Annotated in this window: 61 protein-coding genes and 1 pseudogene (1 of these 62 running past the window's edge); 25 read left to right on the top strand and 37 right to left on the bottom strand. The window is 35.0% G+C overall.

The features are described from left to right. The 15 genes and pseudogenes from VIX88_RS05160 to VIX88_RS05230 form a co-directional block, all read right to left on the bottom strand. Nucleotides 1-240, bottom strand: the 5' portion of a protein-coding gene (locus VIX88_RS05160) for a DUF4292 domain-containing protein (RefSeq protein ID WP_014937476.1). The gene continues 561 nt to the left of window position 1, outside the view; the window shows 240 of its 801 coding nt (coding positions 1-240); it begins with the start codon at nt 238-240; the stop codon falls past the left edge of the window. A gap of 55 nt (nt 241-295) precedes the next feature. Further along, nucleotides 296-1,312 carry a sugar phosphate nucleotidyltransferase gene (locus tag VIX88_RS05165; RefSeq protein ID WP_014937477.1) on the bottom strand — a complete coding sequence of 339 codons (1,017 nt, stop codon included), beginning with the start codon at nt 1,310-1,312 and terminating at the stop codon, nt 296-298. Between the two features lie 81 nt (nt 1,313-1,393). Further along, nucleotides 1,394-2,827, bottom strand: a complete 1,434-nt coding sequence (locus VIX88_RS05170) for a lipopolysaccharide biosynthesis protein (protein ID WP_038693520.1) — start codon at nt 2,825-2,827, stop codon at nt 1,394-1,396. A 39-nt stretch (nt 2,828-2,866) separates the two neighbouring features. Further along, on the bottom strand, nt 2,867-3,886 hold the full coding sequence (locus VIX88_RS05175; RefSeq protein WP_214194110.1) for a glycosyltransferase: 1,020 nt from the start codon (nt 3,884-3,886) through the stop codon (nt 2,867-2,869). Then, a complete protein-coding gene (locus tag VIX88_RS05180) occupies nt 3,883-4,695 on the bottom strand; it encodes a glycosyltransferase family 2 protein (protein WP_214194111.1) in 813 nt (270 codons plus the stop codon). Before VIX88_RS05180 ends, VIX88_RS05175 begins: the two co-directional genes overlap by 4 nt. 19 nt (nt 4,696-4,714) lie before the next feature. Continuing rightward, nucleotides 4,715-5,011 carry a hypothetical protein gene (locus VIX88_RS05185; RefSeq protein ID WP_127919858.1) on the bottom strand — a complete coding sequence of 99 codons (297 nt, stop codon included), beginning with the start codon at nt 5,009-5,011 and terminating at the stop codon, nt 4,715-4,717. Nucleotides 5,012-5,152: 141 nt separating this feature from the next. Further along, nucleotides 5,153-5,608, bottom strand: a complete 456-nt coding sequence (locus tag VIX88_RS05190) for a hypothetical protein (RefSeq protein WP_127919860.1) — start codon at nt 5,606-5,608, stop codon at nt 5,153-5,155. An 80-nt stretch (nt 5,609-5,688) separates the two neighbouring features. Beyond that, a complete protein-coding gene (locus tag VIX88_RS05195) occupies nt 5,689-6,252 on the bottom strand; it encodes an acyltransferase (protein ID WP_064970397.1) in 564 nt (187 codons plus the stop codon). A gap of 29 nt (nt 6,253-6,281) precedes the next feature. Next, complete coding sequence (locus VIX88_RS05200) at nt 6,282-6,980, bottom strand: NAD-dependent epimerase/dehydratase family protein (protein WP_064970396.1); 699 nt, start codon at nt 6,978-6,980, stop codon at nt 6,282-6,284. Between the two features lie 61 nt (nt 6,981-7,041). Continuing rightward, a complete protein-coding gene (locus VIX88_RS05205; protein ID WP_064970395.1) occupies nt 7,042-8,064 on the bottom strand; it encodes a hypothetical protein in 1,023 nt (340 codons plus the stop codon). Nucleotides 8,065-8,076: 12 nt separating this feature from the next. Beyond that, a complete protein-coding gene (locus VIX88_RS05210) occupies nt 8,077-9,234 on the bottom strand; it encodes a glycosyltransferase family 4 protein (protein ID WP_064970394.1) in 1,158 nt (385 codons plus the stop codon). Between the two features lie 11 nt (nt 9,235-9,245). Then, the gene (locus tag VIX88_RS05215; protein WP_109475443.1) at nt 9,246-10,112 is read right to left on the bottom strand and encodes a capsular polysaccharide synthesis protein; all 867 of its coding nucleotides are present in this window, start codon (nt 10,110-10,112) and stop codon (nt 9,246-9,248) included. Between the two features lie 21 nt (nt 10,113-10,133). Next, nucleotides 10,134-11,117 carry a glycosyltransferase family 2 protein gene (locus VIX88_RS05220; protein WP_064970392.1) on the bottom strand — a complete coding sequence of 328 codons (984 nt, stop codon included), beginning with the start codon at nt 11,115-11,117 and terminating at the stop codon, nt 10,134-10,136. Between the two features lie 11 nt (nt 11,118-11,128). Continuing rightward, a pseudogene (glf, locus tag VIX88_RS05225) lies at nt 11,129-12,231 on the bottom strand (UDP-galactopyranose mutase). 8 nt (nt 12,232-12,239) lie between these two features. Then, nucleotides 12,240-14,021, bottom strand: a complete 1,782-nt coding sequence (locus tag VIX88_RS05230) for an ABC transporter ATP-binding protein (protein ID WP_064970390.1) — start codon at nt 14,019-14,021, stop codon at nt 12,240-12,242. A 206-nt stretch (nt 14,022-14,227) separates the two neighbouring features. Between VIX88_RS05230 and folE the strand changes: the two genes are divergently transcribed. Then, complete coding sequence (gene folE, locus VIX88_RS05235; RefSeq protein ID WP_013447099.1) at nt 14,228-14,893, top strand: GTP cyclohydrolase I FolE; 666 nt, start codon at nt 14,228-14,230, stop codon at nt 14,891-14,893. 27 nt (nt 14,894-14,920) lie between these two features. After that, nucleotides 14,921-16,381 carry a cysteine--tRNA ligase gene (cysS, locus tag VIX88_RS05240; RefSeq protein WP_064970389.1) on the top strand — a complete coding sequence of 487 codons (1,461 nt, stop codon included), beginning with the start codon at nt 14,921-14,923 and terminating at the stop codon, nt 16,379-16,381. Nucleotides 16,382-16,431: 50 nt separating this feature from the next. Here cysS and VIX88_RS05245 read toward each other — a convergent pair whose 3' ends face one another. The 7 genes from VIX88_RS05245 to VIX88_RS05275 all read right to left on the bottom strand — a co-directional run bounded on the left by VIX88_RS05245 (nt 16,432) and on the right by VIX88_RS05275 (nt 21,045). Then, complete coding sequence (locus VIX88_RS05245; protein ID WP_004916565.1) at nt 16,432-17,181, bottom strand: SDR family NAD(P)-dependent oxidoreductase; 750 nt, start codon at nt 17,179-17,181, stop codon at nt 16,432-16,434. 7 nt (nt 17,182-17,188) lie between these two features. Further along, complete coding sequence (locus VIX88_RS05250; protein ID WP_214194113.1) at nt 17,189-17,728, bottom strand: threonine/serine exporter family protein; 540 nt, start codon at nt 17,726-17,728, stop codon at nt 17,189-17,191. Continuing rightward, the gene (locus VIX88_RS05255; RefSeq protein ID WP_214194115.1) at nt 17,718-18,506 is read right to left on the bottom strand and encodes a threonine/serine ThrE exporter family protein; all 789 of its coding nucleotides are present in this window, start codon (nt 18,504-18,506) and stop codon (nt 17,718-17,720) included. The genes VIX88_RS05250 and VIX88_RS05255 overlap by 11 nt, the downstream gene beginning before the upstream one ends. Nucleotides 18,507-18,551: 45 nt before the next feature. Continuing rightward, nucleotides 18,552-18,884 carry a preprotein translocase subunit YajC gene (yajC, locus tag VIX88_RS05260; RefSeq protein ID WP_014937496.1) on the bottom strand — a complete coding sequence of 111 codons (333 nt, stop codon included), beginning with the start codon at nt 18,882-18,884 and terminating at the stop codon, nt 18,552-18,554. A 36-nt stretch (nt 18,885-18,920) separates the two neighbouring features. Next, complete coding sequence (locus VIX88_RS05265; protein WP_079207486.1) at nt 18,921-19,412, bottom strand: DUF1573 domain-containing protein; 492 nt, start codon at nt 19,410-19,412, stop codon at nt 18,921-18,923. Between the two features lie 12 nt (nt 19,413-19,424). Further along, nucleotides 19,425-20,330, bottom strand: coding sequence for a transcription antitermination protein NusB (locus VIX88_RS05270; RefSeq protein WP_214194117.1), 906 nt, complete (start codon nt 20,328-20,330; stop codon nt 19,425-19,427). A gap of 118 nt (nt 20,331-20,448) precedes the next feature. Further along, the gene (locus VIX88_RS05275; RefSeq protein WP_064971237.1) at nt 20,449-21,045 is read right to left on the bottom strand and encodes a superoxide dismutase; all 597 of its coding nucleotides are present in this window, start codon (nt 21,043-21,045) and stop codon (nt 20,449-20,451) included. Nucleotides 21,046-21,574: 529 nt separating this feature from the next. On the opposite strand from VIX88_RS05275, the gene VIX88_RS05280 reads away from it, so the two are divergent. From VIX88_RS05280 to VIX88_RS05290, 3 genes are all read left to right on the top strand, one after another. Continuing rightward, entirely contained in the window at nt 21,575-22,069 is a 495-nt protein-coding gene (locus tag VIX88_RS05280) for a hypothetical protein (protein WP_064971238.1), read from the top strand. Between the two features lie 219 nt (nt 22,070-22,288). Next, on the top strand, nt 22,289-23,710 hold the full coding sequence (locus VIX88_RS05285) for a hypothetical protein (protein WP_081276944.1): 1,422 nt from the start codon (nt 22,289-22,291) through the stop codon (nt 23,708-23,710). 25 nt (nt 23,711-23,735) lie between these two features. Further along, the gene (locus tag VIX88_RS05290; RefSeq protein WP_127919871.1) at nt 23,736-24,296 is read left to right on the top strand and encodes a DUF6705 family protein; all 561 of its coding nucleotides are present in this window, start codon (nt 23,736-23,738) and stop codon (nt 24,294-24,296) included. Nucleotides 24,297-24,382: 86 nt separating this feature from the next. Here the strand turns inward: VIX88_RS05290 and VIX88_RS05295 are convergent, their stop codons facing one another. After that, a complete protein-coding gene (locus VIX88_RS05295) occupies nt 24,383-25,261 on the bottom strand; it encodes an IS982-like element ISRa1 family transposase (protein WP_127919818.1) in 879 nt (292 codons plus the stop codon). A 55-nt stretch (nt 25,262-25,316) separates the two neighbouring features. Here VIX88_RS05295 and VIX88_RS05300 point away from each other — a divergent pair, with 55 nt between their 5' ends. Both VIX88_RS05300 and VIX88_RS05305 read left to right on the top strand, forming a co-directional pair. Continuing rightward, nucleotides 25,317-25,889 carry a DUF6705 family protein gene (locus tag VIX88_RS05300; RefSeq protein ID WP_127919873.1) on the top strand — a complete coding sequence of 191 codons (573 nt, stop codon included), beginning with the start codon at nt 25,317-25,319 and terminating at the stop codon, nt 25,887-25,889. A 51-nt stretch (nt 25,890-25,940) separates the two neighbouring features. Continuing rightward, complete coding sequence (locus VIX88_RS05305; RefSeq protein WP_064970466.1) at nt 25,941-26,501, top strand: DUF6705 family protein; 561 nt, start codon at nt 25,941-25,943, stop codon at nt 26,499-26,501. A gap of 84 nt (nt 26,502-26,585) precedes the next feature. On the opposite strand, the gene metK is transcribed toward VIX88_RS05305, so the two are convergent. The 3 genes from metK to VIX88_RS05320 form a co-directional block, all read right to left on the bottom strand. Further along, the gene (metK, locus tag VIX88_RS05310) at nt 26,586-27,866 is read right to left on the bottom strand and encodes a methionine adenosyltransferase (protein ID WP_064970465.1); all 1,281 of its coding nucleotides are present in this window, start codon (nt 27,864-27,866) and stop codon (nt 26,586-26,588) included. A 170-nt stretch (nt 27,867-28,036) separates the two neighbouring features. Then, nucleotides 28,037-29,596: a phosphoethanolamine transferase gene (locus VIX88_RS05315; RefSeq protein ID WP_064970464.1), complete on the bottom strand. Its 1,560-nt coding sequence runs from the start codon at nt 29,594-29,596 to the stop codon at nt 28,037-28,039. A gap of 6 nt (nt 29,597-29,602) precedes the next feature. Then, nucleotides 29,603-30,553, bottom strand: a complete 951-nt coding sequence (locus tag VIX88_RS05320; protein ID WP_014937502.1) for a hydrogen peroxide-inducible genes activator — start codon at nt 30,551-30,553, stop codon at nt 29,603-29,605. A gap of 138 nt (nt 30,554-30,691) precedes the next feature. Here VIX88_RS05320 and VIX88_RS05325 point away from each other — a divergent pair, with 138 nt between their 5' ends. The 12 genes from VIX88_RS05325 to uvrC all read left to right on the top strand — a co-directional run bounded on the left by VIX88_RS05325 (nt 30,692) and on the right by uvrC (nt 42,135). Further along, on the top strand, nt 30,692-32,179 hold the full coding sequence (locus tag VIX88_RS05325; protein WP_222535154.1) for a catalase: 1,488 nt from the start codon (nt 30,692-30,694) through the stop codon (nt 32,177-32,179). A gap of 51 nt (nt 32,180-32,230) precedes the next feature. Next, complete coding sequence (locus VIX88_RS05330; protein ID WP_014937504.1) at nt 32,231-33,379, top strand: aldo/keto reductase; 1,149 nt, start codon at nt 32,231-32,233, stop codon at nt 33,377-33,379. 11 nt (nt 33,380-33,390) lie between these two features. Beyond that, complete coding sequence (locus VIX88_RS05335; protein ID WP_014937505.1) at nt 33,391-34,155, top strand: enoyl-CoA hydratase/isomerase family protein; 765 nt, start codon at nt 33,391-33,393, stop codon at nt 34,153-34,155. A gap of 25 nt (nt 34,156-34,180) precedes the next feature. Further along, nucleotides 34,181-34,612 (top strand): deoxycytidylate deaminase, encoded by a 432-nt coding sequence (locus tag VIX88_RS05340; RefSeq protein ID WP_004916535.1) that lies wholly within the window; start codon nt 34,181-34,183, stop codon nt 34,610-34,612. Then, nucleotides 34,613-35,524 (top strand): site-specific tyrosine recombinase XerD, encoded by a 912-nt coding sequence (gene xerD / locus VIX88_RS05345; protein WP_064970463.1) that lies wholly within the window; start codon nt 34,613-34,615, stop codon nt 35,522-35,524. A 4-nt stretch (nt 35,525-35,528) separates the two neighbouring features. Continuing rightward, entirely contained in the window at nt 35,529-36,041 is a 513-nt protein-coding gene (locus tag VIX88_RS05350) for an NUDIX hydrolase (RefSeq protein WP_064970462.1), read from the top strand. Nucleotides 36,042-36,119: 78 nt separating this feature from the next. After that, complete coding sequence (locus VIX88_RS05355) at nt 36,120-36,626, top strand: ferritin (protein WP_214194119.1); 507 nt, start codon at nt 36,120-36,122, stop codon at nt 36,624-36,626. A 163-nt stretch (nt 36,627-36,789) separates the two neighbouring features. Beyond that, the gene (ruvB, locus tag VIX88_RS05360) at nt 36,790-37,812 is read left to right on the top strand and encodes a Holliday junction branch migration DNA helicase RuvB (protein WP_064970460.1); all 1,023 of its coding nucleotides are present in this window, start codon (nt 36,790-36,792) and stop codon (nt 37,810-37,812) included. Between the two features lie 38 nt (nt 37,813-37,850). Then, nucleotides 37,851-38,717, top strand: a complete 867-nt coding sequence (locus VIX88_RS05365) for an MBL fold metallo-hydrolase (RefSeq protein ID WP_038693534.1) — start codon at nt 37,851-37,853, stop codon at nt 38,715-38,717. A gap of 15 nt (nt 38,718-38,732) precedes the next feature. After that, nucleotides 38,733-39,323 carry a dephospho-CoA kinase gene (coaE, locus tag VIX88_RS05370; RefSeq protein WP_004916520.1) on the top strand — a complete coding sequence of 197 codons (591 nt, stop codon included), beginning with the start codon at nt 38,733-38,735 and terminating at the stop codon, nt 39,321-39,323. A gap of 12 nt (nt 39,324-39,335) precedes the next feature. After that, nucleotides 39,336-40,325, top strand: a complete 990-nt coding sequence (locus tag VIX88_RS05375; protein WP_038693536.1) for a cation diffusion facilitator family transporter — start codon at nt 39,336-39,338, stop codon at nt 40,323-40,325. A gap of 19 nt (nt 40,326-40,344) precedes the next feature. Then, nucleotides 40,345-42,135, top strand: a complete 1,791-nt coding sequence (uvrC, locus tag VIX88_RS05380; RefSeq protein ID WP_185114011.1) for an excinuclease ABC subunit UvrC — start codon at nt 40,345-40,347, stop codon at nt 42,133-42,135. Here uvrC and VIX88_RS05385 read toward each other — a convergent pair. After that, on the bottom strand, nt 42,125-42,535 hold the full coding sequence (locus VIX88_RS05385) for a VanZ family protein (RefSeq protein WP_004916514.1): 411 nt from the start codon (nt 42,533-42,535) through the stop codon (nt 42,125-42,127). The two genes, uvrC and VIX88_RS05385, sit on opposite strands and share 11 nt — an antisense overlap. A gap of 57 nt (nt 42,536-42,592) precedes the next feature. Here VIX88_RS05385 and lnt point away from each other — a divergent pair, with 57 nt between their 5' ends. Together lnt and VIX88_RS05395 are read left to right on the top strand one after the other, a co-directional pair. Then, entirely contained in the window at nt 42,593-44,236 is a 1,644-nt protein-coding gene (lnt, locus tag VIX88_RS05390) for an apolipoprotein N-acyltransferase (protein ID WP_004916512.1), read from the top strand. Nucleotides 44,237-44,269: 33 nt separating this feature from the next. Next, complete coding sequence (locus VIX88_RS05395; protein WP_004916511.1) at nt 44,270-45,268, top strand: aminoglycoside phosphotransferase family protein; 999 nt, start codon at nt 44,270-44,272, stop codon at nt 45,266-45,268. A 23-nt stretch (nt 45,269-45,291) separates the two neighbouring features. Here VIX88_RS05395 and VIX88_RS05400 read toward each other — a convergent pair whose 3' ends face one another. From VIX88_RS05400 to VIX88_RS05410, 3 genes are all read right to left on the bottom strand, one after another. Further along, nucleotides 45,292-47,421 carry a helix-turn-helix domain-containing protein gene (locus tag VIX88_RS05400; protein WP_064970458.1) on the bottom strand — a complete coding sequence of 710 codons (2,130 nt, stop codon included), beginning with the start codon at nt 47,419-47,421 and terminating at the stop codon, nt 45,292-45,294. Between the two features lie 27 nt (nt 47,422-47,448). After that, a complete protein-coding gene (locus tag VIX88_RS05405) occupies nt 47,449-47,910 on the bottom strand; it encodes a GNAT family N-acetyltransferase (protein WP_253066373.1) in 462 nt (153 codons plus the stop codon). Nucleotides 47,911-47,983: 73 nt separating this feature from the next. After that, nucleotides 47,984-48,505 (bottom strand): gamma carbonic anhydrase family protein, encoded by a 522-nt coding sequence (locus VIX88_RS05410; protein WP_064970456.1) that lies wholly within the window; start codon nt 48,503-48,505, stop codon nt 47,984-47,986. Between the two features lie 132 nt (nt 48,506-48,637). On the opposite strand from VIX88_RS05410, the gene VIX88_RS05415 reads away from it, so the two are divergent. From VIX88_RS05415 to VIX88_RS05425, 3 genes are read left to right on the top strand one after another with little or no spacing between them, the layout of a single operon-like run. Next, nucleotides 48,638-49,516, top strand: a complete 879-nt coding sequence (locus VIX88_RS05415) for a NifU family protein (RefSeq protein ID WP_064970455.1) — start codon at nt 48,638-48,640, stop codon at nt 49,514-49,516. Nucleotides 49,517-49,541: 25 nt separating this feature from the next. Then, a complete protein-coding gene (gene hemH, locus VIX88_RS05420) occupies nt 49,542-50,570 on the top strand; it encodes a ferrochelatase (RefSeq protein ID WP_064970454.1) in 1,029 nt (342 codons plus the stop codon). Between the two features lie 53 nt (nt 50,571-50,623). Continuing rightward, a complete protein-coding gene (locus tag VIX88_RS05425) occupies nt 50,624-51,385 on the top strand; it encodes an epimerase (RefSeq protein ID WP_064970453.1) in 762 nt (253 codons plus the stop codon). An 8-nt stretch (nt 51,386-51,393) separates the two neighbouring features. Here the strand turns inward: VIX88_RS05425 and VIX88_RS05430 are convergent, their stop codons facing one another. Together VIX88_RS05430 and VIX88_RS05435 are read right to left on the bottom strand one after the other, a co-directional pair. Further along, on the bottom strand, nt 51,394-52,617 hold the full coding sequence (locus tag VIX88_RS05430; RefSeq protein WP_214194124.1) for a DUF5103 domain-containing protein: 1,224 nt from the start codon (nt 52,615-52,617) through the stop codon (nt 51,394-51,396). Nucleotides 52,618-52,724: 107 nt separating this feature from the next. Further along, entirely contained in the window at nt 52,725-53,441 is a 717-nt protein-coding gene (locus VIX88_RS05435) for a GLPGLI family protein (protein ID WP_237190425.1), read from the bottom strand. A gap of 276 nt (nt 53,442-53,717) precedes the next feature. On the opposite strand from VIX88_RS05435, the gene VIX88_RS05440 reads away from it, so the two are divergent. After that, a complete protein-coding gene (locus VIX88_RS05440) occupies nt 53,718-54,596 on the top strand; it encodes an IS982-like element ISRa1 family transposase (protein WP_127919811.1) in 879 nt (292 codons plus the stop codon). A 16-nt stretch (nt 54,597-54,612) separates the two neighbouring features. On the opposite strand, the gene VIX88_RS05445 is transcribed toward VIX88_RS05440, so the two are convergent. The 5 genes from VIX88_RS05445 to VIX88_RS05465 all read right to left on the bottom strand — a co-directional run bounded on the left by VIX88_RS05445 (nt 54,613) and on the right by VIX88_RS05465 (nt 57,553). After that, the gene (locus tag VIX88_RS05445; RefSeq protein ID WP_214194128.1) at nt 54,613-55,428 is read right to left on the bottom strand and encodes a GLPGLI family protein; all 816 of its coding nucleotides are present in this window, start codon (nt 55,426-55,428) and stop codon (nt 54,613-54,615) included. 60 nt (nt 55,429-55,488) lie between these two features. Next, nucleotides 55,489-55,755, bottom strand: coding sequence for a hypothetical protein (locus VIX88_RS05450; protein WP_214194130.1), 267 nt, complete (start codon nt 55,753-55,755; stop codon nt 55,489-55,491). Nucleotides 55,756-55,934: 179 nt separating this feature from the next. Continuing rightward, nucleotides 55,935-56,741 (bottom strand): GLPGLI family protein, encoded by an 807-nt coding sequence (locus VIX88_RS05455; RefSeq protein ID WP_237190446.1) that lies wholly within the window; start codon nt 56,739-56,741, stop codon nt 55,935-55,937. A 28-nt stretch (nt 56,742-56,769) separates the two neighbouring features. Then, entirely contained in the window at nt 56,770-57,075 is a 306-nt protein-coding gene (locus VIX88_RS05460; RefSeq protein WP_310503734.1) for a hypothetical protein, read from the bottom strand. 163 nt (nt 57,076-57,238) lie between these two features. Then, nucleotides 57,239-57,553 (bottom strand): hypothetical protein, encoded by a 315-nt coding sequence (locus VIX88_RS05465; protein WP_004916459.1) that lies wholly within the window; start codon nt 57,551-57,553, stop codon nt 57,239-57,241. Between the last annotated feature and the right edge of the window lie 118 nt (nt 57,554-57,671).

Raw genomic sequence — 57,671 nt, forward strand, 5'->3', positions numbered from 1 at the left:
TTGATTTTCTATATAAACTAATGCGTCCAATGTAGGAATTGGACTCCCGTTATCTACCTTAATTTTACTAGAAATCTTTAAATTTTTAAAAGCAGATTCTCTAAGGATATTATTGAAAAAAACTTGGTCTTTTTCTATCTTTTTATGTGTACTTACAGGTGGTTCAGACGGAATATTCTGCTGAGTCTTACATGACACTAGTATAAGCATAACTCCACCCAATAACCAAAGTTTATTCATAATATTAAAGTTAAGATTTATACTATAACGGAAAAAGAGCAAAAAACTTATACATTTATTTAGAAAGAAAATCTAACACCGAATAGTCTCCCAACGAAATTTCTCTAGACACTCCAAAGTATTTAGCTGAGTTACCTATCATAGAATTACTCAAATTACCATGATTAATCAGTGTTTTCTCCTGTATTAAAGAATTATCTATATTGGAATTAACCACCTCAGTATTATTTCCTAAAGAAACATTAGGTCCTATTTTGGAATTTTTAATAACCACATTTTCTCCAATAAAACATGGAGGAATAATAAGACTATTTTCTATCTTAGCAGACGATGGGAATGAAGATATCGCTTCTTTTTCATATTGCAATATCTTGCTATTAGTTTCTACCGTTGCATTTTTGTTGCCACAATCCATCCAGTCATTCACCTTACCTAAAGAGAACTTCGCTCCTTTTTGTCTTAAATTTTCTAATGCTGTTGTTAACTGATACTCCCCTCCTTGCATTATATTATTGTCCATAATATAATTAATCTCCTCCATTAATTTTTCAGCAGATTTAAAGTAATAAATTCCTATAATAGCTAAATCCGAAACAAATGTTTGGGGTTTTTCTACAAAATCGGTAATAAACCCATAATCATCTAACTTAACCACTCCAAAGGCCGAAGGGTCTTCTACTTTTTTCACCCAAATTACACCGTCCGAATTGGTATCTAAGACAAAATCAGCACGGAAAAGAGTGTCCGCAAACGCTACCACCACATCACCCTGCATAGAAGCTTCCGCACACTTTATTGCATGAGCTGTACCTAGAGGCTCATCTTGAGTATAAACACTCCCTTTAGCTCCTAATTTTTCTGCAATCTGGATTAGAGAAGCTTTTACTTCATCACCAAAATCTCCAATAATGAAAGTTACTTCCTCTATAGGCTGTCCTGCAACTTTTGCAATATCTTCCACCAATCTTTGCACAATAGGCTTGCCTGCAATAGGTATAAGTGGCTTTGGAACTGTAAGTGTATGTGGTCTCAATCGGGAGCCTCGCCCCGCCATAGGTACTATTATTTTCATATTATTTTATATAAATTACTAATTAGACTTCAAATATAATATTTTAATTTTTCTTCTCCCAAAAATAACGGACTGATTAAATTAATTTTTCACTCTAAATTTATCAAGCAAAGAAGAAAGCAAATGCCTCTCAGAAAAAATAATGCCAAAAACGAAAATTAAAAATAAAATATTCCCAATCCATACATTTGCTTCAAATATCTGGTAAGATAAAAATGAAAATACCGACAATAACAAAAGTACCAACATTATTTTTTTCATATTATAAGGGATTGGGTAATACTTCTGCCCTAAAAAGTAAGACACTAGCATCATTAAGAAATAAACCAACAAGGTTACCCACGCTGATACCATAAACCCATAGTCTTTTAGCAAGACTAAATTCAGTACAATGGTAATTGCCGCTCCTAGCCAAGAAATAAGCGTCCCAACAAAGGTTCTATCCGTAACTTTATACCAAGTAGATAAATTATAATAAATACCGAAACACAAATTACCCACCACAATAATCGGTACTATATCCATAGCGATCCAATAAGAGCTATCTGTAATAAAAATTGATTTTAACCAACTGATATTTGCCACAATACCCAATGCTGCCACTGATGCAAATAGTGTAAAATACTCCGTAATTTTCGCATAAGTTTTTGGCGCATCAGCATTATTCATTTGTTTAAAAAAGAAAGGCTCAATACCCATTCTATAAGCCGTAACAAAGAGTGTCATTAGAACGGCTAATTTGTAACAGCCACCGTAAGCTCCTGCTTCTGCTTTGGAAATAATGTTATATTGTACCGTTTTATCAAAGTTTTCGTTTACAACAAATGCCAATCCCGCCAACATTAGTGGGTATGAGTATTTTATCATTCGTTTAAACAAGTTCATAGAGAACTTAAACCTTACTTTACTCACTACAGGCAGTAACATTACAAACGCCGCCACACTAGCTATAATATTACTTACAAATGCATAAGACACCGATGTCTCCATACCCAAACTTTGAGAGGTTTCTTTAGGTACAAATAGAAACAATGCCAAAACACTCAATACTTGAACCAGCACTTGTGCCACTCTAATAGCAGAATACTTTATTGGTTTATTGTTAAATCTAAGCCACGCCAACGGAATTACACAAATAGTATCAAAAAAAGCAATCCAAGCAAACCATTTAATATACTCAGGGTGAGTGGCGTACCCTAATGAATCTGCTATACTTTGATTGAAAATATAAACTCCACCTAAAAACAAACTTGCTGTGAAAAAGAGAAACCAAAACGAGGTGTAAAATGCCTTGTTTTCGTTTTCCTTCTCTGCCGAATAACGGAAAAAAGAGGTTTCAAACCCAAGTGTAAGTAATATGTTTACATAAGACATCCAAGCATAAAGATTGGTAAACTGGGCAAACTCTTCCCTAGAGATATAGTAAATGAAAAAAGGATTAAGCAGGAAATAAATAACCCTCGGTAAGATTGCTCCAATACCGTAAATGATGGTCTCGTTGAGTAATTTTTTCAAAGTAAAAAATTTCTGCAAAGATATAGAAAATATAAACTTCTAGTCTATACTACAGCCTAGGTTTCTGTATTGATTTTTAAATTGCTCTACCCACTTACGATATTCGTTTTTATCCACTTTATCATCAAAGAAGGTTTCTAGATACTCAACAGAAAAATCATTAGGATAGTTTTGCATACTCTCTAACCTATCATTATACCAAGCCTCATTCAAAAGATAGTTGATGTAGTTTATATCCACCTTAAACCCGTATTCGTGGTAGGAATTAGTGGCAGAACTTTGAAAAGTCGTTTTCATAGCTTCCTTAGAAAGTCTAGCTATAAAGTTTGGATTATTTTTATGTCCATTATAGTAAGTGGCTGCATTTCTTAATTGTTGTTTTTCGTCCACCTTACCCTTTGCATCTTTCCAGACTTCTAGCCAATATTCTTTTTTCCATAATCCCATCAGGATAGAATTGAGCGACCAGTATTTTCTTTTGGTATAATTATCAAATTTCCCTAACTTATAACCTATTGTAAAGAATTTATACTTATTATAAAAAAACAAATCCATTAACCACTTTGAGCCTAGAAACAAATCCTTAGGTCTATTAAAATTGATATCTTCGCTAATTTTACCTATCTGGAGATATTCATCATCTTTAAAGTTACTTAGCCAGCCTAATTTTAAAAGATTGATGCTATTTTTCCGCACCTCTTTTAATAACCCATCTACATCAATCGTTTCCGTAAACCACACATCATCTTCTGTAACGATACAGTAGTCCGCTCCGTTTTTAACTGCTTCTATCCATAAATCGGTTGGAATACTAAAACCATCTATATCCTTCCCCAATAAAATATTATCTTCTACAGCCTTTACTTTTTGGGAATACGATTTTGAAGTTCTAACATTGATATAAGGATACTTCTCCTTTATTTTATCCAAATACTTTTGAGGAGTACCATCATCTAGAACGATAACGGAATAAGTCCCCTGCACTTTCTCTTCAATAGACACCAAACAACGGTCTAGGTAATATACTCTATTGAACGACTTTATGTATATATTTATCATTTGATAAACTTTCTAATTAATTTTTTCAAAAAAGAATTTTCCTTTTCAAAAAGAAATTTTGGAAGATTATTAATTTCATCTATATTCCTCCCATAAATCCTACCCATTTTCCTTCTTTTCAAAGTATTTAGCAAAACTTTATGCCAGTTATGATTAAGTTTATCCTTTTTACTTTTATCCTGAGAAACTCCTTTCTCATGTATTCTGTATAGGTACAAATTTTCATTAATATAAGCAAAGTTACCTTGCTCATAAATTTTAAGATATAAATCTTGATCCACCGCAGAAGTGAGCTCCTTATCTATCCCAGAAGTTTTATCGTATGCCAATTTTTTAAAAGTAAAAAAATGATTGACAGAAAAATCTATATTAAAGAAAAAAGAATCGCTATTTTTAACTTTTCTAGTCCCTTTAAAATCTCTAATATAGTTTAGTTTTTCATCACAAACACTTATATTAGAATGAGTGGCTACAATAGTGTCTTTTTCTAAATATTTTTCAATACTTTTTTCAATAGCACTAGGTATAATTGCATCATCGGGATCTACAAAACCACAAATATCACCAGTTGCCAGTTCTATACACTTTCTTTTGGTGTAGCCTACGCCCTTATTTTCCTCATTTTTAAAAACTTTAAACCTTATATCATTTTTTACTAAATTTTGTATTTTTTCAAAAGAACCATCATTAGAACAATCATCCACAAGTATAATTTCAAAATCTTGATAAGTTTGATTGATGATGCTTTTGTAACAATCTAGAAAATAATTATAATTATTATAATGAGCTACGAGTATTGAAAATTTCATAACTAAGTTTTATAATGCTCTACCAGTAACACCCTCCTTCTACCTCATTGTATCCTTTAGGAGTTTCTCTAGGTCTAATCCAATACTTTCCATTTTCTTTCCTCAGTGAAAGATAATCATTCCAGCCTTCCCACCTTGCTCCTTTTATTCCAAAAAGAAACTGAGTTACTCCACCCAAATGTATGGCCTGTTTCCCTTTATTTTTTATATATGACGCCAAAGGTAAACCATAGGCACCACAGCCTATAATTGCTACATCAAAATCGACTAAGTCTATCTTATTTTTCATATCTTCCAACGCATCAAACCATGTCAAATAATCTACTTTTTCATTTGCTATAGACTGAAACAGCTTTAATTATTTTTAAATCAAATTCTGGTAAGATATTTTCATTTTTATATAAATTAGTCCTATTTACTTCATATTGATATCTTATACTGTCTTCAAAAGGATGTATCACCAAAACTTTTTTCCCTTCAAGCTAGAAGTCCATGGATTATTGAAAAACCAAGGTTCTAGTTCTCTTAATTTAAATATAGAACAGTCCAAAGGAACTTCTGGTATATATTCCTCTAAACCATTCCAAACTCCCAAACCATCTATATCTTTGGAACATTCAATCATTAGATTTACAAAATCTTTTACTAAATCTTCCTCATTTGGAAAAAAACCAGCATTAAAACACAATTTATTTAATAATTTTTTATCTTTTTTCCAAAAAACATTTAACTCTCCTCTTATATGGCGAATAATAGCCTCTATATCATTCTGTTTTTTGTTAACTTCTAAAAAGTTTACTATCGTCTCTGCTTCAATACTTCCATACCTCCCCACCATAAAAGGCACTCCATCTCTAATTTTATTAGAAATAAATCTATTAGCTAAGTCTAACCTACCTTCTCTTGTTATCACTTTCGTAAATCTATTACTCTTTTTGATAAAAGGAGTAACCCTCTTAGAAAGCCTATATATATAATGATAATTTTGCTTTGTTACCATATACTTAATAAATCTTGTTTATTAACCACAATACTATTTGCAGGAATATCTTTATATATAGTACATCCTGCTCCTATTATCACATTATCTCCTATCGTCACCCCTTTCAATATAATGCAATTCGCTCCTGTCCAAACATTATTACCAATTTTGATAGGTGCTGTATTAAATTCTGTTTTAGATACAGAAAAAGGTTCTTTGGTATAGTTATGATTATGATCAAAAATTTTTAACCCTTCTCCCAAAATACAGTTTTCTCCAATAGCTATTTCTTCCAAACAAGAAATGGTAGCTCTAGTAATGTAAGTTTCTTTTCCTATACTCAATTTAGCCTCTTTCTTTACTGTGATAAAATTATTTTGATTTATCATCACATTTTCTGCTATATTGAAAACAGCCTTAGAATGAATATCCAGCACATTATCTGCTCCTAGCTTAAAAGAACTATGTATTTTGGATTGAGAATTTAAGAAGAACTTTTTTCTCAATAGATAAACTTCCGAATACTTAAGAAATTTATAAAACTTATAAAATAAAAACAATATAAAACTTTTCATTTTTATAAAACTAAAACACAAATGTAATTTTAATCTACATCACAAATAGAATAATACTTAGACAAAATAGTTCTAAGATAGTTTTCTTTATCAAGAAGTTTATTTTGTATATAATAATTTTCCACTTCAGATGAGGTACTTATAGGGTAACTCGCTCCTGCCTTTACAAGATTGAGATTGAGTCTAATTTTAAAAAAAGATTCTAATATTTCTAATATTTCAACAATAGTATAGTTTTCTAAATATGCTAAATTGATAATTTTGTTTATATTTTGAGTCTCAATTAAGCTCAACACTATTGCTCTCACATCATCTGCATCTATCAAATTTCTAGTTGCTTTTGTGTGTACATTTATGACTTCTCCATTCATTACCGAACGCACTAGATAATTCATCAGTAAATTAGGGTTACCTCCTTTTCCTACCACATTGCTTAATCTTAAAATTAAATATCTGCTACAATTGTTTGAGACAATATTCTCCATTTTTAATTTGTGACGTACATAAGGGCTATCTACCTTGGAAGAATCATATATACTACAAGTAGAAAAATACACCATTATCTTATCAGGATGGTTAGCAATAGTTTCTCTAACAAGATTTTCCTCACGCATAAACTCCTCCATCCTAACCTCTAGCGAATTAGAAACACCTGATGCAAAAAAAATGATATCTTCTCTATCTACATTCGTAAATAATGATGCTACAAGTCCTTTTCCAACAATCATAATACAAATAAATTATATTCAAATTAACAAATATCTATAAAAACTCTCACATATATAATAGTCATGACCCTTTATGCATTTCAATAAAACTCTCGGTCCATTTTTTCCATTTATCGGCGAAGGATTTATTTTCATTCTCTAGTAAAATTCCGTAAATATAATCTACCGAAAAATCCTCTGGAAAATTCTCATAACTATCAAATTTCCCCTCGTACCAAAGCTCGTTCAAAATGTAATTAAATCTTACTAAATCAAAATAATCCTCAATATTAAAAGAGTTAAACGATGCGGAGCTACGATACGAAGTCGCCATAGCCCGGTTATTAAGCAAAGTGTATTTATGCATTCCCGCCTCGCCTTGTGCAGAAAAGTTCAAATCCCAATCGACCGCATTTATCAGTTGTAAATCTTCAACTACTCTTTTGTACTGGTCTTTCCAAAGAAACTTTAAATAATCTTTACGATACATCCCCATTGGAATGTCGTACATTGTCCAAAGTTGTTTTCGCCAACCTTCTGGCAACAGATGTAGTTTTTCCAAGAATGTTTTTAATTTAAAACTATTCTTAAGTAACATTTTATAAAACTTAGCAGACCTAACAATATATCTAGGTTTATGGAAAGATATTTTTTCTGTGAGCGTTCTATTTTCTATGTACTGGGTATCTTTGTTCAAAATACGCCCTAATTTAAGAATATGAATACCATACTTCTCCATTTCTTGAGCATAGAAATGCATATCAAAGTCGTCTATAAACCAAACATCATCCTCCGTCATTATCAAAATCTCCGAAGATTCTGAAACGGCTGTATACCATAGATCTGTTGGAATTCTTATATCATAATAATTCTCTACTCCTTCTAAGTGCTTAACTATTTTAGTTATTTTCTCCTCCCTATACTTTGAAAATTTAAAAGAAACCTTCGGATATTTTTCCTTGATTCGGTTGAGGTATTTCTCTGGAGTACCATCATCCAATACCACAATATCAATTTGATACACATCGGATACTTTTTCATAAATACTCCTCAGACAACGCTCTAGCAAATAAGGACGGTAAAAACTTTTTATAAGTATGGTCATAACTACAACATTCTATTTCTTCACTAAATCCCTAAACAATCCTTCCCATTTTTTCATAATACTAGACATTTCGTAGCGTTTTGATACTCTCAATGCCTCTTCTGACATTTCCTTTCTTAAAACATCGCTTTCCATTAATTCGCTTAATTTTTCTGCAAAAATTTCTACATTATTGGGCTCTACTAAAAATTCTTTCAACTTGTTATCTCCCAACATTTGTTTAGGTCCATTTTTGCACTCAAAAGAAACAGGTGCAAGTCCAGATGCAAGTGCTTCTATTAATACCAACGGAAAGCCTTCAAAACGAGAACTTAACACAAAAATAGAATGTTCGGAGAAAACTTTATTAATTTCCTTACTTGGTGGATATAGGTTGATACTTTTCTCTAATCCTAAATTTTTTATTTGTTGTTTTCTTTCTTCTTCCTGTTCACCATGTCCATAAATATCTAACTGCCAATTTGGAAATTTTTTGGCAACAATAGCCCAGGCTTCCACCAAATAATCAAAGCCTTTTTGGCTAGTATGCCTACCCACCGCTAATACTTTTTCTGCGTTGGTATCGGCTGTAATAGGTTCTATCGTAATAGGATTGGGAATATTGGTTACATTATCAAAATAGTAACTCCACTCTTTTTCGTCTTCTTCCGTAAGCACTACAATTTTATCAAACTTGTTAAGCGTTCTTTGAAACAATTTGGTTAAAATTTTGGCCTTTAAATTTTGCAAAGACCAATCGGATTTTAAAATTTTGCTAAACGGCGTAATATCAAAATGAAAATGGTATTCTAATATTTTTTTACTCCCATCTTTTATCAAGGGCAAAAACTTGTGTTCCGCACCAAAATACATCGAAATCGCAATATCCGTAGGATTATGGTACAGATAATCCTCCACTTTTTTTCGGTAAGTTGCCATAAAGTTTTTATACAACTTTTTTCTCTCTACACTGGGAAAGTTTTTCAGGTCTCGCGTAGGATCCGGAATATCAAAATGAATCATTTTTATTTTCTCACTAAACTTAAAGAAAATAGGGTCATCATACTGTCTATAAGTAATTATTGTTACGTTGTACCCCAGCACGTCTGCTAAATAGTTTGCTTTAACATTTAGCATTCTTTCGGTACCCGCAGCATCCTTCAAGTTTGGAAAAAAATAAACAATATTCATTGTATATATTATTATCTATAATTTTTCAGAATAGGTAAAAGTTTTTTATCCCTCAGCACATGTTTATGATATTTTAGGATAAGTGGATGAAAAATTTGAACAAGATAAAAGTATGGCACTTCAAAATCCTGATTATCTCCATATTCATAGAAATAGTCATACAACTCATCCATCCTTTTATGTACTTCATCATACCATTCGGTTGTAATCGGAGAATAAGGCTTACTAATAAATGAGCAGTTACCTATGAGTAATGGGGTATATTTCATTAAGTCTTGCTGTAAATATTTCTCTACACTCATTTGCCTTTCATAATCTGTATAAAACTTTTTTTCAGCAAGAAATCTATGCTCTGCTGGTGCTATCCCTCCGTGCAATAATTCTGGATATCCAATGATATATTTACTTCTCTTAGAATTAAGTTTATTAAAAGCTGGTTTCCAAGAATGCTCAAAAGGCTTAATATCAGAATAGCCACCGCCATAGTGGTGCATAAAGTAGCATCTTAAATAATCTGAGCGATGAACTAAACTCAATAATTCATAGCCTTTATGTAATGGGGCATCCGCTTTTACATATTCTTGCAAATTCTTTGGAGTAATGAGCTTTACAGGAACTCCTGCATTTTTTTCTAGAGTTTCCAGCCCTCTTTTTCTATTCTCACTCATTTCATTATCTCCCGTCCAAAAGCAATAGATTACTTCTGGAGCCTTTTGCTCTTTATAATCACCTTGATAATGATTAGATAGAAAGCTATCTGGATATCTATCTTCTGAAAAGGTATAATTATACCTACCTTGTTTTATGTTTAAAACTTTTTGATAGAAATCAGGAAAAGTTTTTTTTAACTTTAAAGCTATAGTATTGAATAACATCATATCTGTTTTTGAATAAGGCAATTATTTTCTCCAAATAAACGAAGTATATCTAAATATAAAATAGGGCAGTATATTATATAATACTTCACTAATTTGATTATCCGAAAACACCCTATATTCTGGTGTTTTTTTCACAAAAGAATGCCACTCCGCCAATTCTTTTTTTGCACTAGAAAAATCTAAATGAACTAAAATTTTATAGTACATTTGGAAGAAGGTCTTAATAGAAGACAAAATAAATTTCCTCTTTTCTTCAGTCATTTGAGATTTATGCTGCGTATATCTTTGGTAATAATACCTAATAACCGTTTCCACTCCTTTTCTATTTTTTCTGATGGTAGCAGGAGCTACGGTTTGTCCATCTCTTCCTATCAGATATCTGTATAGAGGACTATCTATGTAATATAAATCTTTAGCAAAAAAAAGGGGTAAAGAAGCAAAAAGAGTATCCGTATAAAATATTTTTTCCGGAAAATCTATCTCTGCCTGTCTTACCACATCCGTTTTATACGCTAATCTATGCATCACAAAAGCTCCTTCTAATTCACTAATCTCTTTATCTAAATCATAAACTTTATTAGGTTTTACTTTTGGTAAGCTATATAATTCCGACCGATTTTCAAAAACATATTCCCTTACAAAGTCTGTAACCACAACATCTGTATCAATAGTTTTTAGTTGCTCTACAAATTTTTCAAATGAGTGATTATCATACCAATCATCAGAGTCCAACACTTTACAATATTTGCCTTTCCCCTCTGCTATTCCTCTTTTCAATACAGAGCCATAGCCTCCATTTTCTTTATTTATTACCCTAAATGTTTGAGGATATTTTTTCTCGTACTCTTGTGCTATCTCCCGTGCGTTATCTGGACTTCCGTCTATAATCAGCAGCACTTCCAAAAGCGGCATTAAATCCTCTCTAATTATTAGCGAGTCCAAGCATTTAGGTAAATACTCTTCCGTATTGTATATAGGGACTATAAGGGTTAGTCGTTTTTCCATATCCTATTTTGTTAAACTGATGCAACCATTTCTAAAGCTTTTGCAACCACTTGATGCATGTCATAGTATTTATACTCAGCCAATCTACCACCAAAAATTACATTTTTACACCCGTCTGCTAGGGTTTTATATTTCTGATAGACCGCTTGATTTTTCTCATCATTGATTGGGTAATACGCTTCCTCTCCTTCAGCCATGTCTTGCGGATATTCTCTCGTAATAATGGTTTTAGGCTGTGCGCCAAATTCAAAATGTTTATGTTCTATAATTCTAGTAAAAGGTATCTCTCTCTCAGTATAATTCACCACTGCATTCCCTTGATAATTAGATTCATCCAAAATCGCCGTTTCAAATCTCAAACTACGATAGTCGAGTGCTCCGTATTGAAAATCAAAAAACTCATCTATTTTACCGGTATAAACAATAGTTTCAGCAATAGAATTCCAATATTCTCTATCGTTAAAATAATCGGTGTTAAGTTTCACCTCTATACCTTCTAACATTTTCTCTATCAGCAATGTGTATCCACCATTAGGCACACCTTGATAAGTGTCATTAAAATAATTATTATCAAAAGTAAATCTAAAAGGAAGCCTTCTAATAATAAAGGCAGGTATTTCCGTGGCAGGTCTGCCCCATTGCTTCTCTGTATAGCCTTTTATCAGTTTTTCATAGATATCTTTTCCTCCCAATACCAAAGCCTGTTCTTCAAGGTTTTTAGGCTCGACAATATGCTTATATTCTGCTCTTTGTTCCTCTATTTTTGCTTGAGCTTCAGCAGGGGTCTTAACTCCCCATAGTTGATAGAAAGTATTCATATTAAAAGGAAGATTATACAATTTCCCCTTATAGTTAGCTATGGGAGAATTGGTGTATCTGTTAAATTCTACAAAAGAATTTACATAATCCCAAACTTCTTTATTACTTGTATGAAAAATATGAGCACCATATTTGTGTACATTAATTCCCTCTATATTTTCCGTATAGATATTTCCTGCGATATGCTCACGACGCTCTATAACAAGACATTTCTTGCCTTTTTTGTCATTTCGCAAGCAAATATCGCTCCGAATAAGCCACTCCCTACTATTAAATAATCATATTGTTTACTCATACTTTTGTTTAAACTTCTTGTAATTCTACCATTTTTTTAAATCTTTCAGATTTGTTTAGTAACTCACCAAAAGTCCCCTGATTAATAATCTCTCCTTTTTCCATCAAATACACCTGGTCTACATTCTTGACAGTAGATAATCTATGGGCAATAATAATCATCGTAAACTTACCTTGCAGCATATCTATACTTTCCTTAATATGTTTTTCTGTTTCAGAGTCCAAAGCCGAAGTCGCTTCGTCCATCACTAGCAATTCAACCTCCTTATAAAGTTCTCTAGCAATAGAAATCCTTTGCTTCTGACCTCCCGAAACTAAAATACCATTATTACCTAATCTTGCATTTTCTTTGTCTTCTACACCTTCTACAAAAGCCTTCATAGACACCATCTCCATAGTACGCCAAAATCGCTCTACATTTTCAGATGTTTTTTCTGCCCAAAAAGTTACATTATTAAAAATACTATCATCAAATATTACTGGCTCCTGAGTAATATAACCTACCTTGTTTCTGAAACTATCTAAATTACTCTTGTATAAAGAATTACCATCTACAAAAACCTCTCCGTCATGAGGTGGCAACAAACCACACAATACATTAGCTAAAGTGGTTTTCCCTGCACCACTCTCACCCACCAGAGCTACAGAAGACCTTGGGGCAATATCCAAATTGATGTTTTTTAAAATTGGTGTTTGCCCATATGTAATGCTAACCTCTTTCGCACTGATAGTGCCAATAGACGATATTTCATCTCTCAAGTGTAACTCTTGATAATGCTTAAATTCTGATAGAATAAACTCAACCGACTCCAAACCAGCAGAAGTCCGCATAAAGTTATTCCAAGCGTTTTGCATACTTACCAAGTGAGCTAAGGCTCTATAAAACAGAAGCAAACTCACTAAAATAGACCCAAAGCTTCCTCCCATAACATTTACCTGAACCAAAATAACCATTGCAATGATAATGATAATCATAGGCTCTCGTAAGCTCTCAGCGATAGCTCCAATTTTCCCCATCTTAAAGCTAATGTCTTCGGAGACCCAAATATTATTTTTCAGTTTCCTCTCGTAAGTTTTAAAATAGTTTGTAGCTTTTAAATACTTAAAGTTGTTTATTGCCTGAATAAGATTACCATTAAAATCATGCCCTATAAAAGATTGCTTCCTTGAATATTCTTTGGTTTTTTTATTGATATATTTATAGAAAATATTGGTTAATCCGCCTCCTATGCCTACCATAATGGCAAATTGCCAATTAGATAAGAAAGCCAAAACCACATAAGTCAGTAGCATGACCACATGCTGAATACTTACAAAGTAGGTAACCATAGCATTAACCAACCTATCAACCTCTCCTATCATATTATTTTGAATCCTTCCTGCATCCAGCTTGGTAAAGCCCTCATAAGATAAATCCTTAAAACCTAACAGCAGATTCCATCTTATTTTCCGCATGGCTACTAGGCGTATTTTAGTAAAATAAATTGTTCTAATATAGAAGAAAATACCTTTGAAAACGAATAAACTTATCATCAACCCAAGAGCTGTAGCAAGATTAAGTTCTATTCCCAATCGTTTAATTGCTATAACTAAAAATTCTAATTGCCCTAAAGACTCATTGTTAGTAGCATCTCCGGTGGCAATAGATAACAAAGGAATGAACATAGCTAACCCTAAACCATCAAGTATTCCGACCAAAAAGTTTAGTAGTATATAGCCATAGATATGCCACCCTATTATTCTTCTAAAATAATTAAAAAATCCAAGGCTACTTGTCGTATTATTTTTCATTTTTGTACTCTAAAATCAGACTGATATCTAGCACTAAATAATTTTGTGCTAAAACCTCATGTAAATACTATTGCAAAACTACGAATTTATTTTCAGTCCATTAGTTTTTGTTTATAAATACCAGCTATCCAAAAGTTCCTTTCAAAATTCTACACTTCATTACTCCGAAGATTTTCTTAACTTTGCTCCCATTATAGCAGTATATCATGAATAACCATTTTGATAATGATGACGATGTGTTTACAGGCAAAGAGCACACACCCTTAAGAGCTGATGCCTTTGAGAAGACACCCGAAGAAAAAATTGCCATTATAGAGAAACATTTTGCCGAAATTATGCAAACTTTAGGGCTAGATATGACAGATGACTCTCTAAAAGATTCGCCTAAGCGAGTAGCTAAAATGTATGTAAATGAGATTTTTGGTGGACTACTTCCTGAAAACAAACCAGGTATCTCTACTTTTAGCAACAAGTATAAATACAGACAAATGCTCGTTGAAAAAGACATTACAGTCTATTCTTTTTGTGAGCATCATTTTTTACCTATCATTGGTAGAGCTCATGTGGCTTATATCTCTAACGGAGAGGTGATTGGGTTATCCAAAATCAATAGAATTGTAGATTACTACGCCAAACGCCCACAAGTGCAAGAAAGACTCACTATGCAAATAGTAGACGCTCTAAAAGAAGCTCTCGGCACTAATGATGTGGCTTGTATTATTGATGCTAAGCACCTCTGTGTTAATTGTAGAGGTATCAAAGACACGGCTAGTTCTACCATTACAGCGGAACTTAGTGGTATCTTTAGAACTAACCCTATCACTAGGCAAGAGTTTCTGCACTATGTTGGTAGTCATGCAAAACTAGATTAAATCTAATCTTTTCAAAACGAAAAAGATATGCTTAAAATATATAACTCTCTCACAGGAGAAAAAGAGATTTTTAAACCTATTTTAGACCATAATGTAGGCATGTATGTGTGTGGTCCTACGGTATATAGCAATGTACACTTAGGCAATGTGCGTACTTTTATGTCCTTTGATTTTATTTACCGTACTTTAACCTATTTAGGCTACAAAGTGCGTTATGTAAGAAATATTACTGATGCAGGACACCTTACCGATGACGGCGATGTAAACAACGACCGTTTCGTAAAACAGTCAAGGTTAGAGAAACTAGAACCAATGGAAATTGTACAAAAATACACTGTGGATTTCCATAAAGTTTTAGAACTTTTCAATCTACTTCCTCCAACCATTGAGCCTACCGCTACGGGACATATTGTGGAACAAATAGAACTCACACAAAAACTAATAGACAAGGGCTTCGCTTACGAAAGTAATGGTTCAGTCTATTTTGATGTAAAAGCTTACAACGAAAAAGGGCTAAACTACGGCGAACTTTCTAAAAGAAACATAGAAGAACTTTTTGCCAACACTAGAGATTTAGACGGACAAGGCGAAAAGAAAAATCCACAAGATTTTGCACTGTGGAAGAAAGCCTCTCCAGCCCATATTATGAGATGGAACTCTCCTTGGGGAGAAGGATTCCCTGGTTGGCACTTAGAATGTACTGCTATGAGCACTAAATATTTAGGTGAAAAATTTGATATACACGGAGGTGGAATGGATTTAAAATTCCCTCACCACGAGTGTGAGGTTGCTCAAGGCAAAGCATGTAATGGAACTTCACTCGTAAACTATTGGATGCACGCCAATATGTTGACAATGAATGGACAACGAATGAGCAAATCCACAGGAAACTATATTCTCCCAATGCAGCTTATTTCTGGCGAAAATGATTTTTTTGAAAAACCATTTCATCCATCTGTAGTGCGTTTTTGCTTTATGCAAGCCCATTATCGTAGCGTATTAGACATTTCTAACGAAGCGATGATTGCCAGCGAAAAAGGCTTCCAAAGACTTATGGAGGCTATGAATGTTTTAGAACATTTATCCGCCAATGGTAACAATACCACATTCAATATTGAAGATTGGAAATCTAAATGCCACGCTGCATTGCTAGATGATTTTAACGCTCCTATACTTATTGCCCATTTATTTGAGGCAGTCAAATTTATTTTTGCATTAAAAGATGGCAAAGAAAGTATAAGTGAAACCGATTTAATTTTATTAAAAGAAACTTTAAATCGTCTAGTATTTGATGTTTTAGGGCTTCAAAAAATAGAAGAAAATAATAACGAAAAGCTAGACCAAGCTCTTCAAATCCTAATCAACCTTAGAAACGAAGCTAGAAAAGCTAAAAATTGGGAGTTAAGCGACCAGATTAGAGACCAATTGCTAGAAAAAGGCATTGAACTAAAAGATGGTAAAGAAGGTACTACTTATAGCCTAAGTTAATTCAATAACTAAAAAAGGGACTTTTATAAAATGTCCCTTTTTAATTTCATTTATCTACATATAGTTCTAGGCTCCGCTTGTGCTTTAGGATAAATACAAAGCTCTGCTATAGAAACACGCTCTGGAGCGTTGATACAATACGCTACTGCATCAGCAATATCTTCAGCTTTCAAAGCTTCGTAGCCTTCATAAACGGCTTTAGCTCTTGCTTCATCTCCTTTAAATCTCACTTTAGAGAAATCGGTTTCTACCGCTCCAGGCTGAATATTGGTTACTTTAATACCAAAACTAGTAAGCTCTATCCTCATACCTTCCGAAATCACATCTACCGCTCTTTTAGAAGCACAATAGACCACCCCGTTAGCATAAGTTTGGCGAGCCGCAACGGAAGAAATGTTGATAATATGCCCTCTCTTTACCTCTTTCATTCTAGAGATAATCGGCTTTGAGACATAAAGTAAACCTTTCACATTAGCGTCCATCATCATATCCCAATCAGAAATATTACCGTCTGACAGAGGCTCTAATCCGTGAGCATTCCCTGCATTATTGATGAGTATATCTATATCCTTGAAACTTTCAGGCAAAGATGCTATGGAGCGTTCTACCTCACCAGCGTTTCTAACATCAAAAACCAAAGCATATACCTCTGTTTTCGAAGATAATTTCTCTTTAAGCTCTTCTAAAACTTCTGCTCTTCGTCCACAAATGATAAGCCTATATCCTTGTTGAGCCAAAAGCTCTGCCGTAGCCTTCCCTATGCCCGACGTAGCTCCTGTTATAAATGCCGTTCTTCCCATAATAAAATTATTGTTTAAGCCTTTTTCTTTTAAGTTTAAGCATCTTATATTTAAGATATCTATTTAAGTCTTTATTCTTTACCGTTCTAGTGTTAAATATCAAAATTGGAAAAACAACTCCAAACGCTAGTACCAAAACGGTAAACCCTGCATTAAGTCCATTATTGATAATCTCTATCAGATTTTCCACTGTGATTGAGTTTTCCTTCCTAGACGACACAATACGTATAATCCCTACCATAAAATTATAACCTAATGTTCCTGGTATCATATTGATAACCGCAGGTATTGTAAATACAATAGGTGGCGTGTGTACTCGGTGAGCAAAATACAAACCTGATAATCCCACAGCAGATGCACCCAAAAGTGTTGCCATTACCACTTGCCCATTAAGCGCATAAACTAACAGTATTGTCTTGATTCCAAAACCTAAAGCTCCCAGCAGTGCCACCGCCCACAGAGCCCTTCTTGGAGTATTAAAAAGTACAGCAAAACCTAACGATACAAATACCGCCCAAAATACCTTTTCTAAAATATCATACACCATAAAATAATCTGAATACAAATACTGATAAATAATAACCTACTGCTATCATAAAAACAATCATTGTTCCTAAGGCTGCTTTAGCCCAACCTGAAACAATATGTCCTTCCAACAAGTCTAAAAATCCATTGATTAAAGGCACTCCTGGTATCAACCAAAGTACACATGCCGTAAGAGCTGCATGACCTTCTGGCAGACCAAAAACCAATGCCATTTTTACTACTGATACAGACACAAACGCCGAAACTAAGCTCTGCATAAACAGATTATATTCTTTTTTAATTAAAAATAATCTTACCCAAAAGCCAATGATACTCGCTATAAATACTACTAAAAACTCTAAATAAGTCCCTGAAAACAACTGACTAAGTGCCGCTGTTGCAATACCAATCCACAGCATTTTAATCCATACAGAGTAATGAGGCTTATTCCTTATTTCATCTAATCTTTTTTCCACTTCATCGTAAGACAGCTTGTGTGCCGCTATATCCCAACTAAGAACGCTAATATCTGAAATAAGATTAAAATTGATACCATATCTACCAATGGTTTTAACTAAAGTTTCTGTATTATTTCCATCTTTATCGTACAAGGATAGAAATATCCCCGAAAAAGAGAAAAACACTTCCACATCGTAGCCATAGGCTTCCGCAATACGCACTACATTTCGTTTTGTCCTCGTAGAGTTAGCACCATTAGAAATGAGAAGTGTAGCTACCTCTATTAAAAGCTTTGCTAGTGTAGTTATAGACCGCTTGTTATGTTCCAAACTATGCTCCATATTGTAAAAAAAACAGATTGATATAGCTACCAATCTGTCTTAGAATTATTTCTTGTCCGCTACTTCTTTAGTATCCGGAAATCTATTTTGTGTAAAATCTCGAGATATAGCTGCTTTCTCAAATTTAAGTTTACCTGCCATTGTTTCTAGTATCACACCATCTTCTGTTATTTGTGAAACTCTACCGTGTATACCAGATGTGGTAACCACCATTCTACCTGGTTTTAGAGATTCTTGGAAGTTTTTCTCTTGCTTCTGTTTTTTCATCTGTGGACGAATCATAAAAAAGTAAAAGAAAACTATCATACCTCCTATCATAATGAAAGTCGGCATTATAGATGGTTGTGCTTGTGCTTGAAGTAAAATAAGTAAATTCATTGTTTTTTATTTAGTTTTATTTTTAGTGATAGACGACTACTGTACATCTGCTGTGAAACTTAATACAATAGGTGTTTTTTCTGTGTTAGCATAAACTTCCACAAATTTTTGCTGCATTCCTTGGAAACTACCTGAATCAAATTTAAGAGTTACCTTAGCTACTTTACCCGGTAATATAGGCTCTTTAGTATAATCAGGAACAGTACAACCACAAGTAGGCTTAACATTAGAAATTATTAGTGGATTTTTACCTGTATTTGTAATTTCATAAGTATGCTCTACTATAGAACCTGATTTAACCACACCAAAATCAAAACTTGGGGCCGATAAAGCCACCGATGTTAATGGCGAAGATTGTGCCTGCTTTACCATATCAGATTGCTCTGCGTGTAGTTGCTCCTCAACAGAAGTTTGTTCTGCAACTTCCGTTTCTGGATTAAGCACTTCCGGCTTTTCATTTTTATTACAAGCCGTTAGAGATAATACACTAAATCCCAAAAGGGCAGTTATTTTTGTAATTTTTCTCATTGTATATTTATTTTAAAAACGATTGATGTCTTCTGCATATTTACCTAAAAGTCCGTTGATAAACACTTGACTTTTATCTGTAGAAAATGCCTTAGAAATTTCTATATATTCGCTGATAATCACTTTAGAAGGCGTTAATGGGAAATGGTCTAATTCTGTGATAGCCGCTATCAAAATCACTCTATCCATAAGAGAAACTCGGTCTAGCTCCCAATTTTTAAGGCGTTCTTTTAGCTTTACTTCCGTATCTTCCCAATGGTTTAAGCTGTATTGTAATAGCTTTTGTGCAAAACTTCTGTCTTCCTCATCTTTAATAATCTTGATAAGTGTATGGCTCGGCTCACCTTCTCTTATAAAACCAATGGTCTTTTGTATCATCGTATTAGAAATATGTAGGTCATCTGCCCAGCTAATTTCTTTCTCTTCCATCAGCTCGTGGAACGCCTCATTCTCTGCCACATATCTCAAAAACAATTTCCCAAGGAATTTTTGGTCGTCTTCAAAAGACACTTCTTCATTCTGCATAAAGTCTTGGTAACGCTTCCCTGCCTTCATTCTTTGGAAAGTCTTTACCAACAAATCATCATCTAAGTCCCACTTTAGGTTTTGATGTTTTGAGGTAAACGAAAGTCGCTCCTGATTATTCTCTATATTTTCTAGAACTTGGTTTCTAATAAACTTCTGATTAGGATTAAGATCTTCCTCGGTCTTTAAAAACTTACCTTTGCTTATTTCCATTTGGTGCTCTGCCAAATGCTTTAGACCAACTAAAAAATTAAGCTGATAAACATACAAATGATAAATCTTCTCTATTTCCGAGAACATTTTTCTCTGCAATGCCTCTTGGCTAAGTGGATTTTGCTGGTAAGCGTAAAGGGTTTGTACTACTTTTTCTCGTATTTGTCTTCTTCCTAACATTTCAAAGGTCTTTTTCGGTGGCAAAGATACGGATAAATGCCCAACCAACGAAAACTTGAAATCAAAAAAGCACCACCTTAGTCAGATGATGCTTCTTTATTTTTAATTCTAAAAAGGATTATTTATTATAGTTTTCTTCCACTTTATCCCAGTTAATCACTTCAAAGAAAGCCGTTACATAGTCTGGTCTTCTGTTCTGGTAATTAAGGTAATAAGCGTGCTCCCACACATCTAATCCCAAGATAGGCGTACCACCGCAACCTACATTTGGCATCAATGGGTTATCTTGATTAGCCGAAGAACACACTTCTAAAGACCCATCTGGCATTTTGCAAAGCCACGCCCAACCAGAACCAAATCTTGTTTTTGCTGCCTCAGAGAAATCCGTTTTGAATTTATCAAAACCTCCTATTTTCTCAATCTCCTCTTTCACTTTTCCTACGGGCTCTTTGCTTCCTCCTGGAATTAAAACTTCCCAAAAAAGAGTATGATTAAAGTGTCCACCACCATTATTTCTTACAGCTGGCTTATCGCTTCCCTGTTGGCAAACTTCCTCTATAGACTTACCTTCTAACTCCGTTCCAGCAATCGCTTTATTAAGGTTATCTATATAGGCTTGATGGTGTTTGGTGTGGTGTATTTCCATCGTTTTTGCATCAATGTGCGGTTCTAGAGCATCGTAAGCGTATCCTAGTTTTGGTAATTCAAATGACATAATTTTTATTTTTTTAATTAAACTTCATCAATGTTTGCCCCAAATTTAAGTAATTATTCCGCTATATTGAAAATGATTGTTCAAAATTTTACTAAACTTTAACATCAACTCACCATCAATACTGCCATCAGCATACATGCCAATTTTATCATTATATCGTCGTCTATTATTATTTTGTATAGGCTCTCGTTGCCCAATTAAAGGATTAAATCTCCCTAAAAAAACTTATCATACACTACACCCAGAACCCAAACAAAGAACTCCATTCTATCACTCCCAGAAAACAAAACGCCCTTTCTTCCCACCCATTTTTGCATTAGAAATTTACAAGATGATGGCTAAGTAACTCATCGCTATAGCCCATAAATACAGAGTATTTAGCCCCAAAAATAAAGATTTGCATAATTGAAATTCAATTTATAGATTTATCATCGAAATATAAAAATCATTACCTATTTATCTCATTAGAGGCTAAAATAGTATGTGATTTTTAGTAAAAATAGTATCAACCTAATAAAAACAAGTAAAAATGGCACAAGAGAACACCATTTCTGTAAACTTCAGTACAGAAGAAATCAAAAAAGTGAAAGACGCTATCAGCACCATTGCCGGTGTTTTAGAAGGTAAAGTAAAGAGCCTTACGCCTACGGAAAGGCAAGGTTTCGGGCGGGTAAAGTACGAAAAGGAGGTCTGGATAGACCGTGTGAAGCTCCAAATGGACGCCAACCCGACCAAAGTCCCTGCTTATGTGGACAAAACGGAGTTCGACCAAGACTACGCCGCCCACAAACAGCTCAACGAACTCATCAACCTCCTAGACCAACAACTGCAACTAATGAAGGATACCAATCTCCTCTTGGGCTACGATTTGGACGGTGCTGCCCTGATGTTTTACCGTGCGATAAAGGTGGCAGCTACCAATAACGACCCTGGAGCGGGCACCATCTACACCGACCTTAAGCAACAATACCCTGGAGGAAGGGCAAAAGCCCCCGTTGCTAAGCCCTCCGAACCTACTAACTAACCCCTCTAATTCCCCTTGCTTACGGGTAAGGGGGTTTTATTTTAGGGGTGCAGGAGGTGTTATTTAAAGCCCCTACCCCCCCTTTGGAAGGGCTAAGCGACCCCTTCCGAAGGGGTAAAAAAGGGGTTGATAAGGGGGCAATAGGTCGTAAACTACGGGATAAAAGTCCGTTCCGAAGGGGACTAGCCTAATAAAATCAATAACAAAAAAAGATAAAATATGAAACAAAAATTAACTATTTTGGGTCTGTCTGGTCTGTTGTTATTAACAGGTTGTAGGGCAGACGATATGGTAACCAATGCCAAACGGCAAGATAATTGGGCAAAGAAGTTTAGTGTTTTTACGAAGAAAACCGATAATGAAGTGATAGATTATGCTAAAGGATTTGAAATTCTTGCACAAATCCACGATAGTCTATATCATACTAATATCTCTGGCAGAAAGCATATGGAGAAACTCTTGGAGCTATCTAAAGTTAAAGATATTGATATGAGTGCCATAGAAGCAAAACCTTATGTAGATTTTGGTATTCACTCTCAAACTATTACAGAGAAGAATGGTGATAAGTGGGTAGTATTTCCAAGAATACAAGACGGTATGGTAAAAGATTTAGTCTGTGGTGTGCTTTCTGATGAAGAAACGCAAGTTCATTACTATGTTCTAAAAAGGGATACAGAATTTTATAAAAATAGTATTGGCTTATTCCAAAATGCTTATATAGAAAAATATGCACCAGCGAAAAAAGCATTAAATAGTTCACAAAAGTTTTTGGAACTGGGTATATGTACGAAGAAAGGAAATTTTTTTGATAATTGTAATATATCTATCGTAATATTACCACCACCGCCACCTAAAGGAGGAGGCAATGGCAGCAGTAGTGGCGGAGGTGGTGGTGGCAGCTCTTGGGATTGGTTCGGTTGGGATAGACCTATTGATCGTGGCTGTATGAAGTATTATAAATGTAATGATCCTGACAATGGCGGTGGCGGTTACTCTCATCCTATCCCTCCTAGAAACCCTTGCAAGAAAATGAAAGGTAAATTTGAAGACCCTATTTTTAAAAAGAATTTTGAAAGACTCCAAAAAAAAGAAACACTTGATCTAGACCACGAGCTAGGTTTTGCCGAATCTTACGAAAAGAGCACGCCTACATTGCTTACAAATAGGACTGGCACCACCAGCGTTCGCCTCCCAGAAGATGGAAGAAGTTACTACGGCTTTATGCATACCCATAACAATAAGGAAGGGGTGGTTAGAATATTTTCTCCTGCCGATGTGGCTACTTTTTTAAGCTCTTGTGTAAGAAATGCTGAAGAAAAGGGAAATGCTTCGGATGCCTACGCCATTGTGGTAACTTCTGAAGGGAGCTATACCCTAAAATATACGGGGGACGGCAACTACAGTCTGGGGCTTAATCAGTTGAGTCAATGGGATACATGGTATAATGACAAATATTTTAGTTTATATTACAACAGTAATGAATCCTTTTCTCAACCTGATGTAGAAAAACTATTTACACAATTTTTAAAAGAAGTGGTGAGAATAGAGGGGTTAGAAGTATATAAAAGCACTCCTACATCATCAGAAAAAATGGAGTATAACGGAGAAAACCAACCCGTAAAAACAACTCCGTGTAATTAAATCTGTAACTAAAAAAAATACTATTATGAAACAATTTATTTTAATCATTACCCTGTTAATGACTTGGTTTTGTAAATCACAAACTTATACACTAAGAACCTATGGAATAAATTTCCCTAAAGACAGCTATGTAAAGGACACCCAAAATGAATTACCTGCCTATGAAGGAACTTGGAAAGGAACTTGGGACGGAAAAACAATTCTCATAACATTTAAAAAGATAAAATATTATAAATGGTTTTTAAATGATAAGGCTTACTACGCTGATATATTGGTAGGAAAATTTAAAGTAATAGACCAAAATAATAAAGTTCTATTTGATAACACCAATATATCCGATACCGAAGCAAAAATTAAAGGAGGAAATTTCAGAAGAAACAAAAATGGATATTACTTAACATATATAGATAGAGATATTTGTGGTCTGAATGGGCATATGACCATTTATTTTACAGACCATACAAAAAGTAGGTTACAATGGAACTTCTATGAGGGTAGTAATCTTATTACACCAGATTGCCCTTATTATAATGCAGCGGTATTTCCTCAACCGCTACCAAAAGATCTTGTTTTAGTAAAACAATAAAAAACACATAAAGCCCAGCTTTATAAAGTTGGGCTTTTAGCAAAAACTATTATGAAACAATTTATTTTAATCACTCGTTGTGCATTTTAAATAATACTGATTTTTAGATGATTTAATTTTCTTTGGAAGATAAATTTATTGATATATTGAATAACCGTTGCGGCGGTTATTTTACTGATTATCCTTGTTTTAAAGCCTTCAAAAGTTTTAGCATTGTTTCTTTTAATCATAAATTGGTCGCAAAGTTGAGAGAAAAATGTCTCAATTCGTTTTCGCTTTTTCTTGTACAATGAAAATTGAGGAATATAATCTTTCTGATTACTTCTCATTGGTGTATCTAATTTAATATTAGCATAGTTAAATAAATCTATTTGAACTTTTGCTGATAAATAGCCTCTATCTCCAATTAAAGTACAGTTTCGCATTTGCTCACCAATATCTTTTAAATAGTGGATGTCGTGAACGGATGCAGGGCTTATATCAAAATTCTTAATCACACCATTTAAAGAACATACTGCGTGTAGTTTATAGCCATAGAAATATAATTTCTGTGAAGCACAATAACCATATGTTGGTGAAGAATAGGATTGCTCTTTACAAATTTTTGAACGAGTAGAACGAGCGTTTTCACAAACTTTCATTGGCATGCTATCAACGATAAAAATATCTTCAAACTCATTGAACTCCATCGAAATACGCTGTCTAATTTGCTCTGTTTGTAGGGATAGTCTTCGTTTTCGCTTATTGTAAACACTTCTTTCAATTTTGTTTATCAGAGAGTTTGGCAATTTTCTAAAGAACTGTAATTCGCTATCAATACTCAAGTATTCAGCAGTAATATTAAGACTTATGACTTCTAAATCGCTCATTTTAGGTGTTCTTCTCTGATAACTAATCAGTTGATTTTCTGAAAAAAGTCCTAAAACTTCCAAAATTCTTTCATATATTTGCTCTATGTTGTTCATTTATATCGTTTTATAGCAAAAACAATATACTGATTTTCAGTCTAATAAACAACTCTTGTTTTTTTCATTTCATAATGCACAACGGGTTTTAATCATTACCCTGTTAATGACTTGGTTTTGTAAATCACAAACTTATACACTAAGAACCTATGGAATAAATTTCCCTAAAGACAGCTATGTAAAGGACACCAAAAATGAATTACCTGCTTATGAAGGAACTTGGAAAGGAACTTGGGACGGAAAAACAATTCTCATAACATTTAAAAAAGAAACTAATATTTATGACTCTATTTTCGGTATTTATAGAGATTTTTTAATTGCTAAGTTTAAAGTATTAGATCAGAATAATAGAATTTTATTTGACAATACGAATTTATCCGATCAAGATTCTAAAATAGAAGGAGGAAAATTCAGAAAAAAAGATGATAGATATTCCTTAAACTACCATGATAAAGACATCTGTGGTCTTTGGGGCTTTATCACGATTTATTTTACAGACCATACAAAAAGTAGGTTACAATGGAACTTCTATGAGGGTAGTAATCTTATTACACCAGATTGTCCTTATTATAATGCAGCGGTATTTCCTCAACCGCTACCAAAAGACCTTGTTTTAGTAAAACAATAAAAAACACATAAAGCCCAGCTTTATAAAGTTGGGCTTTTAGCAAAAACTATTATGAAACAGTTTATTTTAATTGCTACTATGTTAGCAGCTTGGTTTTGTAAATCACAAACTTATACACTAAGAACCTATGGAATAAATTTCCCTAAAGACAGCTATGTAAAGGACACCAAAAATGAATTACCTGCTTATGAAGGAACTTGGAAAGGAACTTGGGACGGAAAAACAATTCTCATAACATTTAGGAAAGTAAAAAAATACTTAACACATAAAGTATCCAATGAATACTTCAGAGATATGTTAATAGGAAAATTTAAGGTAATGGATCAAAATAACAGAATTTTATTTGACAACTCTTATTTGTCTGATCAAGATACCAAGATAGAAGGTTGGGGATTCAGAAAAAAAGATGATAGATATTCCTTAAACTACCATGATAAAGACATCTGTGGTCTTTGGGGCTTTATCACGATTTATTTTACAGACCATACAAGAAGTAGGTTACAATGGAACTTCTATGAGGGTAGTAATCTTATTACGCCAGATTGCCCTTATTATAATGCCGCGGTATTTCCTCAACCGCTACCAAAAGACCTTGTTTTAGTAAAACAATAAAAAACATATAAAGCCCAGCTTTATAAAGTTGGGCTTTATCGTTTTAGTAAATATCGTCGTCAATGATACGAACTCAACACGGTATTAAAGGTCAAAAACCCTCTTAATATCCTCTACCCTATCCAATTTCTCCCAAGTAAAGAACTCTAAATCTTTTACCACAAGTTCATTTTCTTTCCCTTCATTAAATACCTTATCCGCAATATAAGACTCCCTACCCATATGCCCATAAGCCGCCGTTTCTCTGTAGATAGGGTTTCTTAATTTTAAATTAGTTTCTATGGCGTAAGGTCTCAAATCAAAAATACCTTTTAATTTTTCCGCTATTTCCCCATCGCTATAAGGCACCTTAGAGGTTCCGTAGGTATTGATGTAAAGCCCACAAGGCTCTGCCACACCAATAGCGTAAGATACTTGAACCAGCACCTCATCTGCCACCCCAGCAGCCACTAAATTTTTAGCAATATGTCTGGTAGCATACGCTGCACTTCGGTCTACTTTAGAAGGGTCTTTACCCGAAAAAGCACCACCACCGTGAGCTCCTTTACCACCGTAAGTATCTACAATGATTTTCCTACCCGTAAGCCCTGTATCACCGTGTGGCCCTCCAATTACAAACTTCCCTGTAGGATTGATATGGTATTTAATATCATTGTTAAATAACTTCTGTATCTCTAGTTTTTGCTTAGCAACCACTCTAGGAATAAGAATTTCCGTTAAGTCTTTTCTAATTTGGGCTAACATAGTATCATCATCAGAAAACTCATCGTGCTGAGTGGATATTACAATACTATCAATTCGGATAGGCTTATGGTCATCAGAATACTCTATGGTTACCTGACTTTTAGCATCAGGGCGAAGGTAGTTTATTTCCGTTCCTTCTCTTCTAATTGCAGAGAGTTCTCTCAAAATAGCATGTGCCAAATCTAAAGCCAAAGGCATATAGTTATCGGTTTCATTGGTTGCATAACCGAACATCATTCCCTGGTCGCCTGCCCCTTGAGCTTGAGCTTTTGCTTCAAAATTATCTTCGGTTACCACTCTATCAACCCCTTGGTTAATCTCTGGCGATTGCTCGTGGATGGCAGACAAAACCCCACAAGAATCTCCATTAAACATATACTCGCCTTTGGTATAACCTATCTCGTTAATAACCTCTCTGGCAATGGTTTGCACATCTAAGTAAGCCGAAGATTTAACCTCTCCTGCCAAAATAACTTGCCCTGTGGTTACTAAAGTTTCACAAGCCACTTTTGCTTTCTCATCGTAGGCAAGAAAATGGTCTATTAAAGCATCAGAAATTTGGTCTGCAATTTTATCAGGATGTCCTTCTGAAACGGATTCAGATGTGAATAAATACGGCATATTTTTTATTATTTAATTAAAATTAATACTAAAAATAAGACCGAAGAACATCAAAAAGAAACTAAAATAGAAATCTGTTTTAGCATTTTTTAGTGAGGTTGCAATCAGTCAAATTTTTCCTCTTTACTTTGAATTTGCAAAGTTATAAAAGTTTTTATTTATAGCAAAAACTATTTAAGCTCCTCGTACTTTATAGCTTTCATATCTAATTTTAAATATTTCCCTTGATTATTAACTACCTTAGGATTACTTACCCCCATAAGCTCTAAAACGGTTTTGTAGATGATACTTGTTGATACAACTTTATTTACCTCAACACCTCTATTTTTAGTTTTATATAGCGGTGAGTACCATATAAAGAAAGGCACCTGAACCGCTTCTCTGTAGTCCCCGTGAATATACTTATCATCTTTTTTGATTTGACCGTGGTCTGAAACATAGACTAATACAGAGTTTGTTTTCTCAATCTGCTTCATCACTTCCCCCATTACCTTATCGGTATATCTTATAGAATTGTCGTAACAATTATCCAATTGCCCTTGAAATTTCCAATATTCTTCCTTCTCTGGATATTTATCACAAGAATAAGGGTGACTACCATTGATGTGCATTATAATCACCTTCCTTTTTTTTGAATTTTTATTTAGAGAAAGTACACTCGATAGCTCCGGGATTAAACTTTCATCAAACCCGCCAATCCATTTTTTATTCTTAGAGAAAGACGCTATTGCCGTTATTCCTGCCGCTCCACCTTGTGTACTAAGCCAATAGGTATCGTATCCTTGATGATTAGCTACATTCACAATATTATCACTAATAGACAAGATATTTTCTTTGTAGTTATCTATATCAATGTTACTTAGAATAATGGGTACCGCTAAGTTAGTAATAGCCGCTGGAGAATATGCATTATTATAAATTTTCATATTATGTTTCTCAGAAACTGCTATGGGCGTAGTATTTCTTCCATAGCCATACAACGACATATTTTGCTTTCTTGCAGACTCTCCAATTAAAATCACAATATTTTGAGGTAATTCTTCTCCACTATCTAACGGAGACAAATTATAATGGACTTTATTCTCTGTTATTAGCTTTAGCTCTTCTCTTAGGTTATATGCTCTTTGTAAATCACTAGCATGGTAGAAGACATTTTTAATCATACTACCCCCCCCTTTATTACTGATATACTGATGTTTAGCATAAAAAAGTAGCGGTAACAATACCCAAACAAACGAATATAGATATATTGGCATTCTTTTGAAGTTGTATATTTTATTTGATAGCTCTCTAATAAAAACAAATGCTAAAACTACAAACGATACAGCCGCTATAATAGGTAGTATTAAAGTTTTAGACATACTAAGGCTTTCCGAGAGATTCGTATCTAATACGCTCATTATCATTCCTACATTAAACCCTTGCTCATATATAAACAAACACGATGCAGAAATCATAAAATTAGCTCCGAGCAAAAGCAATAGTAAAAAAACTATCGATTTGAAAAAATAGTTCCCTCTATATAAAATACTACAAAAAGTAATTATCGAAAAAAACATCACACCATACTCCACAACATTCCTCACCACATCTAGTGTATCAACACTCTTAGTAGAACCGTCTAACAGATAAGGATACGACGAAAAAAAAACAACTATATACATCACAAAAGACAACAGCCCAAATAGATAGATTTTTTTGCTATTAAATGTACTATAAAAGGAAGTCATATTCTTTTAATCTGGTCTAATGTTAATATAATCTTTTGGAGCTTGTATGTAGTTAAGTTTCGGCTGAACCGACTCTCTCACCACTTTTACAAACTCATCTAAAATTTTCTGCTTATAGGTAGGTTTATAATAGATTAAACTAATTTCTCTATAAGGAAAAGGCTTTCTGAACCTTGATATTTTAGCCTTTTGAGTGTTCTCTAACTGATTAGCCGCAAGTTCAGGCAACAATGTAATTCCTCCCACTCTATCCACGATTTGAAGTAAAGAACTGATACTCGTTGCTTTAAAATCAAGATTATTAGGTTTTAATCTATTCTCTTTAAGATTACATATATTCTCAAATTGAGTCGTCAGGCAATTCCCCTCTTCCAAAAGCCATATTTTATCCGCTTTTATATCTTGAGGAAGTACAAATTTACTCTCATTTTCTCCACCATACTCAGAAGAGTACAGCATCAATTCTTCATTAAACAAAACATCTTTAAAAAACTCATCAGCATCGTGGTGAGGTGTCGCAATGATACCTGCATCTATCTCGCCTGATTTCAATGCCTTTATCACACTATCCGTATTGAGTTCCTTTACTTCCATTTCTATATTGGGATTTTGTGATAGAAAATCAAAAATTTCCACAGGAAGTATAAACGGAGACACCGTAGGGATAATACCCAACACCACCTTACCCGCCAAAATATTATTAAGACTGTTCGCCTTATTTTTCATCTCATTAATCTCATCAATAATTCTATAAGCATATTGCAGGATTTCCTTACCTGCATCTGTGGTTCTTATTGGATGAGTCGAGCGGTCAAATATTTTAACATCTAGCTCTTCTTCCAATTTCTGTATCATCGCACTAAGCGTAGGCTGAGTGATAAAACAAGCCTGAGCTGCTTTACCAAAATGCTTGTGTTTATCCACAGAAATGAGGTATTCTAATTGCTGAACATTCATTATTTAATAGAATTGTAAATAAGGTTTCCCTAAAATTTTTCTACGCAAATATACTAATGTTTATTCATTTTATACCTAAATTTGTTTAATTTTACAGACTAACAACCACTTACTTTTAAGCTAAAAAACAATACAAATATGTCTCATAAAAAACTCACCACCGACTCTGGAAGTCCTTACTACGAATACGAAGACTCACAGACTGTAGGCTCTAGAGGTCCTGTCCTATTACAAGATTTTGTTTTACAGGAAAAACTGGCACATTTCGTAAGAGAAAGAATACCAGAAAGAGTAGTACATGCAAAAGGGACAGGAGCTTACGGAACATTTACCGTAACCAATGATATTACCAAATATACTAAAGCTAAACTCTTCTCTAAAGTAGGTAACACTTGCAAGATGTTTGCTCGTTTCTCGACGGTGGGTGGTGAGAAAGGTAGTGCCGATACCGAAAGAGACCCTAGAGGCTTCGCTCTTAAATTTTATACAGAAGACGGAAATTGGGATTTAGTAGGCAACAATACACCTGTATTTTTTATTAAAGATGCCAAAAAATTCTCCGACTTCATTCATACACAGAAAAGACACCCAAAAACCAACCTTAAAAGCCACACCATGATGTGGGATTTTTGGTCACTTAACCCTGAATCTCTTCATCAAGTGCTTATACTGATGTCAGATAGAGGTACACCTTACAGCTATCGTCATATGCACGGCTTTGGCTCTCACACCTTTTCTATGATTGACACTAATAATGAAAGGGTTTGGGTAAAATTCCATTTTAAAACCAAACAAAGCATTAGAAACTTCACCGATGAGGAAGCCGTGAAAATGAAAGGTGAAAACCCAGACTTTGCCCAAGAAGACCTTGTGAATGCAATAGAAAGTGGCAACTTCCCTAAATGGACACTCTACATACAGATAATGACTGAAGAACAGGCTAATGAATTCCGTTGGAATCCTTTTGATGTCACCAAAGTTTGGCCTCATAGCGAGTTTCCTTTAATAGAAGTGGGAGAAATGGAACTCAACAAAATCCCTGATAACTATTTTGCCGAAGTAGAACAATCTGTTTTTGCTCCTAGCAATATCATTGATGGTATTGGACTTTCTCCTGACAAAATGCTACAAGGACGCATCTTTTCCTATCCAGATGCACATCGTTATAGAGTGGGCGTTAATGCTTATCAGTTGCAGGTTAATCGCTGTCCGTTCTCGGTAAATCATTATCATAGAGATGGTGCAATGGCAGATGCTTCAAACTATAAAGACAGTCCTAACTATTACCCAAATAGCTTTGATGATATAAAACCTGACTCGTCCTACAAAGCTCACGAATATCATTTAGATAATAATAAAGTGGCTTTTTTCAACCGAAATGAAAATGATGATGACCATTTTACACAACCTGGATTACTTTATTCCAAAGCGATGGACGACCAAGCTAGAACCAACCTTGTAAAAAATATTATAAACCATATGCAAAAAATTGATGGTGAAAGAAGAGAGGAAATCATCAATAGACAACTCTGCCATTTCTTCCGTGCTAATTTAGACTTAGGAATGAAAGTAGCTTCTGGACTTGGCATCAGTATCAATTTCAATGAAATGCATCAACAGAGATAAGACTCTTCATTATTTTTTTGTATATTAAGCTCCAAACAAAATTGCAGTAATATGAAAAGAAAAGAGTTTTTACAAAATTTAGGTTTAGGCGTATTATCAGCAGCAGTACCTACTACTTTGTTAGGTCAAAGCACTGTTGTAAACAATGAAGACCACGAGACCATTGATGAATATAATGAGGAAATGCCTCCTCTAAACGATGGCAACAACCTTAATAAAGTACTAGGGCTTGGTGGTGTTCCGTTAGCAGGAGCTTGGAAGCCTACCTCAGAAGAAGACGCACTAAAAACTCTAGAAAAAGCCTGGGAATTAGGCGTTCGTTATTACGATACATCTCCTAGATACGGCAACGGAATTAGTGAGAGGAGATTTGGTGTTTTTCTGGACGACAAACCTTCGGATAAATATATTTTATCCAGCAAAGTGGGAAGAATTTTAAAACCTGGCATCGCTCCAAAGGAACAAATTAAACATCTTTGGAAAAACCCAATGAATGCCGTTTTCAATTACGATTATACAGCGAGTGGAGCTAGAAAATCAATAGAAGACAGCCTATTAAGGTTGGGCGTTCAGAAGTTGGATTTTGTTTTTATTCACGATTTAAACCCTGCTAATTTTAGCTCTAAAGAAGAGTATCAAAACTATTTTGAAGAAGCTAAAAAAGGAGCTATCCCCGAGCTTGCCAAAATGAAGGAAGAAGGCATCATCAAAGGTTGGGGCTTTGGCATCAATCAGCCTGATGCGGTTTTGGAAGCATTGAATTTCTCACAACCAGACATTTGTCTAATGGCAACACAATACTCTCTGCTAGACCACAAACAAGCACTAAATAAAACCTTCCCTACCTTACAAAAAAATAAAGTAAAAATTGTACTTGGTTCTCCACTAAACTGTGGTTATCTTGCAGGAAATGAAACTTGGAACTACTCTCCCAACCCAGCTCCTAAAGAAATTGCAGAAAAAAGAAAACAACTACAAGCCGTAGCTACCAAATACGGTGCTGACCTAAGAACCGCTGCTCTACAATTTGCAATGGCACACCCTGCCGTAGTTTCTGTACTCACAGGTTGTAGAAATGCAGAACAGATTTACAAGAATTTCATTTCGTTACATGGAAACGAAATCATCCACAAAGCCTTTTGGAGTGAGTTAAAAACTTTAGGACTAATTGAGAAAAATGCTCCTACTCCAACCATTTAAAAACAAAAATTATGTATCAGTATATTATCATAGAAAAGGAAGAGAAAATCGCTACCATTACCATCAATAGACCAGAGAGTCTTAACGCCCTTAATGCTATTACTATAAAAGAACTAAGCACCGCTTTAGACGAGTTAGAGTCTGACCAAAATATCAGAGCTATCATTCTCACAGGAAGTGGAGCTAAATCTTTTGTTGCAGGGGCTGACATTAAAGAGTTTAGCGATTTCAACACACCAAAAGCGGAAGAATTAGCAAGAACAGGACAAAATACATTATTCAACAAAATTGAACAACTCAAAAAACCTGTCATAGCCGCTGTAAATGGGTTCGCTCTTGGAGGTGGACTTGAGTTAGCGATGGCGTGTCATATCCGCTACGCTTCGGATAATGCAAAATTAGGTTTACCAGAAGTTACTTTAGGGCTTATTCCTGGATATGGCGGTACCCAAAGGCTACCTAAATTGGTAGGTAAAGGTATTGCTAACGAGATGATATTTTCCGCAAAAATGATTTCGGCAGAAAAAGCCAAAGAAATTGGTTTGGTAAACGAAGTTTTCCCTCAAGAAGAACTTTTACCTCAAACTAGACTACTAGCCGAAACTATTGCTAAAAACTCACCACAAGGCATTAGCAAAGCAATAGAAGCCATTAATGCATCAAATAGTAACAACGGCTACGAAGTAGAAATAAAAGCCTTTGGAGAGTTATTTGAAATGGAAGATAAAAAGGAAGGAGTTGCTGCTTTTTTAGAAAAAAGAAAACCTAACTTTTAAACAAAAAATTCCAAAAACATCTTTAATGGAATCACATAATAAATTTGACATCGCTTACCTTAAAATGGCTCAAGAATGGGCCAAACTTTCCTACTGCAAAAGAAAACAAGTGGGAGCTCTTATTGTAAAAGACCGCACCATTATTTCAGACGGCTACAACGGCACGCCTTCTGGACTAGAAAATTGCTGTGAAGATGAGCAAGGGCAAACCAAATGGTATGTATTACACGCTGAAGCCAACGCCATTCTAAAACTCGCGAGAACCACACAAACTGCAGAAGGTGCTACACTTTACCTTACACTTTCGCCTTGCAAAGAATGTAGCAAACTCATCTACCAATCAGGAATTAAAAGATTAGTTTATATAGACCATTATTCCGACGAAGAAGGACTTACTTTCCTTAAAAATGCAGGAGTGGAGGTAACTCAAATCACGCAAGATTTGCTAGAAAATTAAATGGATTGGAACGAGCGAATACAAGACTTTGCAAATGCTCTAAAGTTTGAAAAAAACCTTTCAAACAATACCATTGATGCCTATACTAGAGATATAAAAAAACTGCAATATTTCGCTGAAAATAAACTAAACGATACTTCCGCTTTAGATATTTCTTACGAACAAATACAAGAATATCTTTACCAAATATCTAAAAACTACACCAATGAAAGAAGTCAGTCTAGATGGATTTCTTCTATAAAAGCTTTTTTTAAATTTCTACACGAAGACGAATTAAGGGCCGACAACCCTGCAAGACTACTCGAAACTCCAAAGCTAGGTTTATACCTCCCTGATACTCTAAGTTTTGAGGAAATAGAAAGTCTTATAGAGGCTATAGATAAAACAACCTCTTTAGGTAAAAGAAACCACACCATTATAGAAACGCTCTATGGTTGTGGACTAAGGGTTTCCGAATTGGTAGAATTAAAAATTTCCAACCTCAACTTTGAAGAAGAATTTATAATTGTGGACGGAAAAGGTGGCAAAACTCGACTCGTTCCTTTAGCTCAATATACAGCTAAACTTATCAAGGATTACCTTTTAGAAGTTAGGTCTGAAATAAAAATCAATCCAAAGCACTCTGATATTTTATTTTTGAATAGGCGAGGCTCTAAGCTCACTCGTGTGATGGTGTTTATCATCATTAAAGATTTAGCACTACAAGCCAACATCAAAAAAAATATTTCTCCACATACCTTTAGACATTCTTTCGCGACACATTTACTGAAAAATGGTGCTGACCTTAGATACATTCAGGAAATGTTGGGACACTCTAGCATTACAACTACAGAAATTTACACCCATCTAGACAACGAAGACCTCCGAGAAACCATCATGAAATATCACCCAAGAAACAATACTAACACCTAAATATATGACATTAAAATATTGCCCCGAATGCGGAAAAGAAACATTAGTTTTTACCGACCTTAGAAAATTCTCCTGTAACGAATGTTCTTTTGTACTTTATCACAATTGTGCCGCTGCCGTAGCGGTACTCGTTACTTGCGGAAACGAAATTTTGTTCACTCGCAGAAATCAAGACCCTAAAAAAGGAATGCTAGACCTTCCTGGTGGTTTTTGTGACCCAAAAGAAACCGCAGAAAACACCTGCAAAAGAGAACTCTATGAAGAATTAAAACTTAATATAGATTCAAATAAACTCCGCTACCTTTCTAGCCAAGATAACATTTACCATTATAAGGGTATAGATTACAATACTATGGATTTATTCTTTCAATACGAACTCACTGAAAAGCCCAAACTAGAGCTAGAACTAGATGAAATAAATGAGACCATTTGGATAAACAAAAATGATTTAAACATCGAAAACCTAGCCTTTGACTCACAAAAAAGATTTTTTCAAAAATCAATACATTTAGTCTAAACACTCTATAGAAATTACATATTACTCTCTTAAAATAAGTTACAATATTTTCCTTAAATTTGTAGAAAATCTTAAATTATGATAAGTACAAAAATAGAGCAACTCATTAACGAACAAATTACAAAAGAGCAATACGCTGCACAATATTATCTATCTATGGCAGCATGGTTCCATAATCAGGATTTAGATGGTATCGCTAATTATTTTCGTGTACAAGCTAAGGAAGAATTGATACACGCAGATAAGATGTTTGACTTCCTTAATGATGTTGGTGGAAAAGTAATTTTAGGACAAGTAGACGCTCCGCCTTATGAATTTAAAGACGCTTTAGATATATTTGAAAGAGCTTTAGCCCACGAGAAAGAAGTTACCAAAAGTATCTTCAACATCTATAAAACCGCCAACGAAGAAGGAAGTTATGCTACTTCATCTTTCCTACAATGGTTCATCAATGAGCAAGTAGAGGAAGAAGCATCTGCATCTCAGTTAGTTGCTAAAATTAAAATGGTAAAAGATAACAACTCTGCACTTTATCTTTTTGACCAAGAATTAGGTCAGCGTACTTTCCAAGAAGGAGCTGAATAAAATTTTATTAAATTAAAATCTAAACATAAAAATCCTTACAGAATAAGAGCTGTGAGGATTTTTTATATTAACCAATTGTATTTCTCCCAAACTCAATTTCACATTTATTCTTTAGTTTAATTTATAACAAAACCTTATCTTTGACCTCAGATATTAGTAAGCTATGCCAGACTTCTTACATCCAGATAAAGAAAATTATTCAGCCGAAGAGCTTTTATTAGAAGAGCAAATACGCCCTCAATCATTCAAAGATTTTGCGGGGCAAAGGCGTACTTTGGATAATTTAGAAGTCTTTGTAGCAGCTGCCAAAAAACGAGGTTCTGCACTAGACCACACACTTTTGCATGGTCCTCCAGGGTTAGGGAAAACCACTCTAGCCCACATTATTGCTAATGAATTGGGCGTGGGTTTTAAAGTAACCTCTGGTCCTGTTTTAGACAAACCTGGAAGTTTGGCAGGACTCCTTACCAACTTAGAAGAAAACGATGTTCTTTTCATAGACGAAATACACCGTTTATCTCCCGTAGTAGAAGAGTACCTCTATTCCGCTATGGAAGACTACAAGATAGATATTATGCTAGAAACAGGTCCTAATGCTCGTTCAGTACAAATCAATCTTAATCCGTTTACATTGGTTGGAGCTACTACAAGAAGTGGCATGCTTACCAAACCAATGCTAGCAAGATTTGGGATACAATCTAGGTTAGAGTACTACACGGTAGAGCTTTTAGGTATGATTATCGAAAGAAGTGCTAGAGTGCTTGGCGTTCCTATTTATGAAGATGCAGCACTAGAGATAGCTAGAAGAAGCCGAGGCACTCCTAGAATTGCTAACGCTCTACTTCGCCGTGTGCGAGATTTTGCGGAAATAAAAGGCAATGGCGAGATAGAAATAAAGATAACCAAATTCGCACTAGATTCTCTCAATGTAGATGAATTTGGGCTTGATGATATGGACAACAAAATTATGAGAGTGATGATAGAAAACTTCAAAGGAAAACCTGTGGGGATTTCTGCATTAGCCACTTCTATCGGAGAAAATCCAGAGACTTTGGAAGAAGTTTATGAGCCTTTTTTAATTCAAGAAGGGTTTATCATCAGAACGCCAAGAGGTCGAGAAGTTACCGATAAGGCTTACCAACACCTTAACATCCATAGAGCTAAAAATATGAGAGAACTTTTCTAACTCTATTTTTTAATTTAAACACTAAAAAACATAACTATATGAAACTATATCCTATCCAATGCGGAAAATTTAAACTAGACGGTGGTGCTATGTTTGGAGTTGTGCCTAAATCGCTTTGGCAAAAAACCAATCCTGCTGATGAGAAAAACCTCATAGAGCTAGGTATGCGTTCACTATTGATAGAGGACGGCAAAAAACTCATCTTAGTAGACTGTGGTTTGGGAGACAAACAAGATGATAAATTCTTTGGACATTACTCTCTTTGGGGTGATGATTCTTTGGATAAAAACCTTAGAAAATATGGTTTCGTAAGGGAGGATATTACCGATGTTTTTTTAACTCACCTTCATTTTGACCACTGTGGTGGTGCCATAGAGTGGAATGACGACAAGTCTGGCTATCGCCCCGCATTCAAAAATGCTAAATTTTGGTCTAACGAAAATCATTGGGATTGGGCGGTTAATCCTAACCCTAGAGAAAAGGCTTCTTTCTTAAAAGAAAACATTTTGCCTATACAAGAAAGTGAACAGTTAGACTTTCTACCACTTCCTAAAACAGGAAATTACGGTTTTGCTCCGGAGTTAAAAATGGACGTTATCTTCGTAGATGGGCATACCGAAAAACAGATGCTCCCAGTCATCAAGTATCAAGATAAAACCATTGTTTTTGCGGCGGACTTAATCCCTACCGTGGGGCATATTCCATTAGTGTATGTTATGGGATACGACACTCGTCCTCTTCTAACGATGGAAGAGAAAGAAAAGTTTTTAAAACAATGTGTGGATAATGAGTATCTACTATTCTTTGAACACGATGCCTACCACGAACTCGCTTCTCTAAAAATGACCGAAAAAGGTGTAAGACTAGACGAAACCTTTAGCTTTAACGAAGTATTTGGCTACTAATCATTAAACCAATAAATGAAAAAAATAATTGGACTCACAGGCGGTATTGGTTCTGGAAAATCTACAGCAGCCCATTTCATAGAGAAAATGGGCTATCCTGTTTATTATTCAGATGCGAGAGCCAAAGCTATGGTTAATGATAACCTAACTTTGAAAAATGCAATTATCAATCTCCTCGGTAAGGAAGCCTATACTACCGATGCCACTTATAACAGAAAATGGGTTGCAGAGCAAGTATTTGATAATAAAGACTTATTGGAGAAATTAAACCAAATTATCCATCCAGCAGTAAAGCAAGACTTTGAAACATGGGTCACTCAGCAGAACACCGAATTTGTATTTAAAGAAACGGCTCTTTTATTTGAGTTAGGGTTGCATCAATCCTGTCACCAATCGGTTTTGGTAACTAGTGAAGACAATCTCCGTATTAAAAGAGTGATGGATAGAGACCAAAAGACCTACCGAGAGGTTGAAAACATCATTAAACAACAAATGCCCGAAAAAGACAATATAAAGTTAGCCGACTTTATCATCTATAATAATGGGACATTAGAAGAACTAGAGCAAAACACCATCACCGTTATCACACAACTCACTTCCGCTTAACCCTTTATAAATATGACACCAGAGAAAAATAAATTTACCTTCCAAAGGAGCATTGCCTTTATAGGTGTAGCTTTATTCATAGGAAAGCTTATTGCGTGGCATCTTACCAACTCCGACGCCATCTTCTCTGATGCTATGGAAAGTATTGTGAACATTATTTCTGCTTTTATGGGGCTTTACTCTCTCTATCTTGCAGCAAAACCCAAAGACCATGACCACCCTTATGGACACGGTAAGATAGAATTTCTAACCGCTGGAGCGGAAGGTGTCCTAATTATCTTCGCAGGGATACTGATTATTGTACAGTCTGCCAACTCACTCCTTAATCAAAATACCCTTCAAAAGCTAGATTGGGGGATTACTATTGTGGCTATTACCGCACTCATCAATTACATTATGGGATATATCTCTTACAAAAAAGGAAAGAGAGAAAATTCTCTAGTGCTTATGAGCTCAGGAAAACATCTCCAGTCTGATACGCTAACCACTCTAGGCGTTGTATTAAGTTTAATTCTAGTTTATATTACTAAAGTGTATTGGCTAGATGCCGTAGTGGCTTTATTTTTTGGAGGATACATTATTGTTGTGGGGTACAAAATTGTAAGAAAAGCCCTAAGCGGCATTATGGACGAAAAAGACGAAGCCCTACTCTCCGAAATTGTAAAAGTATTGCAAGATTTCCGCCGCAACGAATGGATAGATATACATAATGTAAAGGTGCAACAGTTTGGTGCTCATCTGCATATAGATGCCCACATTACACTCCCTTACTACTATACCCTAAGAGAAGCTCACCAAGAAATGGAAAAAGCCATAAAACTACTCTTGGCACACACGGAACGAACGGTAGAGTTTAACTTCCATATGGACGATTGCAAACCATTCTCCTGCGAAATTTGTCAGTTAGATTGCCCATTTCGTTCGGCTCCTTTTCAGAAACAAATCCATTGGGATATACATACCACTACACAGGTAGAGAAGCATCAACTAAGCCAAAAGTAAAATTTTGTACTTTTGCGAGGTGAATGAGACTTTAGAACTTCAGCTAAAAACTTTACCAAAAGAACCTGGCGTTTACCGTTATTATGACGAAGCGGGGCAACTGCTCTATGTAGGGAAAGCTAAAAACCTTAAAAATAGGGTGCTATCTTACTTCAATAAAAGTCAAGTAGGTTATAAGACCAAAATTATGGTAAAAAAAATCCATCGTCTAGAGGTTACCATAGTTCCTAGTGAATACGACGCCCTCCTTTTAGAAAACAACCTCATCAAGGAACATCAGCCTTTCTACAATATTATGATGAAAGACGACAAAAGTTTCCCTTGGCTGTGCATCAAAAATGAACCTTTCCCTAGGCTATTTCTTACCAGAAAACGCATTAAAGATGGCTCCGAATATTATGGTCCTTACGCTAAAGTAAAACCCGCTAGAGTACTTTTAGAAACCATTAAAAACCTCTATAAAATCAGGACTTGTACACTTAATCTTTCTGAAGATAGGATAGAGAAAGCCAATTATAAAGTCTGTTTAGAATACCACATTAAAAACTGCGAAGGTCCTTGCGAAGGTCTGGAAAGTGAGGAAGATTACGAAAAGAAAATCAATGCTGTAAGAGGAATTATAAAAGGAGATTTCCGTTTGGCAAAAGCCTACTTAGAAGAGGAGATGCTAAAACACGCCTCCAACCTAGAGTTTGAAAAAGCTCAAATGGTAAAGGAAAAATTGGAGTTTTTGGAAGATTATCAGGTTAAACACACTGTGGTTAATCCTAGTATAGATGATGTAGATGTATTTGGTATGGTGAGTGATGAAACGACGGCTTACATCAATTATTTTAAAATCAGAAATGGAAATATCGTTCAAAGTTATACTTCCGAATTCAGAAAAAAACTAGAAGAAAGCGACGAAGAAATACTAGAAGAAGCTGTAGTTGCAATTAGAGATAAATTTCAGTCTGAATCTAAGGAAATATTACTACCATTCCATTTAGGCACCGAAATTCCTCAAGTGAAACTCATCGTTCCAAAGGTGGGCGACAAAAAGAGAATTGTAGAACTTTCCGAAAAAAATGCGAGAGAATATCGTCTAGAAAAACTAAAGCAAATCCAAATTGTAGACCCTGACCGCCATACCAACCGCATTATGGCAGAAATGAAAACACTTCTTAGGCTTCCAGAAGAGCCAAGACACATTGAAGGCTTTGATAATTCTAATATTCAGGGGACTAACCCTGTATCTGCCTGTGTCGTCTTTAAAGACGGTAAACCAAGCAAGAAGGATTATCGTATTTTCCATATCAAGACCGTAGAAGGTCCTAACGACTTTGCTTCTATGGAAGAAGTGATTTACCGAAGATATAAAAGATATTTAGATGAAGGCGAGTCTCTACCTCAACTGATTTTGATAGACGGCGGTAAGGGGCAGCTAAGCTCTGCCGTTAAAAGTTTAAAAAAGTTAGATTTATATGGTAAAATCTCCATCATAGGTATTGCCAAAAGGTTGGAAGAGCTATTTTTCCCTAACGACCCTATTCCTTTATATTTAGACAAAACTTCAGAAACACTTAAGGTCTTACAAAGAGTGAGAGACGAAGCCCACCGTTTTGGAGTAAAGCACCACCGTACTAGAAGAACCAACAGCACCATAAAATCAGAACTAGAAGAAATCCCAGGTGTTGGTGCTAAATCCATAGAGCTATTGCTAAGTAAACTAAAATCAGTAAAGCGTATTAAAGAAGCCTCACAGGAAACTTTAGAGGAAATTTTGGGCAAGTCTAAAGGCAGTATAGTATGGCAGTATTTTAATGGATAGCGGTTGATATTTTACGACAACCTAAATAGCCTAATAGCACCCCAAAGGTATTTAGCAAAATATCATCTATATCAAACACACCTAGCCGTGTGAAATATTGCATACTTTCAACGATGATAATGGCAACGATAAAATCTAGTAAGAGTATCCTTAGGTTTTGATATTTAGGATCGCACCACCCTAAAAATCCAAACGGAATAAACATAATGATATTCCCAAAAATGTTAATAACTACATTTTGCCACAGCACCGATTTCTGCACAAATTCTAATGTAGAGACCAATGGCGTTAGGCGTACTATATTATAATCGTAAGGCGTTCGCCCAAATCCTACAAACATAAAGTACAAAAGCAACAAAGCGTATGGTAGTATTAAAATTTGATATAGCTTTTTTAACATAGGTTGCAAAAATATTCAATTTTAAAACACTAAATTTGTTTCTCCAAAAATAATAGAATGAAATATATTATTCTAGCCCTTATATCAGGACTTTTATTTAGTGTTTCTTGGCCCACTTACGGTGTGCCGTTTTTTATATTTTTTGCCTTTGTGCCTCTACTTATGGTAGAGCATGATATTTCTAAATTCAGTAGTATTAAAAGAAGAGGCTGGGCGGTTTTTGGCAGTTCTTATATCGCCTTTTTAGTATGGAATAGCATTACCACAGGCTGGCTATACGAAGCCAGAAATCCCGATGGCTCTCACGCCATTTTCGCTGTATTATTTCCAGTGTTGGTTAATTCACTTTTGATGAGTTTAGCGTTCCAATGTTACCACTGGTACAAAAATGTTAAAAGTACCTATTGGGGATTGGCTTTTTTCATTGTGATATGGATGTCTTTTGAGAAATTCCACCTTGAATGGGAATTTTCTTGGCCTTGGCTTCATCTAGGCAATGTCTTTGCCGACTATCCTAAACTCATACAGTGGTACGACACATTAGGTGCTACTGGTGGCAGTTTTTGGATTTTAATCATCAATGTTCTTGCATTTTATGCTTTAAGAATTTGGGAAGCAGGAAGAGTACGAAAAGATTTAATAAAAAACATCAGTATCGTTTCTGCTGTTATTGTTGTGCCTATGCTTATCTCTTTAGTTAAATATCACAACTTTAATGAAAAACCTATTGGGAAAGTTAGAGCTGTGATGCTACAACCAGACCTTAACCCTTATACCGAGAAATACCAAAAAGACAGTCTACAAATCGTAGATGAACTGCTCCATCTCGCTAAAGAACATCAGACCTCTAATATAGATTTCTATCTTGCTCCAGAAACAGCGTTCCCAGGATACGGAGGATTATCAGAAAAAGGATTGAAGCAAAGCACCCTCATTAAAAAGGTAGAAGACTACCTTAGCCACCAGCCTAAATCGGTTTTTGTAGGTGGCGTTTCTACTTATAATGTATTCTATAACGAGAATGAAGCTCCCAAAACAGCAAGCTATTATCCGTCCCAAGGGATTTGGGTGGAGAACTATAACTCTGCTATACAGATTGCTCCTTCTCTGCCCTATCAACTTTATCATAAAGCCAAGCTCGTTCCAGGTGTAGAGATATTCCCTTATATTTCTGTATTAAAACCTTTATTGGGAGAGGCTATGCTTAATTTTGGAGGCACAATTTCGTCATTAGGAATGGATAAAGAACGAGCGGTATTTACCAACCCTTACAATAAAGGTAAAATAGCACCAATTATCTGTTACGAAAGCATTTATGGTGAGTTTGTTACCGATTATGTAAAGAAAGGAGCTAACTTTTTAGGAATTCTCACCAACGACTCTTGGTGGGGTGTTACACAAGGTCATCGCCAGTTACTCGCTTATGCAAAACTAAGAGCCATAGAAACTAGACGAGAGGTTGCTCGTTCGGCAAACAGTGGTATATCCGCCCACATAGATGCCAAAGGAGAGATTGTAGCCGATACTTTCTACGGAGACCAAACCGCTTTGGTTGCCGACATTAACTTATACGACGGCACTACTTTCTACACCAGAACAGGAGATTTATTATCTAGAATTTCCATTTTTGTTTTAGGATTTTTGGTATGTTACCTTGTGATAGAAAAATTGATGAGTAAAACACCTCAACGCCAAAAATAGTTTTAATTCCATTAAATCAAAAAATAATACTTTATGAGTTTTCAATCGGTAAAACAATTCTTTGAAACCTATCTTGGCAATCCTGCCCAACATTTTGAAGCCTTACCTGCTAGTGGTTCCGCTCGGGTAAACTATGTAGGCATAAGCCATACGGGAGAAAAGTACATCATCACCTACAACGAAAACTTAAGAGAAAATGAAGCGTTCTTTTATTTTTCTTCTTTATTTTTTGATTTAAAACTGAACACACCCCAGCTTCTCAAAATCTCCGAAGATAGGACGACTTATATCCAAACTCACTTAGGCGACCATACTTTATCGGAAATCATCAGTAAAGAAGGACTAAGCGACAGAGTGAAATTTTTGGTAAAAGAAACCCTAGCGGCTCTGTATCATTTTCAGCAAAGCACTCTCAACCAAATAGACTACTCCAAAACTTTTGAATACGAAGTCTATGACGATTTGCCCATCACCCACGATTTATATTATTTCAAAAACTTTTTGGTAGATACTTTAGAACTTCATTACCATAAATCTACCCTTCTCAAAGAGTTTAAAGAAATTGTAAAGCGTATAGAACGCATAGAGCCTCGTGGACTAATGATAAGGGATTTTCAATCTAGAAACATTATGGTAAACGCATCGGATAAGGTGTTTTTCATAGATTACCAGTCCGCAATGGAAGGACCTCTAATTTATGATGTTATTTCTATGCTTTACCAAGCAAAAGCCAACTTCCCTGAAGACTTTAGACAAGAAATGCTAGATTTTTATTTCAATCTATATACCGACAAAGAAACTCAAACCCAACTTAAAAATGGGGTAGAAGTAATACAACTCATTAGATTTATGCAAGTTTTGGGAGCTTATGGCTTTAGAGGACTAATACAAAGAAAGGCTCATTTTATAGAAAGTCTTCATCAAGGCATAGACAACCTCTACCAATTCTCCGAACAATGGGACGAAATGCCAAACTTTCCAGAACTAAAACAAGTGATTAAACAACTGAAAACCGCAGATTTTCAACTTTAAATTTTGGGGTAAAGTTCCGCGACTTAGTCTTCCTCTTTGTGTTCCAAATAGCGATAATGATTGTCTAGCAGTCTTATTTCGTGATATTCAAAATCATCTGGGAGGACTTTTTTCCATTCGGAGAGAGTGCCTTGTGGTGCTTGTTTAAAGGTTTCTTCAAAGGTTTTTATTTTTTCAGCACTTATCAATCTGGACAAATCTAATAGCCCTTGCTCTGCAAATTTCGCTAAATGTCCATAAACTGTAGATATTACCAAACCTCTTTCCTTCGCAATTTCGCCAATAGTTTTACCGTCTTCAAATAGTTGATAGGTCAGTACATGGGTAGGCACTTTTTTAATCTCTGTAGTAATGCTCTTCTCATTAGTTTCGTCAAAAAGAGGCGTATCTATCAAGAATACCGATTTTAAATCATTAAGATAATCTTCTAAATCGTCTAGCAATAGTTTGATTTCAGCGTTGTAAGTTTTAAGCCCTTTAACACCTTTGGTTTCAGCATAAAAATCTTTAAATGGAGTGAAAAAATGCTCCAAAGTTTGAGTAAAAAAATAATTAACCGCTCCTTTGGCTTTAGCTTCTATTTCGTCCCATTGCTCCTCTCCTTTGATGAACTTTTGCGTTTTTTGCTTTAACACTCGTTCTAGTTTCTCAAATATCTTTACCCAATTTTCTATTTGAGGTTTTACTGATAGATAAATTTTCTTCGCTTTATTCTTATCTAAATCCCTAGTAACCAAAGCCTGATTATACCACTCCTCCAAAGCCTTAGTAAACCAATTACAATCAATCCGTCTAAGTACCTTGCCTACGCTATAATCGTGCTTTTCTGATTTTATAATTTCGCTGATGCGGTCGTTAGCATTGGTTTCTTTTTGAAACTCGGCAACCCTTTGGTCATTAAAAATAACCGTTTTGGATATTTGAGATTTAAGAACAATGCCCTCCAAAGTACGACACCTAGACAAGGCCACATATACCTGCCCCGATGCAAAGGACTGCCCCGCATCTACAATCAACCTATCAAAAGTAAGCCCTTGACTTTTATGTATGGTAACCGCCCACGCCAAACGGATAGGGTATTGTTTAAAACTGCCCAACACTTCCTCCCTAATGTTTTTGTCTTTATCTAGGAAGTAGCGTTTTTGTTCCCAAAGCTCATGTTTTATAGTAAACTCTTCGTCTTCGCCGTCTATAGTCACTCTGATTTCGTCTTGGTCTAATGCTGTAACCTCTGCCAATTTACCATTAAAATAACGCTTCTCTGGACTAGCATCATTCCTAATAAACATCACTTGAGCCCCTACTTTCAGTTCTAGAATTTCCTCATTGGGATATTGGTGTTCATTAAAATCATCTCGTACTTCCGCTCTATAAAAATAAGACCGCCCTCCCAAAGCCTCCAATCGCTCCTTATTGATGCTGTCCGCCATACGATTGTGGGAGGTTAAATAAACATAAGTCTCATCTTTAGGGTCAAAATCGCTGATATATCTTGAGTTGAGTTTTTCATAATTATCCTCGCCAAGATTGCCTTCCCTTATCTCATTGAGGATATTAAGGAAAGTTTCGTCCTGCTGACGGTAAACCTTGGTAAGTTCTACCGTTACTAAATCTATCCCACTAAGAGCGTGAGCACTAAAGAAAAACGGTGAGGTATAATAACTTTGTAGGCTATGTTCATCTCTTACCACCGGTGGCAACTGGTACAGATCTCCAATAAAAAGCATCTGAACTCCACCAAACGGCAACCCATTTCTACGAATATGCCTAAGGGAAAAATCCATCATATCCAAAACATCGGCTCGTAGCATTGAAACCTCATCTATAATAATGATTTCAACCTCTCTAAGTAGTTTTAGTTTAGAACTTCGGTATTTAAAGTGTTTTACAAGGTCTGGTATATTGTTTCCTAGATGACTGTCTATCCTTTCGGTAGTAGGAAAAAAAGGTCTCAACGGAAGCCCAAACATCGAGTGAATGGTAACCCCACCTGCATTGATAGCCGCTATCCCCGTAGGAGCAACCACAATATGGCTTTTCTTGGTATTCTTCACAAAATAATTAAGGAAAGTGGTTTTACCAGTTCCTGCCTTACCTGTAAGGAATATATTTCTGTTGGTATGCTCTATGAGTTGAAAGACCTCGCTATTCATTCCCCAAAAGTACAAATTTTTGGAGGATTAAATTTTGTGAGAATTTAATATGCCGTATCTATACAAATCTAAATAAATCCCTTGTTTTAAGACTTCTTGTTTTAGAACACCCTCAAACTGCATACCACACGACTCCATCACCTTACCCGATGCAAGATTATGAGAAAAGTGAGAAGCATATAATTTATTTAGTTTTAAATCATTAAATGCAAACGAAATAACACGAGCCAGTGCCTCTTTAGCGTAATCTTTATTCCAATAATCACAACCGATCCAATAACCAATTTCTCCTTTATTATGAGCATCTACATTATGAATACCTATTGCTCCTATCATTAGTCTTGTTTCTTTTTCTCTTATTGCAAAAATATAGCTATTGTTATCATTATTATTGGCTATTTCATAGAAAAACTCAGCGTGATGTTTTTCATATGGATAAGCTATATTTGACGTATTTTTAGAAAAATCCTCTGTCTGATTAAGAAGCATAACTATTCTATCAAGATCATCTCTAATAATATCATCAAGCACTAGTCGCTCCGTTTCTAAGGTAGGTTTATTTTTACTCATCAGCTTTATACCAACTAGAGTATTTTACATAGCTGTTGGCAATTCTATTTACTTCACCTTCTAAAAGTTCAGCGGACATATCTTTAATTTTTCTAGCAGGAATTCCGCCCCATACCTCACCAGATTTAATATGTGTGCCTTGTGTAACCACAGAACCTGCTCCTACAATAGAGTTAGACTCCACCACGCAGTTATCCATCACAATAGCCCCCATACCTATAAGTACATTGTCGTGCAAGGTACAACCGTGCACAATGGCATTATGCCCAATAGATACATTGTTGCCTATAACAAGTGGATATTTTTCGTAAGTGCAATGTAGCATAGCATTGTCCTGAACATTAACCCTGTTCCCCATTTTGATATAATGCACATCTCCACGAATAACGGCATTATACCAAACACTGCATTCCGCCCCCATAGTTACATCGCCTATAATAGTAGCGGTTTCTGCTAAAAAAGTATTTTCTCCTATCTGTGGAGTTTTCCCTAAAAGAGGTCTTATAAGTGCCATATTTTCGGTTTTATTTTAATCTATTAAAATTGGTATCTTTCCATAAATTGCAATCATTGAAAAAAACTAAACCTAGTATTCTATCGTCTAATTTGGTTTCCGTATTTTTGCAGTTCCAAATTTAATTTAAAAATGCGACAAATCATCATAGAAGCCACAGAAAATCCTAGAGTAATGAAGTTCGTTGCGGATTACAACTTAATCCCAGGCTCGCTGGAACTCGATAGAAACTCGGATATTTCGGAGATACCACTAGCCCAAGAGCTTTTTAATTATCCTTTTGTGGATAAGATATTCATTACGGCTAATTTTATTGCTGTTGCCAAGCAAGATACCGTAGAATGGGAGCATGTAGTACAAAGCCTTAAAAATGTTATCGAAGACGAACTTCTTGCTAACCCTAGAATTTATCGCCAACAAAGGAAAGAAGTATATCAAATTTACGCCGAAATGACGCCCAACCCTTCGGTGATGAAATTTGTAGCCTCAAGACTGTTATTAGATGGTTTCGTAGAGGTTAAATCTCGTGAAGAAGCTACAGAAGTACCTTTAGCTCAAGCTATTTTCAAAGAATTTAGTTTTGCTCAAGAGGTCTTTATTTCGGATAACTTTGTTGCGGTTACCAAAGATGATTCTGTACAGTGGCACGAAGTGATGGTGGTTACCAGAGCTTTTATTGCTGAATATCTCCAAAATGGTGGTGAGGTTTCCCAGAAAGAACCCCAAAAACACGAAAATCCAGTAGAGAAAATCATTAACAGAGAATATACTGATACAGAGCAGAAAATAAGTGATGTACTAAACGAATATGTAGCACCTGCAGTAGAAAACGATGGTGGAAAAATCTCTCTGATGGAGTATGATGAAAGCACCAAAACTGCCAAAATGTTACTACAAGGTGCTTGTAGCGGCTGCCCAAGTTCTACAGCTACCCTGAAAGGCGGTATAGAGAATGTACTAAAACAATTTCTGCCCGATTTGGTAGAAAAAGTGGAGGCTGTAAACGGCTAAAATTTAATCACGCTAAAACAAAACTATGTCAAAAAAAGGGATATTATTAGTTAATCTAGGTTCGCCCAAATCCACCAAGGTGTCTGATGTTAAAGAATATCTAGACGAATTTTTGATGGACGAAAAGGTCATCGATTATCGTTGGTTTTTCCGTGCATTATTGGTAAGAGGTATTATTCTCAAAACTAGACCTCCAAAGTCCGCAGCAGCTTACGAAACGGTGTGGACTCCAGAAGGCTCTCCCCTTATCGTAATCACAGAAAAAATAAAAACCAAACTACAAAAATTAGTAGATATCCCTGTGGAAATAGGTATGAGGTACGCCCAACCTAGCATAGAAAGCGGTATGAGAAAGCTCATAGAACAAGGCGTTACGGATATTGTTCTGTTTCCATTGTATCCGCAATACGCTATGAGTACCACAGAAACCGTGGTAGAAAAGGCAGAAGAGGTAAGAAAAAAACACTTCCCTAATGTGAGAGTTAATTATATTCAACCTTTCTATAACCGAGATATTTACATTAAATGTTTAGCTGATAGTATCCGAGAAAAATTGCCTCAAGATTTTGATGCTTTACAGTTTTCTTACCATGGTGTACCCGAAAGACACATCTACAAAACAGACCCTACCAAAACATGCAACCTTAATGATTGTTGCTCTCGTGAGAGCAACCCTAGTCATTCGTTTTGCTACCGTCATCAATGTTTTAAAACCACAGAATTGGTAATTGAACAGCTTAATTTACCAAAAGAGAAAACCATAGTTTCCTTTCAATCTCGTTTAGGAAAAGACAAGTGGATTGAGCCTTACACAGACGAAACTTTAGAAAATCTCCCTAAAAAAGGAGTTAAAAAATTGGCTATCTGTTGCCCTGCCTTTGTATCGGACTGTTTAGAAACCTTAGAAGAAATATCCGAAGAGGGCAAGGAAGAATTTTTGCACGCAGGAGGAGAGCAATTCCATTACATCTCTTGTCTTAATGATGAAGACCGCTGGATAGAAGTCATTAAAACACTTTGTGAAGAAGAATTAAAGAATTTCTATCTAAGCTAAAATATTCCCCACACCTACTTGATAATGTGTGGGGCTTTTTATATCATTTAGTTATGAAACATCTCGGCATTATAGGCTGCGGTTGGCTAGGCGAACATTTGGTAGAGCATTTTGCTCCTGCCTACTCTATCCACACTACTAATACTTCCGAAAGTAAAGCAAACTTACTAAAAAACAAAAGTTGCCAAACGAGTATCATCAATTTTGATAATCCCATTGATACTCCTTGGGAAATTCTCTCAAAATTAGATGCTATTATTATTACGGTTCCGTTTTCAAAACGCACAGATTTACACCTTCTTAAAACGAAGTTTCATAATATCAATCGCTTTATTTTCGGATTTAAGAAGCCTATTTTTTTAATGAGTTCTATTGGTATTTATCCTCAAATTGAAGGAATCATCAACGAAAACACACTAAACAATGCTGATTTAGACCAGCATATTCTATCCATTGAAAAGCAAATGAAATCTAATTTTCCACATCTAAATATTTTACGATTGGGTGGACTTATGGGCGGCAACCGAATGCTAAGTAACTATAAGATAACCAACCTAAATCAAGTGGTTAATCATATTCATTATAAAGATGTTTGCCTTGTTATAGAGAAAATGTTAATCCGAAATTTAATCTCAAAAACGTACAATATTGTGGCTCCTCTACACCCTACCAAGCAAGAAGTCATAAACCAACAAACAGGAAAGCCAATCCCAACAATCCCACAAAAAACATTTGGGAGAATTATTTCTTCTCACCTTTCCGAAATAGAAATCCCTTATAGCTACCGCTATCCAGACCCTACAAAATTTGTGTAATACCTTTTCTACTGAACAGGAACTCTTAGCTCTCCATAGCCTAAAAGTCCATCATAGTTAGCTCCGAAAGGTTTGTAATACAAGAACGCCTGATAAAGATTTTCGGTTTGCCAAAAATTACCATTTATTTCTCCATAGTTTAGCGTTTCTCCCTCTTTTTGAGTTGCTAAAATATAGTTGTAGAAGCCTTGCTTCAGATAAATTTTTGCTACATACTGATGCCTATTTTCATCATAGTACATTTGGCTTTCCTCGTTAGCAGTATAATCATTAAACTGTCCCAATACATAAATTTTACCCTGTATCGGCTCCGAATCTAAATAAAAATATACCCAAGAATAATCCGCTTCTCTATGAGCATCTCTTTCCAAACCTAAATCATTTCTTCTGAAATAAAATGCTCCATTAACATCTGGCTGATACTGATAATTGAGTGGATACGCCCAAACAGGATGCAAGTAAGTATAATTAGTATCTTCCACCGTTTCAGCCCCTGCTACCATATCAAAGGCTCTACCTATATTCTTATTATCAAAGTAATAAAATTCGTTATTCCCTTCAAAAGCTAAATTCAGTTGCTGAAACATTAGCCCACTACCCAAAGTACTGCTAGGCTTCTGATTGTAAATTCCAATTTCCCAATTATTATTTTGAATTACATTCAAGGAAACAGAATTAACATTATTAAGCAAAGTTTGGTCTCCCATAGCCTTTACCTCTACCCTTTGATTAAGCTCTTGCCTTTTGCTATCCGAAAATCGGCTAAGATTAAGTGCTAAAGAAGCCTTATTTTCAACCACACAAAACCTCCTTTTAAACAAAGGCTTAGAGGGAGAATCTTTGTAAATTACAATTTCAAAATTCCCCGAAATCTTAGGCTTTATCTGCTCATTAGGAAATACTAGCTCGTAATGCGTATATCTTTGTAAAGTATTAAAAGAGTATTGAAAGTTGTTGATAATCCCATTCAAATCACCACTGGCATACTCGGTAAAAAATAGACCATCTTCCTGCCAATTCCTATCATAATGCTTCAGCGTATAGCGATAGATTGAACTCCCTCCCGACAAATCATCAAACCTTAAAACCAACTGCTCCCCAATATTGATGACAGGTGTACCATCGTTAGTTTTAGGGTTAAATAATTGAATACTTTTTATATTCTGCCCAAAAATCATCTGCCCTAATAGCAGAAACATCAGTATTTTATTCATACCCACGAAGATAAACATTTTTTGAATATTGTAGATTTTATTTTTTTTAAACTACAAACGAAAATACTTCTCTCCTACCCTAAGTAAAAGAGAAGTATCACCTATTTAACTTATTATTTATCCGTTTAGAATATATGATTGTTATCTTTCAAAGCATTCTGCCTAACCAACTTTCTCCTTTCCTCTGGCAAAGGTTTATTCAACCTCTGTTCAAATCTTTGGATTATGGTTTCTGGCAGAACTTTTCTCATTTGCGAAAATTGTTCCATATTCACCTTAGCGGCGTTAGAACTGGGTTTAGCAAGTTCCAACTTATCTTTCTTAGCAAAATAGGTAAGTTCGTAAGTGTAATATTTCTTCTTGTCATAAACCTTAACTACCAATCCTGGCAAACCTTTAAATATATAAGGACCTTCTGAAATGGGTATCTCTTCTGTAAACCAAGCCTCATAATCTCTACCTCTATAATGAGATACCGCCTTTATACACCGATAAGAATTGATAACTTCCTTCTCATTAGTTATGTTCCAAACGACCTTATCCGTTAATGGGAAGTAAAAATCATCTGTAAAAATCCTATCATACACCAACACTTCATCTCTCTGCCGAATAACTTCTTGTCTTAATTTGGGTTTTGGGACATTTGTAATATCTAGCACTACCTGCCCATCTTTTACGGTGCTTAAAGCATTCCTAATCTCCTTTTTAGAAAGAGAGTCCGACAATGATTTTACAGTGCTCCTAAAAACAGACTGCTCTCCCACAATTTGCAAATCCATTACTTCCTCTAACGGATTGAAACTTACAGTATCCCTAACGAAAACCACCCGATATTTTGCCAAAAATGATTGAGCAAACACATTACAAGAAAGGCAAAATAACAATATACAACCTATTTTAACAACAATTTTCATCTCAACTAAACAGATTATTCTATCACTAAACAAAAATGAAAAGTAAGTGTTTTTTCTTAATACAAAAAATTCCTCCTATATAAATAGAAGGAATTTGTATACAATAACAATGTTATTACCCGTTGTGCATTATGAAATGAAAAAAACAAGAGTTGTTTATTAGACTGAAAATCAGTATATTGTTTTTGCTATAAAACGATATAAATGAACAACATAGAGCAAATATATGAAAGAATTTTGGAAGTTTTAGGACTTTTTTCAGAAAATCAACTGATTAGTTATCAGAGAAGAACACCTAAAATGAGCGATTTAGAAGTCATAAGTCTTAATATTACTGCTGAATACTTGAGTATTGATAGCGAATTACAGTTATTTAGAAAATTGCCAAACTCTCTGATAAACAAAATTGAAAGAAGTGTTTACAATAAGCGAAAACGAAGACTATCCCTACAAACAGAGCAAATTAGACAGCGTATTTCGATGGAGTTCAATGAGTTTGAAGATATTTTTATCGTTGATAGCATGCCAATGAAAGTTTGTGAAAACGCTCGTTCTACTCGTTCAAAAATTTGTAAAGAGCAATCCTATTCTTCACCAACATATGGTTATTGTGCTTCACAGAAATTATATTTCTATGGCTATAAACTACACGCAGTATGTTCTTTAAATGGTGTGATTAAGAATTTTGATATAAGCCCTGCATCCGTTCACGACATCCACTATTTAAAAGATAGTGGTGAGCAAATGCGAAACTGTACTTTAATTGGAGATAGAGGCTATTTATCAGCAAAAGTTCAAATAGATTTATTTAACTATGCTAATATTAAATTAGATACACCAATGAGAAGTAATCAGAAAGATTATATTCCTCAATTTTCATTGTACAAGAAAAAGCGAAAACGAATTGAGACATTTTTCTCTCAACTTTGCGACCAATTTATGATTAAAAGAAACTATGCTAAAACTTTTGAAGGCTTTAAAACAAGGATAATCAGTAAAATAACCGCCGCAACGGTTATTCAATATATCAATAAATTTATCTTCCAAAGAAAATTAAATCATCTAAAAATCAGTATTATTTAAAATGCACAACGAGTTGTTATTTATTATCAGGGTAAGTAACCGCTAAATTTAAGTCTATCGGATTATTATATTTTCTTAGATGATTTTGATATTTTAAGATTTGTTCTCTTTTATCAATTTTTGCTGGTTTACCATCTTTACCCATTACTATCAAGTTTTCTTGACCCTTTAACGGATTATGATAATCATCTAACTTTAATTTCTGATAAACACCCAATTTAATAGGAAATGCTTTTTTGCCATAATTGGTTTCTAAAAAATTATCGGTTTCTACCTTTTCTTTTTTAGGCACAATCCGATTAACGGAAAATATAAAATTATCCTTTGTATCTCGTAATTCAAAGATAAGCCCAGGCAACCCTCTAAATTTATATGGTCCCTCTAAAACTGGGTATTTATCCGAAAACCAAGCCTCCCAATCTCTTTTACCAAATCGGGTTACGGCTTTTCTCAATACAATACCGTTAACGGTTTTGGTCTCATCTAGTATCGTCCAATTTTGGGTATCGTTAGACGATAACGCATAATAATCCATATAAACCGTAACATACTCTGTATTTTCAGAAGTATTAAGAGCCCTTTTAACTTTATATTCTAATTTGGGATAAGCAAAATTGACTTTATTCGTTTGCTTTTGGATAGAGTCCGCTTTTAGATACTCTGTGGAATAAAATTTCACCTCATTTTTAGATATATCCAATACGGCTTCTTCCTTATTGAAATGTTCTTGCAGAGAATCCAATTTAAAACTCACATTATAATACACCATCAACTCCTGAGCCGAAAAGGAGAAAGAGAAATAAAGAAACAACAAAACACAACGTAGTTTCATAAATTTTAGAATAAAATTAAAACATAAAATTGGGCATATATTATACATGCCCAATAATTTTTATCTAAGTATAATTATTTTTGGACATTTAACCTCATGTAAGTTACCACTTTTATCCTCAACATAACACTTTGAATGAGCAACAGCATTGCTTTTTTCATTAAAGTCAAAAATACCAAGCACTTTCTTATTAACATTGTTAGAAATTTCATTCTCAAACTGATGATTTGAGATCTCGTTCTTTAAATCCTTAGATGGAATATTACCCTCCTTTGCACTTACAATACCAGCTACCAATAATGTAGCCACAAAAAATAATCTTTTCATAACATAAAAATTTAGTTGTTTAATACACTACAAATATAAATATTTTTTTCAAATACAAAAATTTTTATATGATAAAAATCACATTTAAGTTATTTATATAAATTTCAAACAATACCTTAACAAAATAAAGCCGCCCTCTATTGGCGGCTTTATCTTTCCAACCATTATAGCTTGTAGTTTTACTCCAACTCTATGGGATTGTACGGGCGAGGTTTCTTCCTAAAATTGATGGGGTTTCCTCCTGCATCATAAGCCGTTCCATCAATGAATTGTCCAGGATTTTCGTGATACACCCACTCCAGCTTTTTGTATTTCTCACGCGTAACCTCAAGCACCTCTTTCCCGCTTCCTTTGGTCATCACAGTATCCAATTTCTCAATTTTAAACATAGTAAAGGCATAATGATTTGCGGTATCTCTAATCTCCAAAATCAGACCCAGCAAACCTTGAAACAAATAAGGTCCGTAAGAAAACGGAATTTCTTGGGTAAACCAAGCCTCATAATTTCTGCCCGAATAGCGAGTGGTTGCTTTTACGGCCAAATAATCGCCTATTTTTTTAGCCGTAGAAGTTATTTTCCACTCTAACTTTGGGATAGAAGCCGTATAAGTATAAGCATGAGACAGCCTATTATTAAGCGTATAGACATTCTCTTTCGGATTGGAGTAAATCGTATAAGGAAACTTTGACCTAAGTGCCAAAAGTTGGTTAAACTCCTTAGTTCTTATAGATTTTAGATACTGAAACTCATTCCTAAGCGAATCTGATTTATAGGTATTAGCATCTGCAAACTTTACGAAATTATCCCCTATCTGCAAAATCGTTACGGCTTCCCTAAAAGACGATGGTTGGTCTGCATTAGGCAAAAATTTCAGTTCATAAAAGACCTGATACCGCACACGGTCAATTTCTTTCTGTACAAACGGTTCCGGCGAAAAATTTAAGTTACCAGAAGCCGTAACTTGACTGTAAGCAATATTAACCATCAACAGCCCAAAAAAAATAACACAAAATTTAATTACACTTCGCATCATCAAAATAATCTACATCGTCCATTAATTCTTCCATATTCTCATAGTGATCCGAACACAAATAATATCGTGCTCCACAAGAAGTGTCCACTGTAATCCAATTCGAACAAGCTCCTGCCGTTATAAAAGAAGGTATATTTACCTTTTCCACTCCTCCTAACTTTTTTATTGGTAGATACTCAATACTTTTTCTCGCATCATCTTTAATGCATTTTCTGTTAGGAGTACCTACTTTTGCACTCATTACACCAGCGACCAACAATGTAGCCACAAAAAATAATTTTTTCATAACATAATAATTTATTGGTTTAACATATCACAAATATAAATGAATTTTTCAAAAACAAAAATTTTTATATGATAAAAATCATATTTAATTTATTTCTTAAATTTCAAATAATACCTTAACAAAATAAAGCCGCCCTCTATTGGCGGCTTTACCATTCTCATCGTTAGCGTTTGTCCTCAATTCCAAACGCTTTCCATTGGGAGCTTTGGACATCTAATTTTACCCTCTTCTTGGCTTCGGAAGCCGTTTTCTGCAGGTTACTCATCAGCTCTTCTACTTTGGCGGTTTGCGTTTTTAAGTCGGCTTTCAATTTCTCTTGGAGATTGTTTGCCTGTACCAAGTTTTTCATCAAATCTTCCATCGTCTTTATGAAAGCGGCATCTAATCCTCTTGACGACAACTCCGACTGATGGGCTTTTAGCCCGCTCAACATAAGCTCTGCAGCGTGTATTACTTCTGCAAGTCCTTTTTTTGGCATAATGAAACGGTTTTAAGTTAATACTCCAAACTTCACTTTTTGAAACTTATCAATAGTTAGGGTCTGCTGATACAAATTTAATATTATTTTCCACCTATCAAAATGAAATTTTCATTAA

Source organism: Riemerella anatipestifer, from assembly GCF_035666175.1.
Classification (GTDB): Bacteria; Bacteroidota; Bacteroidia; order Flavobacteriales; family Weeksellaceae; genus Riemerella; species Riemerella anatipestifer_D.

Coding starts and splice junctions, on each gene's coding strand:
- VIX88_RS05165 (WP_014937477.1), bottom strand. CDS start 1,312: ATGAAAATAATAGTACCTATGGCGGGGCGAGGCTCCCGATTGAGACCA.
- VIX88_RS05175 (WP_214194110.1), bottom strand. CDS start 3,886: ATGATAAATATATACATAAAGTCGTTCAATAGAGTATATTACCTAGAC.
- VIX88_RS05180 (WP_214194111.1), bottom strand. CDS start 4,695: ATGAAATTTTCAATACTCGTAGCTCATTATAATAATTATAATTATTTT.
- VIX88_RS05195 (WP_064970397.1), bottom strand. CDS start 6,252: ATGAAAAGTTTTATATTGTTTTTATTTTATAAGTTTTATAAATTTCTT.
- VIX88_RS05200 (WP_064970396.1), bottom strand. CDS start 6,980: ATGATTGTTGGAAAAGGACTTGTAGCATCATTATTTACGAATGTAGAT.
- VIX88_RS05205 (WP_064970395.1), bottom strand. CDS start 8,064: ATGACCATACTTATAAAAAGTTTTTACCGTCCTTATTTGCTAGAGCGT.
- VIX88_RS05210 (WP_064970394.1), bottom strand. CDS start 9,234: ATGAATATTGTTTATTTTTTTCCAAACTTGAAGGATGCTGCGGGTACC.
- VIX88_RS05215 (WP_109475443.1), bottom strand. CDS start 10,112: ATGATGTTATTCAATACTATAGCTTTAAAGTTAAAAAAAACTTTTCCT.
- VIX88_RS05220 (WP_064970392.1), bottom strand. CDS start 11,117: ATGGAAAAACGACTAACCCTTATAGTCCCTATATACAATACGGAAGAG.
- VIX88_RS05230 (WP_064970390.1), bottom strand. CDS start 14,021: ATGAAAAATAATACGACAAGTAGCCTTGGATTTTTTAATTATTTTAGA.
- folE (WP_013447099.1), top strand. CDS start 14,228: ATGAATAACCATTTTGATAATGATGACGATGTGTTTACAGGCAAAGAG.
- cysS (WP_064970389.1), top strand. CDS start 14,921: ATGCTTAAAATATATAACTCTCTCACAGGAGAAAAAGAGATTTTTAAA.
- VIX88_RS05245 (WP_004916565.1), bottom strand. CDS start 17,181: ATGGGAAGAACGGCATTTATAACAGGAGCTACGTCGGGCATAGGGAAG.
- VIX88_RS05250 (WP_214194113.1), bottom strand. CDS start 17,728: ATGGTGTATGATATTTTAGAAAAGGTATTTTGGGCGGTATTTGTATCG.
- VIX88_RS05255 (WP_214194115.1), bottom strand. CDS start 18,506: ATGGAGCATAGTTTGGAACATAACAAGCGGTCTATAACTACACTAGCA.
- yajC (WP_014937496.1), bottom strand. CDS start 18,884: ATGAATTTACTTATTTTACTTCAAGCACAAGCACAACCATCTATAATG.
- VIX88_RS05265 (WP_079207486.1), bottom strand. CDS start 19,412: ATGAGAAAAATTACAAAAATAACTGCCCTTTTGGGATTTAGTGTATTA.
- VIX88_RS05270 (WP_214194117.1), bottom strand. CDS start 20,330: ATGTTAGGAAGAAGACAAATACGAGAAAAAGTAGTACAAACCCTTTAC.
- VIX88_RS05275 (WP_064971237.1), bottom strand. CDS start 21,045: ATGTCATTTGAATTACCAAAACTAGGATACGCTTACGATGCTCTAGAA.
- VIX88_RS05280 (WP_064971238.1), top strand. CDS start 21,575: ATGGCACAAGAGAACACCATTTCTGTAAACTTCAGTACAGAAGAAATC.
- VIX88_RS05285 (WP_081276944.1), top strand. CDS start 22,289: ATGAAACAAAAATTAACTATTTTGGGTCTGTCTGGTCTGTTGTTATTA.
- VIX88_RS05290 (WP_127919871.1), top strand. CDS start 23,736: ATGAAACAATTTATTTTAATCATTACCCTGTTAATGACTTGGTTTTGT.
- VIX88_RS05295 (WP_127919818.1), bottom strand. CDS start 25,261: ATGAACAACATAGAGCAAATATATGAAAGAATTTTGGAAGTTTTAGGA.
- VIX88_RS05305 (WP_064970466.1), top strand. CDS start 25,941: ATGAAACAGTTTATTTTAATTGCTACTATGTTAGCAGCTTGGTTTTGT.
- metK (WP_064970465.1), bottom strand. CDS start 27,866: ATGCCGTATTTATTCACATCTGAATCCGTTTCAGAAGGACATCCTGAT.
- VIX88_RS05315 (WP_064970464.1), bottom strand. CDS start 29,596: ATGACTTCCTTTTATAGTACATTTAATAGCAAAAAAATCTATCTATTT.
- VIX88_RS05320 (WP_014937502.1), bottom strand. CDS start 30,553: ATGAATGTTCAGCAATTAGAATACCTCATTTCTGTGGATAAACACAAG.
- VIX88_RS05325 (WP_222535154.1), top strand. CDS start 30,692: ATGTCTCATAAAAAACTCACCACCGACTCTGGAAGTCCTTACTACGAA.
- VIX88_RS05330 (WP_014937504.1), top strand. CDS start 32,231: ATGAAAAGAAAAGAGTTTTTACAAAATTTAGGTTTAGGCGTATTATCA.
- VIX88_RS05335 (WP_014937505.1), top strand. CDS start 33,391: ATGTATCAGTATATTATCATAGAAAAGGAAGAGAAAATCGCTACCATT.
- VIX88_RS05340 (WP_004916535.1), top strand. CDS start 34,181: ATGGAATCACATAATAAATTTGACATCGCTTACCTTAAAATGGCTCAA.
- xerD (WP_064970463.1), top strand. CDS start 34,613: ATGGATTGGAACGAGCGAATACAAGACTTTGCAAATGCTCTAAAGTTT.
- VIX88_RS05350 (WP_064970462.1), top strand. CDS start 35,529: ATGACATTAAAATATTGCCCCGAATGCGGAAAAGAAACATTAGTTTTT.
- VIX88_RS05355 (WP_214194119.1), top strand. CDS start 36,120: ATGATAAGTACAAAAATAGAGCAACTCATTAACGAACAAATTACAAAA.
- ruvB (WP_064970460.1), top strand. CDS start 36,790: ATGCCAGACTTCTTACATCCAGATAAAGAAAATTATTCAGCCGAAGAG.
- VIX88_RS05365 (WP_038693534.1), top strand. CDS start 37,851: ATGAAACTATATCCTATCCAATGCGGAAAATTTAAACTAGACGGTGGT.
- coaE (WP_004916520.1), top strand. CDS start 38,733: ATGAAAAAAATAATTGGACTCACAGGCGGTATTGGTTCTGGAAAATCT.
- VIX88_RS05375 (WP_038693536.1), top strand. CDS start 39,336: ATGACACCAGAGAAAAATAAATTTACCTTCCAAAGGAGCATTGCCTTT.
- VIX88_RS05385 (WP_004916514.1), bottom strand. CDS start 42,535: ATGTTAAAAAAGCTATATCAAATTTTAATACTACCATACGCTTTGTTG.
- lnt (WP_004916512.1), top strand. CDS start 42,593: ATGAAATATATTATTCTAGCCCTTATATCAGGACTTTTATTTAGTGTT.
- VIX88_RS05395 (WP_004916511.1), top strand. CDS start 44,270: ATGAGTTTTCAATCGGTAAAACAATTCTTTGAAACCTATCTTGGCAAT.
- VIX88_RS05400 (WP_064970458.1), bottom strand. CDS start 47,421: ATGAATAGCGAGGTCTTTCAACTCATAGAGCATACCAACAGAAATATA.
- VIX88_RS05405 (WP_253066373.1), bottom strand. CDS start 47,910: ATGCTTCTTAATCAGACAGAGGATTTTTCTAAAAATACGTCAAATATA.
- VIX88_RS05410 (WP_064970456.1), bottom strand. CDS start 48,505: ATGGCACTTATAAGACCTCTTTTAGGGAAAACTCCACAGATAGGAGAA.
- VIX88_RS05415 (WP_064970455.1), top strand. CDS start 48,638: ATGCGACAAATCATCATAGAAGCCACAGAAAATCCTAGAGTAATGAAG.
- hemH (WP_064970454.1), top strand. CDS start 49,542: ATGTCAAAAAAAGGGATATTATTAGTTAATCTAGGTTCGCCCAAATCC.
- VIX88_RS05425 (WP_064970453.1), top strand. CDS start 50,624: ATGAAACATCTCGGCATTATAGGCTGCGGTTGGCTAGGCGAACATTTG.
- VIX88_RS05430 (WP_214194124.1), bottom strand. CDS start 52,617: ATGTTTATCTTCGTGGGTATGAATAAAATACTGATGTTTCTGCTATTA.
- VIX88_RS05440 (WP_127919811.1), top strand. CDS start 53,718: ATGAACAACATAGAGCAAATATATGAAAGAATTTTGGAAGTTTTAGGA.
- VIX88_RS05445 (WP_214194128.1), bottom strand. CDS start 55,428: ATGAAACTACGTTGTGTTTTGTTGTTTCTTTATTTCTCTTTCTCCTTT.
- VIX88_RS05450 (WP_214194130.1), bottom strand. CDS start 55,755: ATGAAAAGATTATTTTTTGTGGCTACATTATTGGTAGCTGGTATTGTA.
- VIX88_RS05455 (WP_237190446.1), bottom strand. CDS start 56,741: ATGGTTAATATTGCTTACAGTCAAGTTACGGCTTCTGGTAACTTAAAT.
- VIX88_RS05460 (WP_310503734.1), bottom strand. CDS start 57,075: ATGAAAAAATTATTTTTTGTGGCTACATTGTTGGTCGCTGGTGTAATG.
- VIX88_RS05465 (WP_004916459.1), bottom strand. CDS start 57,553: ATGCCAAAAAAAGGACTTGCAGAAGTAATACACGCTGCAGAGCTTATG.